The following is a 57,671-nucleotide window of genomic DNA, read 5'->3' on the forward strand; positions in this document are numbered from 1 at the left end:
GTAGCGTCATAAAAGTCTCTGACTTTTGAATACTTTTTTTTAAGAACATGTTGTAGAGCAGAAGTGTTTGTTGTGTATGCTGCGCAAATGTCCCTTGCTTTCCGAAGTGTTTGTTGTTTATGCTGTGCAAATGTCTCTGACTTTGCGTAATTTTCAGCGTCTGTTTAAATTAGTAGCGTCATAAAAGTCTCTGACTTTTGAATACTTTTTTTTAAGAACATGTTGTAGAGCAGAAGTGTTTGTTGTGTATGCTGCGCAAATGTCCCTTGCTTTCCGAAGTGTTTGTTGTATATGCTGCGCAAATGTCTCTGACTTTGCGCAATTTTCAGCATCTGTTTAAATTAGGTAGTGTCATAAAAGTCTCTGACTTTTGTACTATTTCATTGCTGATTGTATTTTACAAAAGCATTCGAATCTAAAACATTAATGATTGGATTATCTGCTTTTTCTATTTTTAATAACCCGGAATCGTTTATGTAATTGCTTGCGCTGGAATAAATATAGTGTGAAGCCTTTTCAACTAAACCGGCTCTTACTGGATTCAGATGAATGTAATCTAATTTAGACCACATAAATTTATTGCTATAAATCTCTTCTGCATGATTTCCGTATTGCCAAAATTGATAATTTTTGTTTCTTGTATGCTTTTCTGCTGCTAGTTTGAAGCGTTCTAGCATCCATTCTTTTCGGCTTTCTGGTACAGCTTGGATTTTATCCAAAATGTTTTTCGCAGTGAATTTTTTGAAATCTCTTATCAAATCTGATAATTTCCCGTCTTGAGATTGAATAATTAAATGAATGTGATTACTCATAATAACATAACCATACAAAATCATTCCTTTGTTTTTTATGCAGTAATCCAAAGATTCTATTATACTATCTCTGTAATTTTGCCTGGTAAAAATATCTATCCAATCGACAACAGTTGCCGTAATATAATGTGGTAAAGTTTGGTCTCGAATTACATAGCCTTCTTTCATTTTGACGTATTTTTACTATAAAAATAACGATTTTAATGACTTGTTTGTGTTTTTTTAATTTAAGACGATGAAAGTCAGAGACTTTATGGCATTTTAGTTTTAATGGCATGTTCCTAAAATTGCGCAAAGTCAGAGACATTTGCGCAGCATTAACGAGAATTTTATTTTTTTTAAAGAACACTTTGCGGAGCTGTTTTTTTTTAATTTAAGACGATGAAAGTCAGATACTTTATGGCGTTTTGTTTTAATGGCAAGTTCCTAAAATTGCGCAAAGTCAGAGACATTTGCGCAGCATTAACGAGAAATTTATTTTTTAGAAGAACACTTTGCGGAGCGGGCGACATTTGCGAAGCATTTACGAGAAATTTATTTTTCAGAAGAACACTTTGCGGAGCTGGGCAAAATCAGAGACATTTGCGCAGCATTAACGAGAAATTTTTTTTTTAAGAACACTTTGCGGAGCTGGGGAGACATTTGCGCAGCATTAACGAGAATTTTATTTTTTTTAAAGAACACTTTGCGGAGCTGGGGAGAAGTCTCATCCTAGAATTGGCTTTTGCAACATTTGCCATATAATAATTAGGTCCTCTTAAGATTGTGATCAGATACAATACTTCTGAATAATTTAAAGCTTCCGGCTCTTTATCAAAATAGCATAAACTTGCACTTCTTACTCCACGTATATTTCTACCAAAATAGATATTATTGAAATATAGATTTAGAATTTCGTCTTTCGAAAATTTATTTTCCAGCTCTCGCGCTTTCAATGTTTCTCTAATTTTTCTAGATATTGTTTTGGAGTTTTCTCTCAATAAGTTTCTTGCAAGTTGCTGAGATATTGTGCTGCCTCCTTCTATAACCTTTAGATGGACAAGGTTTCGAAATAATGCTCTTGTAATACCCCTAAAATCAATCCCAGAATGTTCAAAAAATCTTTTGTCCTCAATTGGAACAATGAAATCTTTAAATTTAGTAGGGATTTTTGACGATTCTGCCTTACACTCATAATTATCGGAAACCACAGCAAAGGCCTTTCTATCGCTGCAATGCTTATTATAAATTACAAATCCTTCAAATTCTTTATCCATAGAAAATCGTGAGTTTTCATAGGTCTGATAAACCTCAGACTTATTGGTTACGCTAATATATAAAAATAATCTTATAAAAAATTAAAATTAATATTGTTCGACCATAAAAAAAACGGCGTTTAAATGAACTTTAAACGCCGTTTTGATATTATATAAAAGAAGTTCTTTATCGAATCGCTTTCACAAACTCTTCAATTTTTCCTGTTCCATTTTCGGTTAAATGGGTGATGAATGCACTTCCTATAATCGCTCCTTTTGCAAATTGCGTGGCTTGATTAAAAGTCTCAGCATTATTGATTCCAAATCCAATTACTTGAGGATTTTTTAGATTCATGTCGGCAATGCGTTTGAAATATTCCTCTTGGGCGCTTCCAAAACCAGTTTGCGATCCCGTAACACTTGCAGAACTGACCATATAAATAAATCCATCAGATACTCCGTCAATAAAATGGATGCGCTCGTCAGAAGTTTGTGGCGTAATCAAGAATATATTTTTCAAGCCGTATTTCTCAAAAGTAGTTTTGTATTCATCGGCATAGACATCAACTGGAAGATCAGGAATAATTAAACCGTCAATTCCAATCTCCGCACATTTCTGGCAGAAATTCTCGATTCCGTATTGTAACATTGGGTTAAAATACCCCATAATCACTAGAGGAATAGATACCGTTTTACGGATATCCTTTAATTGGTCAAACAAAACTTGTGTTGTCATTCCGTTATGCAACGCTTGTGTGGAACTCGCTTGAATAGTAGGCCCATCTGCCAATGGATCGCTGAATGGCAATCCAATTTCAATCATATCAATACCGCTTTTTTCTAAATCCTGAATGATTTGTACGGTATCATTTAAGCTAGGATATCCCGCAGAGAAATAAATGGAAAGTATCTTTTTGTCTTCTTGTAATTTTTGATTTATTCTGTTCATTGCTTTATTTTTTGTCCTAACAGGTTTTTAAAAGCTGTTAGGTGTATGTTTTTATATTTACAATTATTAATTTTCCATATAAATCCATGCAACTATTCCAGATTTCAATGTTATTTGAACTCTTTTATACGCGTTAGATTCGAATTGATCTGCTTTAGTTAGATCTTCACTGGAAACAGTAAAAACAATACCATCTATTTCATCCGAAGGATTTTCGCTTGGTGTTGCTACAAAATAATCTGCCATTCCAAATTCTTCTTCTATTTTTAGATCTTTTAGTTTATAGCCTTTGAGTTGGTCTAGTGTTCCAGTCAATAGCTTGTTAAAAACCTGCATTTGAATTTCTTTAGACTGTAATGTTCCGTAAGAGAATATATTTTCCATAATACTATTTTTTCTCGTTATTTATTTGCGTTAGGGATGGAAACGACATCCTTTTTTGTGGTTTTTTCTACCACAAAAAAGATATAGTGTACAGCCCGACCCGACTTTTTTTTGGGAGGGTAACGCCCAAATTATTCTTCTGTTATAATTTAAAATAATCGATATAGGTATTCAAATCTTTGTCCCCGCGACCGGAAAGATTGATGACCACAATATCTTCCGGTTTAAATTTCATTTCGTCTAGAACGGCAAATGCATGCGCACTTTCGATAGCCGGAATGAGCCCTTCCATTTGTGATAATTTTAATCCCCATTGCATGGCTTGATCATCTGTAATGGAGATGAATTGTGCTCTTCCTGTTGCAAATAAATTAGCGTGCATAGGACCTACACCCGGATAATCCAGTCCTGCCGAAATGGAATAGGGCTCGGTGATTTGACCATCAGTAGTTTGCATCAACAGAGTTTTACTGCCGTGAATAACGCCTACTTTCCCTAACGCCGATGTAGCGGCACTTTCGCCTGAATCGACTCCTAATCCAGCTGCTTCGACTGCTATAATGTTCACGTCTTCGTTGTCCAGAAAATGATAATACGCACCGGCCGCATTGCTACCACCACCTACGCAAGCAATTACATAATCAGGGTTTTCACGACCTTCTTTCTCTAATAATTGTTCTTTGATTTCCTTAGAAATGACACTTTGAAAACGTGCCACCATATCCGGATACGGATGTGGACCCACTACAGAACCGATGATGTAATAAGTATCAACAGGATTGTTAATCCAGTCGCGAATGGCCTCGTTAGTGGCATCTTTTAAGGTTTTTGAACCCGAAAGCGCCGGACGCACTTCGGCACCCAACATTTTCATACGAGCTACATTTGGCGCCTGGCGTTTGATGTCGATTTCTCCCATATAAACGATGCATTCCAGTCCCATTAATGCACAAACAGTTGCTGTTGCAACGCCATGTTGACCGGCACCGGTTTCGGCAATGATTCGTCTTTTACCCAAACGTTTGGCTAATAAAATTTGTCCTATGGTGTTGTTCACTTTGTGCGCGCCAGTGTGGCATAAATCTTCTCTTTTCAGGTAGATTTTAGTGTTGTATTGTTCTGATAGCCGTTTTGCAAAATAAAGCGGAGTAGGGCGGCCTACATAATCTTTAAGCAAGGCATCAAATTCAGCCTGAAATTCTGGTTCAGCTGTAATTTTTAAATAATTTTGGCGTAATTCTTCCACATTTGGATATAACATTTCAGGAATGAAGGCGCCTCCAAATTCTCCGTAATAGCCTTTTTCGTTAACGTTGTATGACATAATTTTATTTTTTTATTTTGTTTCCTGTAGAGACGCACTGCAGTGCGTCTCTACATAATTGTATGTTTTTTAATCCGGGCTCTATTTCAAATTTACTGTTTACATCAATGGCGTAAATGGGTAAATTGGTTTTCAAAATTTCATTCACGGCGTCCATTTCATTAATTCCGATTCCGCCACTCAAGAAAAATGGTTTGCTTGAAGGATACTTTTCTAATACTTTCCAATCGAATGTGGTTCCGTTTCCGCCGGGTAATTTTCCTTTAGTATCAAAAAGAAAATAGTCACAAACGGCTTCAAATGGTTTCAGCAGCTCAAAATCAAAAGAATCATCAACAGAGAATACTTTTATGATTTCAATTGAATTATCTATTTTATCCTTTAAATCCAAACAAAACTGAACCGATTCTTGTCCGTGCAATTGAACGGCTTGCAAATCGTATTTTACTATTTTTTCAAGAATTTCATCCTGTGTAGCATTTACAAAAACGCCCACTTTTTTAATCGATTTTGGTAAATCTGGAATACTACCTTCAAAATAGCGAGCTGATTTCTCCCAGAATATAAATCCCATATAATCGGGTAGGAGCGAACCTACTTCGATTATATTATCGGGATATTTCATGCCGCAGATTTTGAGTTTCATAGTTATTTAGTCTAAAGTTTGAATGTCGTAAAGTCTGAAAGTCTTCTTAAATCCATTTATAGTTGCTTAATAAATTCCGTTGCTGCTTTTCCTGCATTATCCGTTTTCATAAAGTTTTCTCCAATTAAGAATCCTTTGTAACCAAAAGGTTTTAATTCATTAATCGCTTCAACGGAAGAAATCCCGCTTTCGGAAACTTTAACAAAGTCATTCGGGATTTGCGCTGCCAATTGCTTGCTGAAATCTAAACTCACTTCGAATGTTTTTAGGTTTCTATTGTTTACACCAATCATGTCTAATGTGGGCATAATCGATTTTTCCAATTCTTCCTGATTGTGGACTTCTAATAAAACTTCGAGTCCTAAGCTTTTGGCAAATTCAGATAATGATTTGATTTCGCCTTTTGTTAAAACTGCTGCAATTAGCAAAATTAAATCGGCTCCATGTGCTTTGGCTTCTAATATTTGGTATTCATCAACAATGAATTCTTTTCGCAATAATGGAATATTTACTGTGGCTCTTGCCAAAAGTAAATCGTCTAAAGAACCACCAAAATATTTTCCATCCGTCAATACCGAAATTCCACAAGCACCAGCATTTTCATAGCCTTTGGTTACTTCTTCAACAGTAAAGCTATAATTTATTTCTGCTTTGGAAGGCGAACGGCGTTTGTGTTCAGCAATAATTCCTGACGTGCTGTTTCTTAAATTATCGCTCAAAGAAATAGTCTTTTTTTCAAAGAAAACCGAAGCTTCCAATTGCGAAACGGGAATGATGGATTTCTTGAGAATGACTTCTCTTTTTTTGTCAACTATAATTTTATCTAAAATATTCATTTTTTTTTGTTTAACGTTTTCTTTGTTTAACGTTTAAAGTTGCTCCTCGTTTGTAATAGTCCTTTCCACAACTTTAAACCTTAAACTTTAAACTATTTTATTTACTCAATTCTTGTAATGTTTTCAAAGCTACAAGTCCTTTACCGGATAGTAAGCTTTCTTTTGCTATTTGAAATCCTTCTAAAGGAGAACATTTTGTAACGGTTGCAATTGCCATTGCAGCATTGGCGCAAACTACATTATTTTGAGCTTCGGTTGCTTTTCCTGAAATGATATCAGTAAATATTTGAGCGGACTCTTCGATAGTTTTTCCACCTTCGATTTCGCTTTGCAATAAAAGACGAACACCAAAATCTTCCGGATTTAACATTCCTTCCATTGAACTGGTAATCATTTTTGTAGGTCCTGTCAATGAAACTTCATCATAACCGTCAAGCGAATGCAAAATTGTAAAATTCACATCTGTATTTTGGTACAAATACGCATACATTCTGGCCATTTCTAAATTGAAAACACCGACCAATTGATTTTTAGGAAAAGATGGATTAACCATTGGTCCTAACATATTGAAGAATGTTTTTACTGCCAATTCTTTTCGGATGGGGCCCACATTTTTCATAGCGGGGTGAAATAAAGGTGCATGTAAAACACAAATTCCTGCTTTATCGATGCATTTCTCCAGAAAATCAGTGTCATTGCTGAACTTGATCCCCATTTTTTCCATCACATTACTAGATCCAGAAATAGAAGAAACACCGTAATTTCCATGTTTTGCTACTTTTATTCCTGCTCCCGCAGCCACAAATGAAGCCAAGGTTGAAATATTAAAAGTGTCTTTTCCATCACCACCCGTTCCGCATAAATCAATGGTATTGTAAGCTGATAAATCCACACGGATGCACAGTTCCAACAATGCTTCCCGAAAACCGGCAAGTTCTTCTATACTAATGCTTCGCATCATATAAACGGTCAGAAAAGATGCAATCTGACTGGTGTTATAACTTCCGTTGGAGATATTTACCAATACGTTTTTTGCTTCTTCTTGCGAAAGCATTTCGTGATTGATTAGTCTGTTTAATATGTTTTTCATTTTTCCTCCCCCAGCCCCTCCGAAGGAGGGGAGCTCCTATTGGGGTAAATAGGGTTTTAATTAATTTAATCTTAAATTAAAGTGTAGTACTGACTGCTAACTAAATACTGAAAACTGTCTACTTTTTTAATGTTCATTTCCTTTATAAATCCACATTGGTTCTGTTTGTCCAGCGCGTTCAAAACCATTTTTTTTATAGAAATCGATCGCTTTTCCATCTGCCGTCAGCATTTGCATATGAAAGCCACTATATTTCTCTTGCATTTTATCAAAAATCATTTTGCCAATTCCTTTTCCTTGATAGTCTGGATGAACTAACAGATGTGGGTAATAAACAACTAAATATCCATCAGAAATAGCATTTCCCAGTCCAACTAATTTTTTATTTTTCCAAGCAGTAATTAAAGTATCCGAATTTAAAAGACCATTAAACAATTGTTCTGGTTTGTCAGCTGAACTCCATTGATTTGCTTTATAAAGGGCTATTACATCTTCAATTTTTAAATCTTTTATTTCAGAGATTTGTATATCCATTTTGTTTTTTTATTGAAAAATACAACTGTGTAAAGACATTACACTGTATACAGACGTTGCAGTGCAATGTCTCTACGATTTTACCCAATTCTCCAATATCTTTTTCCCATTTGGGGTTAACACACTTTCCGGATGAAATTGTACCCCGCGCACATCGTACGTTTTGTGTCGCAAGGACATCACTTGTCCATTTTCGTCGAATGAAGTCGCTTCCAGAACATCAGGCAAATTGGTGTCAACCACCCAAGAATGATAGCGTCCTACTTCAAATTCATTTCCTAATCCTTCGAATAAAAGCTCGTCATCCACCACTGTTTTTACCATCGTTGCTACGCCATGATATACTTTATCCAAGTTAGAAAGCGTTCCTCCATATACTTCTCCAATAGCTTGTTGGCCTAAGCACACACCAAAGATACTTTTTGTTGGGCCATATTTTTTAATGACTTCTTTCAATAATCCCGCTTCATCTGGAATACCAGGTCCGGGAGAAAGAAGAATTTTATCGAAAACTGCAATTTCATCAATATCAAATTCATCGTTTCTGTAAACGGTTACTTCGCAATCTAAATCTTCGAGATAATGCACTAAATTATAAGTGAAACTATCGTAATTGTCTATGACTAATATTTTTTTCATGTTCCTCCCCCAACCCCTCCGAAGGAGGGGAGCACCTATTGGGGTAAATAGGTTTTTTAATTGTTATTTTTAGTTACAACTCGATAAGTTGCTAATTTTTTAGATTTGGCTCCCTTCCCTTTGGGGAGTCCCGAGGCTTCGGGAGGGGAGGGGATTTATATTGTTTCTGCTAAATCCAATGCTTTATTCAGCGCTAATAATTTATTATATACTTCCTGCATTTCGCTTTCTTCATCAGAACTGGCTATAATTCCTGCTCCGGCCTGACAATGCAATTGATGATTTTTGCTCAGGAAAGTACGAATCATAATAGCATGATTAAAATTACCATCAAAATCCATAAAACCGATAGCACCACCATAAAAAGTCCTATTGGTTTTTTCATAATCTTCGATGAGTTGCATCGCTCTGTGTTTTGGCGCACCGCTTAATGTTCCTGCCGGAAAAGTATCGGCTACGACTTGCATCGTTGTTGCGCTTGGATGCAAATGCCCTGTTACTTTAGAAACTAAGTGAATAACATGCGAGAAAAATTGAACTTCTCTATATTTTTCAACATTCACATTATGGCCATTTCTGCTTAAATCATTTCTGGCCAAATCTACCAACATGACATGCTCACTATTTTCTTTTTTATCTACAGATAATTCTTTGGCGAGTATGGCATCTTTTTCGTCGTCACCAGTTCTTTTGAAAGTTCCTGCGATAGGATGAATTTCGGCTTTACGGTTTTTTACAATAATTTGGGCTTCTGGTGAAGAACCAAATATTTTGAAATCGCCATAATCAAAAAAGAATAAATAGGGTGAAGGATTGATGCTTCGCAAGGCCCTGTATACATTGAATTCATCGCCTTTAAAACCTTGGGTAAACCTTCTGGATAAAACCAATTGGAACACATCACCACGGAAACAATGTTTTTTGGCCAAAGCCACATTATACTTGAATTCGTCGTCTGTCAAATTAGAAAACCCGGCTCCTTCTTTAGAGAATTTATAAGAAGCAATATTTCGGGATTGTAATAATTGTTCGATTTCTGAAATATTGTTTCTTCCGTCTAAACTGTGACAGAAAATGTAAGCTTCATTCTTGAAATGATTGATGGCAATGATATTTTGGTACACAGCATAATAAACATCAGGAATAGAAATGCTATTGTCTTTTTTGGCAATTGTTACTTTTTCGAAATAACGAACCGCATCGTACGAAATGTAACCAAACAAACCATTATTGATGAATTTGAAATTATTCTTCTCTGATTTGAACTGACCTGAAAACTCTTGAATTACCTGTGGAATATCAGTAGTTTTGTCAATGTTAATTTTCTCAAAACTGCCATCAGGAAAGGTTTTGTAGATAATTTCATTTTCTATTTTTATAGAAGCAATCGGATTGCAACAGATATAAGAAAAACTGTTGTCACTACCATGATAATCACTACTTTCCAATAGTAAACTATTTGGGAATTTATCACGAATTTTGAGATACACACTTACTGGAGTAATAGTATCTGCAAGGATTTGCTTGTAATTTGTATTTAGTATAAAAGGTTTCAATTTGTATGTTTTTTAGTGTTTTGTGATAGTGATAAAATGGGCACAAAAAAAAAGGCCTGTCGTGATGACAAGCCTTTTATCTTTATAGTTTAATAATACTATAGGAAGCTTAGTTCACGACGATTGACGTAAATTGTACCACCACCAAGTATTGTTTATTGTTGTTTTCATCATTTTTTTCTTGTGACAAATATATAAATGAATTTTGATTATTCAAAAATAAAAAACCAAAAAAAATATTAAATTTCATTCTTTTTTGTTAAATAAATTTTTGCTTAAAATACTAAATCAACATTTAATTCAAATTCATCGTAAATAGTTTTGTCTCCCAAATCATCAAAATAACTTCCTGAGCCGTATTTTATATCATATTTTGTACGATCAATTTTCAAAGCAGCTTTTGCTGTATTTCCTTTTATAATAAAATCAAATTTTACGGGATTAGTAACTCCTTTTATGGTCAAATCAGCAGTGACAGCATAAACGTTATTGCCTTTATCTCCAATGCTTTTAAAAACTAAATTTGACGTGTTGTATTCATCAATACCAAAAAATTCATCGGATCTCAAATGGCCTTCTAATTTTATTTTTGACTTTCCTGTTTGATCTGTATTTATCAGTGATTTCATATCTGAAGTAAAATTTCCTCCAACCACTTTATTGTTTTTGAAAATAATGTATCCGTCTTTTAGTTTTATTGTTCCTTCATGTTGACCAGTTACCTTTTTTCCAACCCAATTAATTTTACTTTTAGTGACATCAATTTTATTGGTTTGTCCTTCTACTTTGAGAAATGTAAAAATGAGTATAAGAACGAGACTGATTTTTTTTAAATTTTTCATAACAATATTTTTAAGTTTAAGTCAAAGTTGAATATTAAAATAGTGATCCAAATTTATCTATTCAAAATCAAAGTTACAAAATCAATTCTAAGTTTAAAGAGTTCATAAGCTATATCTTAGTTAATTTTAATTATGATTTTAAGATTTGAAATTATCAATTAAAGGTGTTCCAATAAAACACTATTTAAGGGCTTTTAAAGTTGATTTTTATGGAAATTAATTTGATTGCAAAAAAAAATCCCAGCAAAACTTGTTGGGATTTATAGGAAGAAAAAATTAAAATCTAAAAAGACATTTAATTTCTGAGGGTTATGTTGGTATTTGCTTTTAGTCTAAAATCAGGTGTTTTTTTTATATTTGCTTCTATGAATAGATCGGAGTTAGTGATTTTCGCATACTGCAGAGAAAAGGAGTCATTAGCATACCAACTCATTATTTCGAGATTATTTGTTGCTACTTCACTTTGGATTTTATCCATACAATTGTTAATGAGTAAATTATGAAGATTTATTTTTACTAAATTTTCTGAAAAAGCACCTATTTTTCCATCTAACAAGGCACAAAGTTTAAAACCTGATACCACACTGTTACTAAGGCTAAAGTAGCTTTTGTCTTTAATGTAAATAGCTTCTTTGACTAAGCCTTGATTGTTATCTTCTAGGTTTGCCAAAGTTATATTTGTGGCAACTATTTTGGTTAGTCTTTTCGAAAAGTCAGTGTTTTCCATTTTATCGAAAGAGTCTATTTCAAAACATCTAGAGCCGGAAATATCAGATGAAAACGGATAACGAATAGCAATACTGTTGCTCATATTGCATTGTGCACCTTGTGTAAAATCAAAATCGTCATCTGTTGCTCTGTATGAAATGAGATTTTCAAAATTTATATCTCCACCATAACATTCAAAGGAATCATCATTGGAGAAGCTGATTTGAATAAAATTAAATTCAGTTTTTCGGCCTACACCCGCTAATGATAATCCGTTAAGTTCTTTCAGCGCATTTAGTTTTCTTCCTGAGAATTCGATACGAACATATTTTAATATTCCAGAATTACTATCTTGGTTTTCTCCTCCATAATGGCTAAGGGTAGGGTCTAAATTAAAATCTAGAAAACCAACCCCTCCAATTTTATTTATAGGAGCTTCTCCTAATAGGATGATACCGCCCCAATCTCCAGGTTTTCTAGATGATATTTCTCTATTAGAAGTGAAAATTATGGGATCTGTTTCTTCGCCTTCTGCCATAATCTTTGAGCCTTTTGTTACTACGAGAGTGCCACATGTTTCAACATCTCCTCTTATGATTGTTCCCGGTTCAATAGTCAATACCGCATTATTAGTGATGTAAACAACTCCTATTAATCGATACGTATTTTTTTTATACAGCTTAAGATCAGTATCTATTGTACCAGTTAAAATATTTGTTGCTTCTGGATATTCTTCAGCAGCAGGTTTAAAATTGGTCCAGTTTTTCATCCAATTAGTTTCACCAATAGTTCCTTTTATTTGTTGACCATTTATGGACAGGTTACATAGTAGGCTAATGAATATAACAAATAGGGCTTTTTTCATAACTAAAGTTTTTGAGGTTAATTCTTGTGATTGGGATCTTTTGTTCAAAAATACTTCGGATATGTTAAGACATTTATGCCTGTATGTTATTTGATTGTTACTATAAGTTATAGCATAAAGGATTAGTATTTTGTCTGTAAGAGTGTTTTTCTTTTTATTATAAACAGAAACCCCAACAGTTTTAGACTGCCCCCAAAAAGTTAGACACTATTTGGGGGTATTTTTATGGAAAGAAAAGTCAAGTATGATTATGCGTTTAAGCTTGAATGCATAAAATTAGTATTAGAAAAGCACTATTCTTGTAATTACGTTTCTATTGAAAAGGGATTAGAAAGATCAAACCTTCGTAAATGGATTGGATTTTATAAAGAATATGGAGCCATTGGTTTGTTGCCCAGAAAGAATCAAAGTTATTCGTTAGATTTTAAATTGGAAGTACTAAAAGCCATTGACAAAGAGTCATTGTCCCTGAGAGCTTCCAGTGTTAAGTTTAATATACCAGATACTAGTATTATTGTTAAATGGAAGAAAGATTTTGCTAATTTTGGATTAGTAGCCTTACAAGCAAAAACTAGGGGCAGACCAAAAACTATGAATGAGAATAAACGTAAAAAGCGAAAATCGGACAAACCACTTACAAGAGAAGAAGAACTTCTTTTAGAGATTGAAGCACTGCGTTGTGAGAATGAATTGCTAAAAAAGTTACAAGCCTTAATTCAAGCAGAAGAGAAAGCCAGAAAGCGCAAGCCATAATGGAGTTAAGGCATAAATTTGATTTGAATTTACTTTTAAATCAAACTAATATGGCGCGAAGTAATTTTTATTATTACCAAAAGCAAAGTAAATCCATTGATAAATATCAAGTGATCAAAGAGTTGATAAAATCCATTTATCACAAACATAAAGGCCGCTATGGATACAGGAGGATAACAGATGAATTAAACAATAAAGGAATAGTTATCAACCATAAAACCGTTTTAAAATTAATGAAACTATTAGGGCTAAAAAGTTTAATTAGAGTCAAAAATACAAATCATATAAAGGGGAACAAGGTAAAATAGCTCCAAATCTTTTAAAGAGGAATTTTAAAGCGGAAGCTCCAAATCAAAAATGGGCAACCGATATAACCGAATTTAATATCTCTGGAAAGAAATTGTATTTATCGCCTATTATTGACTTATTCAATCAAGAAATAATTAGTTATGAACTAACAGAAAGACCCGTTTTTAATCAAGTAGTTATGATGCTCAAAAAAGCATTTAAAAAAATACCCAACAAAACTAATCTGATCTTACACTCAGATCAAGGCTGGCAATATCAAATGAAACAATACCAATACTTGTTAAAAGAAAAAGGAATTAATCAAAGTATGTCCAGAAATTGAAACTGTTTAGATAATGCTATTATAGAAAACTTCTTTGGAATATTAAAATCGGAACTATTTTACATACAAAAATTTGCAAGTTTAGAAGAACTAAAGCAGGAAATTAAACAGTATATAAACTATTACAATAGCGTAAGAATTAAGTCAAATTGAAACAAAATGAGCCCGATACAATATCGAGCTCATTATTATCAAAATTAATTATAAATTTGTCCAAAATTTTGGGTGCAGTCTATTTGATTTTGGGGTTTTAATATATATATTATTAAATATTAGAATTTCAAAGCTACTGCTAATTCAAAATCATCAGAAATTGCTTTGTCTCCAATGCTACTGAAGATACTTGCAGAATTATATTTGATACCGTATTTTGTTCTGTCGACTTTAAATGTAGTTGCAGCAGAATTAGTTGTTGTTGCAAGATCAAAAGTAATAGGATTAGTTATCCCTTTTATTGTTAAATCACCAGTTACAGTGTAAACATTTGGAGCTTTCACAGTTACTTTTTTGAAAACTAATGTTGAAGTTGGAAATTTTTCAGTTCCAAAGAAATCTTCTGATTTCAAGTGACCGTTTAATTTTCCTTGGTATTCCCCTTTAAGGTCAGTAGCTGTTAATGAAGTCATATCAACAACAAAAGTTCCACTTCTTAATTTTTTCCCTTTAAAAACTAATGTACCTGATTTAAGGTTAACTGTTCCGTTGTGTTGTCCGGTTACTTTTTTTCCAACCCAGTTGATTGAACTGTTTGTAGCGTCTACTTTCTTCGTTTGAGCTGTTACTGATAAAGTAGATAAAACTACTACTAATGCTAATGCGATTGATTTGAAATTTTTCATCTGTTTAAATTTGATTTTAATTAATAATTATAGTGTAATAAATAATTCTTCGTTTGATTTTCTAACTTTTTTGTAATGTTGAGTTGCGTCCTCCTCGTGTCTGTACCCTAATGTTGCAATCAATGTGGCGCTCAGGCCTAGTTTGTCTAATCCTAATATTTCATTCACCTGTGTAGGAATGAAACCTTCCATTGGAGTAGTGTCAATTTTTAGTTCAGCAGCTGCATTCAATAAATTCCCTAAGGCTAAATAGGTTTGTTTTGCGGTCCAAATGTTTTTAACTTCAGTTTCTAATGTAGAAATTTTAGATTTCATAAAATCACCATAACCAGACAAAGCTTCAATTGGAGTATTTCTTGTTACACTAATGTTTTTCAAATAACTATCAATTGTTGTGTTGTCAACGTTAGTTTCATTCGCAAAAATGATTAGATGAGAAGCGTCAACAATTTGAGATTGTCCCCAAGCGGCTGGTTGAATTAGGGCTCTTAATTCTGGATTTTCAACGATTATTACTTTATAAGGTTGTAATCCGTAAGAAGATGAACTCAAACGAATGGCTTCTTTTAAAGTATTTAAATCTTCAGCTGTTATTTTTTTGGAAGCATCAAATTTCTTTGTTGCGTATCTCCAGTTTTGATTTTCTAAAAATGTATTCATGGTTTTAATGTATTTAATTTCTGTATTTTTCCAATAGATAATTTAATTGTTCTAATTCTTCGGTATTTAATTTTTTCGAAAATAATTGTTCATGGGCAATTACTTTAGGGTCTAATTCAGTTAAAATGTCTAATCCTTTTTGCGTAATTTGAACTTCAATTTTTCTTCTGTTTTCAGGGCAAACATTTCGAGTTACAAATTTTTTTAATAATAATTTATCTACTAATCGAGTTGTATTACTCGTTCTGGCTAACATACGTTCCTGTATTAAACACATATTTGCCGGATTCCCTTTTTGGCCTCTTAATATTCGTAGTACATTATATTGCTCTCCAGATATGTCATAAGGCTTCAATATCTCATTGAAATTATCTGTAATAACATTTTGAGTATATAAAATGTTCAGGGTAATTTTTTTTGAAATGTCCAATGCTATTGTACTTTTAATTTCATCTTCAATTTTCATGCCTTTATTTTTCTCATTTGTCGGTACAAATGTAACACTTTTTATATTTGTATATACAAGTGTAAGTTATATTTTTGTTAAAACTATTTTAATTTTATGTAAAGCATTGTATTATAGTAAGTTATTATTATTATTTAAGTGTTTAAGACGAATTGCTTATGATTGTTGATTTAATATTTACATAAAAGAAATATTTGTTTTCGGATTTCCATGATGTCGTAACTGGTTCTGATTTCTTATACCAAATTTATCCGAAGTGTATAATTTGACACATAAATCTCGGTAACGAAATAAGCTTATGAGATTTATTTTAAATATATTTAGAACTAATAATTTCTGATGATAATTTTCGTCATTTTGAGTGATTTTCGATATAAAATTGTATCGAGAACAAGAAAAATTTCAAAAAAGATTTTCTTTTTTTTCATTTTACTGCGCAGAAAAAAAATCGAATTAGCGTTTTTATAATTATACCCGATAGAGTATATTTATAAAAACAGCTCTATAAATAGTTTTATTAAATAATATATTAATCGTTTGGGTATTTTTATTATATTTAAAAGTTATAATAATATTGATTAATATTTGAATTTTATGAGCATGAAAGAAGCTAAACCTACCTATACCGATCTGCTTAATAAATTAAAAGAAAAGAAGTTAGAAATAGAACTATTAGAAAAAAAAGCAGAATCATTAGCTACTTTTAAGTTCTTTATTGAAGAGTCCAGCGATTTAGTCTGCATTGTTGGAATTGATGCTTTTTTCAAAGAGATAAATCCAGCTTTTGTTGCTATTTTGGGATATTCAAAAGAAGAATTACTCAATAATTCGTTACTGCATCTTTTACATCCTGATGATCTTGAAAGATCGTTAAAAGAGATTGAAAGACTTTCTACGGGTATACCTTCAATAAATTATGAGAATAGATTCTTAAAAAAGAATGGTGAGTTTGTTACTATTCAATGGATTGCAAATAGTATTTCTTCTGGAAATATTTATGCAATAGGAAGAGATATTTCAGAGATAAGAAATACCCAAGAAAAATTAATTAAAAGTGAAAACTTATTAAACCATGCGCAAAAAAATGCAAAAATGGGTACTTGGGAATTCAATCTTAGAACTAAGGAAATAATTTGGTCTAATGAATTGTACACTATTTTTGAAATTGAAAAAAAGAAAAATCAAGATTTATTCCAAGAGTATTTAAATAATTTCTCTCAAGAAGATAAAACGTTATTTCAAGAAAAAATAACACAATTAATGATTGATAAAAAACCTTTTGAAATAGAACAAAGGGCCACTTTTTTTAATAAAAAAGTAAAGTGGTTCAATCAAACTGTTTTTTCTTTATTAGATGATAATGGGGATGTATGTGGAATCAGGGGTAATACGCAAGATTTTACTTTAAAAAAACAAAATGAGCTTGCAGTTAAAGCTAATGAACAAGCTGAAGTTGATTATAAACTAAAAGTGATTGAAGAAGAAAGCAATGCTAAGTTTAAGAATTATATAGAATGTGCACCAGATGGAGTTTTTGTTTTAGATGAAAAAGGGCATTATTTAGATGTAAACCCTGCCGCAGTCCTTTTAACGGGTTATTCTAAAGAGGAACTGTTAAGGATGAAGTTTGGTGATCTTTCTTCTGTTGAATCTCTGGAAGATTACTTTAAAGAATTTCAAAATCTTTTGAATAATGGAATAGCAAAAAAAGAAATTAAGGCGATTCATAAAAATGGAGAAATTAGATGGTGGTCAGTTGAAGCTGTAAAACTTTCAGATAACAGGTTTTTAGGTTTTGCAAAAGACATTACTGAAAGTAAAAAGGCAATAGACAAAATTGCCAAAAATGAAAAGCGTTTTCGTGCGATGTTAGAAAATAATGAGGGCATTGTCTCTTTAATTGATGAAAATTTAACTACTATATTCCGCAGTTCTTCGGCAGCACGAATTACCGGATGGACTCATGAAGAATTTGAGAAAATTTCTACCCCAGAATACATCCATCCAGATGACGTAGAGAATATCCAACAAATAATGAAAAAAGTTTTGGCTAATCCTGGGTTTCCTTTTCCTGTTTCGTTAAGGGTAAGACATAAAGAAGGATATTATATCTGGATGGAAGGCGTTATCAACAATATGTTTGATGACCCTGAAATAAGAGGTGTAGTAACTAATTTAAGAGATGTTACTGAAAGTAAAATAGCATTAGAATTACTTCAAGAGGAAAGAAATAAATTTGCTAAAATAGCAGAAACTTCACCAGGCCTTATTTATTCGATGCGTCAAAATAAAGATGGCTCATTATGTTATCCGTATGCCAGTAATGCGATTGAAGAAATTTACGGATTTACTTATGAAGAGATTCAATATGATGCTAATGCCATTTTTTCATTGATTCATCCTGAAGATTTAGATTATGTTGTGCAAAGCATTATTGAAACAAAATCTAAATTAGTTCCTCTAAAAGGGAAATACCGTTACAATCACCCAATAAAAGGATTGGTATGGCATGAAGTGAACTCTTTGCCCGTGGTTGAACCAGAAGGAACCGTTATTTGTCATGGAATTATAACGGATATCACCCAAAGGGTTATGTCCGAACAAAAACTTATTAAAGCAAATCGACTGTATTTATTTATTAGCCAGATAAACCAAATGATTGTTCGTACAACTGATGAAGAAACCATTTTTAAAGAGGCTTGTACAATAGCTGTTGAATTAGGGAAGTTTAAGTTGGCCTGGATTGGCTTAGTAGATGAAAATAGTGAAAAATTAGTTCCAAGAATGATGTCTGGCGAAGATAGTGGGTATCTTGCTAAAACAAAAATCATTTCAATAGAAGATGTATCGCATGGCAAAGGGCCTAGTGCAATTGCTATTAGGGAAGCAAGGCATGTGGTATGTAATGATATTGAAAATGATCCAATAATGGTGCATTGGAAAGAAGAAGCCTTAAAACGAGACTATTTTTCTTCGATTGTGGTGCCAATAAAAAAATTCGGAAAAGTAATTGGTGTTTTTTCTTTTTATGCCGGTGAGAAAAACTTTTTTGATGCAGAGGAAATTGCACTGTTAGAAGAAGCAACAAATGATGTGGCTTTTGCATTAGAGGTTTTTGAGAAAGAAGCTTTGCGCAAAAGAGCAGAAGAGGCCGTTTTTGAAAGTCAAGAGCGTTATCATACACTTACGGAAGTATCACCTGTTGGAATTTTCCGTACGGATATAAATGGATACACCACTTATGTTAATCCCCGTTGGTGTCAAATTTCGGGTTTATCTTATGAGGAGGCTTTAGGAAATGGTTGGCTCACTGCTGTCCATGATGATGATAAAAAAACATTATTTAATAATTGGGAAAATGCAACTTATAATCAGGAAATTTCCTTGTCAGAATTTCGGTTTGTTCGCCCTGACGGATCAGTTTCATGGGTAATGGGACAAGCTATTCCGGAGAAAAATACAAAAAATGAGGTTGTGGGCTACATAGGTACAACAACTGATATTACAGAACGTAAAATTGCAGCAGATCTGATTTTAAAGGAAAAGCAGCTTTCAGAAACAATAATCAATAATCTTCCGGGTGTTTTTTATCTCTATGATGAATCCGGTAAGTTTGTAAAATGGAACAAAAATTTTGAAGATGTTACTGGATATAATAAAGAAGAGATAGTCGAAATGAGCCCCCTGGATTTATTTGATAAAGAGGAAAAAGAAAAAATTAGAATAAGAATAAAGACGGTATTAGAAAATAATTCAAAACGAGTTAAAAATAAATTACCGGGAATTGAAATTGAATTTTATACAAAAGCAAAAACTAAAATTCCGTATTATATTAATTCACTTTCCATAGAATATGAAGGTGAAAAATGCGTATTAGGAATGGGTTTAGATTTAACTGAAATTAAAAAAGCGGAAAAACAAATTAAAAGTGCTAACGAAAGATTTGAGATGATTTCGGTTGCCACTAACGATGCGCTAGCTGAAGTGGATTTATTGACAGGGCAAAGTTGGAATAATAAAGCATTTACGGAACTTTTTAATTTCGGTAATAATAGTGAGTTAAGTGCAATTGATAATAAAGTCATATGGCGCTCTAGACTTCATCCAGATGATAAGGAAAGAGTTATTAATAAACTGGAACAAACCTATGCTGGTACAACTACTATATGGTCAGATGAATTTCGTTTTCAAAAAGGAGATGGTAGTTATGGTTATTTTTACGACCGTGCTGTTATCATTAGAGATGAACTAGGAAGAGCAACACGTTTTATCGGTTCCATGACTGAAATAACAGAGTTGAGAAATATAAAAGAGCAGCTTGTTAATAGTGAAGAAAAATATCGAAGTTTAATAGAACAGGCCTCAGATGCGATTTTTATTAACGATATTTCAGGAAATTTACTTGAGGTAAACGAAAGCGCCTGTATGATGCTTGGCTATACCAAGGAGGAACTTTGTACAAAAAAATTGACAGATTTATATACCGTTGATGAGCTTGTATTAAGACCCATTATGATGAAAGAATTGCTTAATGGTCAACAAACTCTAATTGAGCGTAATATGCGGCATCGCGATCAATCGATGATTTCTGTAGAAATTACTGCCAAAACACTTGTTGATAAACGTATTGTAGCAATAGTAAGAGATGTTAGTAAACGTAAAAAAATAGAAGAAGAGTTTAAGAAAATACACAAAAAATTAGAGGCTGTATTAGACGCAATTCCTGATTTACTGTTTGAAGTTGATATAGAAGGTAGAATTTATAATTACCATTCTCGTAGGGATGATATATTAGCATTACCTGCAGAACTGTTGCTAGGTAAAACATTTTCGGAAGTATTACCAACAGATGCTGCAAATTTAGTATTGTCAGCAATACAAGAAGCTGCTGAAAAGGGATTTTCTACCGGGTGGCAATATTCATTGCAATTACCGGATGGCTTGCATTGGTTTGAACTGTCAATTGCTCCCATGCAGGAAAGCGAAGAACATGAGATACATTTCATATGTTTATCTCGAGATATAACCAGTGCCAAACAATCAGATAGTGCACTCCTTAAAAGTGAAGAGAGATACCGTGGTCTAATAAATAATATTGATGCAGGGATAGTAGTTCATGCTTCGGATACCTCAATCATATTAAATAATCAAAAAGCGGCTGAACTATTAGGATTGAACGATAGCCAAATGAAAGGGAAAACAGCTATTGATTCCGCCTGGAAATTTTTGAATAAAGATAGTTCCGCTTTACCAATTGAAAAATATCCTGTAAATAAAATAATAAAGACTAAGGAAGCTATAAAAAACAAGATATATGGTGTAAATCGACCGGAAACTAATGACATTGTTTGGCTTTTAATCAACGGTTTTCCTGAAATTGATTCCAATGGTGAAATATTTGAAGTTGTTATTAGTTTCGTTGATGTCACAGATCAAAAAGTGATGGAGCTGGAACTAATAAAAGCTAAAGAACAAGCAGAAGCCGCTAATAAAGCCAAGACGGATTTTCTTGCTAATATGAGTCATGAGATCAGGACACCATTAAACGGAATAATTGGGTTTACTCATTTATTAATGAAGTCTGACCTGAAGAAAAACCAAGCAGAGTATATGACCACTATCAATGAATCTGCTACTTCATTGATGGAAATCGTGAACGATGTTTTAGATTTTTCTAAAATAGAATCAGGAAAATTAGAATTGGATATCGAAGAAATAAATCTGTTTAAATTAACGAATCAGGTTATAAATCTATTTAAATATCAAGCCAATCAAAAAAGGATAGATTTAACACTCCATATAGATGAAAATGTTCCGCAATATATCCTTGCAGATTCTGTTCGACTAAAACAAATAATAGTAAATCTATTGAGTAATGCCATAAAGTTTACCCATTTTGGAGAAATACGACTGGATATCAATGAAATATCTCCAGTAGATAAAAAATGGTCAACCCTTAAGTTTTCTGTAAAAGATACTGGAGTAGGTATAAAAACAGCCAACAATGAAAAAATATTTAATTCTTTTGTACAAGAAGATAATTCGACGAATCGAAAATTTGGAGGAACTGGATTAGGATTGGCTATTTCTAATCAGCTTTTGGCACTAATGGACAGTAAATTAGAATTAATCAGCAAATATGGAGATGGAAGCGATTTTTTCTTTGTCATTAAATTTATTAAGTCAAAACATAAGAAAAATATAGATTTACAGCCTGTTAATACGATTAATGAGAATGCAGTTGTTTCTATAGAAAGTCTAAGTGATAAAAAGATTTTAATAGTTGAGGATAATAAAATTAATATGCTTTTGGCAAAAACACTAGTGAAAAGAATCGTATCTAACTGCATTATTCTTGAAGCTAAGGATGGAAATGAGGCTGTCGAACAATATATAAAAGAAAAACCGGATGTCATTTTAATGGATATTCAAATGCCAAATAAAAATGGATATGAAGCAACTGATGAAATAAGGAAATTAAAAGATTCTGAAAACGTTCCAATAATTGCAATAACTGCCGGAATAATGGTTGGTGATAAAGAAAAATGTTTTCAAGCAGGAATGGATGATTATCTGGCAAAACCAATTATTCAAACTGACTTAGAAAAAATACTGCATAAATGGTTGACTAAAAAATAATTTTATTTTTAAAATTGAAAAGAGTGCTTATTATTTAAGCACTTTTTTTGTTTTAAAGAAGTTTACCAGCTCAGTTTGTTTAATGAGTATTGAATTTAATTTATTTGTAAAAAATATTTATTTTCACTAAATTTAACATTAATTATGGCAGGAATTAGCGGGATATTTAAATTAACAACAATAAAGTGTTGTGTTTAATACAGATAAGCTATTTTTAGTAAGTTAAATTAAATTTTATTATAAAAAAAAGCTAGTCAATTGTTAAAAAGCACTTATTTTTTTGCGAAAGAGTAAAGATATTTTTACTTTTTTTCTTGCGTAAAAGTAATTATACCCACAATAACATATTAATTTAGCCATATAATTATTGCTGAAATAAAAAAAATAATTGTGTATAAAGAAATACGACTCAATAAATAAAAGATATAGAAAATTCTAATTTCGTGATGATAAACAAAAATCAAATCAGTCGGAGAGAGGACAAAGTTTTAGATTTGAAATCAGATTCAATCTTGTCTGGGACTGATGATGATTTTCCAGTTATTGGCATTGGGGCTTCAGCGGGAGGACTTGAGGCATTAGAATTATTTTTTAAAAATATGCCTAATAATACCGGTATGGCATTTGTTGTTGTTCAACATCTGGATCCTACACATATTGGAATCATGCCTGAGCTATTGCAAAGAATGACACAAATGAAGGTGCTACAGGCCACTGATACACTTAAAGTAAAACCAAACTACATATATGTAATTCCGCCAAATAAAAGTTTGTCTATTTTAAAAGGGAAACTGCATTTATTTGAACCTGTTGAATCCCGTGGCTTACGCTTACCAGTTGATGTTTTTTTCAGATCTTTGGCGTTAGACCGAATGGAAAAAAGTATAGGAATTATTCTTTCCGGAATGGGATCTGATGGCAGTTTAGGGTTAAAATCCATTAAAGAAAAAAATGGAATTGTACTTGTTCAAGAACCCACTTCGGCAAAATTTGATAGTATGCCACGCAATGCAATCGAAGCTGTTATTCCAGATATAGTTGCTCCCGCAGAGGAATTACCCGCTAAACTGGTTGCCTTACTTAAATATTTTCCTGAAATAAACATGGATTCTGAAGTACTTGTTAAAAGTAAAAGTAGTATTGATAAAGTTATAATCTTGATTCGTGAACAGTCCGGACATGATTTTTCGATGTATAAAAAAAATACTTTAATGCGACGTATTGAAAGGAGAAAAGCAATTCATCAAATCGATAAAATACAAACCTACGTCCGTTTTTTACAAGAAAACCCAAAAGAGGTTGAATTGCTTTTCAAAGAATTATTAATTGGTGTTACCAGTTTTTTTAGAGATACTGCCGTTTGGGAAAAACTCAAGGAGGAAATTATTCCCAATTTATTGAAAGATCTGCCGGATGATTATACAGTTAGAGCATGGGTTCCTGCCTGTTCAACTGGTGAAGAAGCGTATTCCTTGGCTATAATTTTTGACGAAGCTTTGGAAAAAATCGGAAAGAAGAAAAATATTAAATTTCAGATTTTTGCCACTGATTTAGATCTTGTAGCGATAGAAAAATCCAGAAAAGGTTTTTTTTTATCTAACATCATAAAAGATATATCTCCAGAGCGAATCAACAAGTATTTTTATACTGAAAAAATGGGGTATCGTGTGAATACTTCCATTCGCGAAATGATAGTTTTTGCTCCTCATGACGTGATAAAAGACCCTCCATTTACAAAGTTAGACTTATTGACTTGCCGAAATATGTTGATATATATGGAGCCACAGTTGCAAAATAAATTGATAATGCTATTTAATTATAGCCTTAATCCAGACGGGATAATGGTATTGGGAACTGCAGAAACCGTTGGAAGCAATATCAAAGGATTTGAAGTAATTGATTCCAAATTAAAAATTTTTAGACGTACTTCAAAATCAGTTGTTCCTGAATTTACTAACTTTCCAAGTTCTTTTTCCCAAATAAAAAGATTAACTACCGATATTATGAAAGAAACTAAGGTTGTTGAAAACATACAAATTCTTGCCGATCAAATTTTGCTCCAACGTTTTTCACCAGCAAGTATTTTAGTTAATAATAGAGGAGACATTATTTATATTACCGGAAGAACCGGAAAATATCTAGAACCAGTAGCTGGTAAAGCAAACTGGAATATACACGCAATGGCTCGTGAAGGTTTGAGAAATGAATTGCCAGTTGCTTTTCGTAAAGCGTTACATAGCTTTGAACCTGTAAAAATTGAAAATGTAAAAATAGTTGAAAACGGGAGTAAATATTTTGTAAATTTAACACTCCAACAGATCGAAAGTCCAGATGCTTTAAAAGGGATGATTATGCTGGTATTCAGTGATGTACCAGAAAGTGAAGAGTCAGATGATAACACATTAAAACAAAAAAAACAAAGTGTTTCCAGAAAACAAAAAGAACTAGAAGCTGAACTGATTCGTTGTAATGAAGATTTAAACAGTACTCGTGAAGAGATGCAAACCTCCCAAGAGGAACTGAAATCTACTAACGAAGAGTTGCAATCAACTAATGAGGAACTGCAGTCCACGAACGAAGAATTGACTACTTCCAAAGAAGAGTTACAAAGTCTAAATGAAGAATTGCAAACTGTTAATGCAGAACTTCAAAGTAAGTTGGTTGATTTTGAACAGGCAAATAATGACATGAAAAACCTGCTCAATAGCACTGAAATAGCTACTCTTTTTCTGGATAAAGGATTAAATATTCGAAGATTTACAGATCCGGTAACAAAAATATTTAAATTAAGGGCAGCTGATACAGGAAGACCTTTTACCGATTTAGTTTGCGATTTGAAATATCCGGAAATGGAAAGTAATGCTCTTGAAGTTATTAAAACACTCACACCTATTCAAAAGGAAGTGGGGACAAATGATGGCAGATATTACTTTGTCAGGATAATGCCTTATCGTACTCTGGATGACCGTATTGATGGAATCGTAATTACTTTTACTGATATTACAACAGCAAAGCAGGCAGAAGAGTCCCTTAAAATGGAGAACAGGTACCGTCGTCTTTTTGAATCTGCAAAAGATGGAATTCTGATTCTGAATTCTGATACAGGAATGATTATGGATGTAAATCCCTATTTGGTTGAAATGTTAGGCTATTCACATGATCAGTTTATCGAAAAATCTATTTGGGAAATTGGTTCTTTGAAAGATATAGTTGCCAATAAAGATAAATTTTTAGAACTGCAAGAAAAGGAATTTGTTCGTTATGAAAATTTACCGCTTGAAACGGCAAATGGAAGAAAAATAAATGTAGAGTTTGTAAGTAACGTATATTTAGTAAATGATAAAAAGGTAGTACAATGTATTATTCGTGATATTTCGGATCGCGTAGAGGCACAAGATGCATTAGTCTTTTCAGAAACACGTTATAATCATCTTTTTAAATCAGTTAAGGATGGAGTTTTATTTCTGAATCCCAAAACAGGAATAATAACTGCCTTAAATCCATTTTTGATAGATTTATTAGGTCTTACTAAAGAAAATTTTATAGGGAAAGAAATTTGGAAAGTTATTTTTTTTAAAAATATTATTCCAAATATGGAAAAGTTTGAAGAATTAAATCAAAAAAAAAATGTTCATTTTCGCGATATCGAAATTGAAACGGCTGAGGCAAAAAAAATAAAAATTGAGTTTACCAGTACGATGTATTTTATAGGAAACCATAAAGTGATTCAATGCTTTATCCATGAAATCCCGAATCGTTAATTAAAATAAGTATTTCAAATTAGAGTAGAGCATATATAATTCCCCAATCATTTCTTAAAAAAAGGCAATATTTTAACATAGGCGGAAATTATGAAAAAAACTGAAAATAAACCTGAAGCCATGGTGATTCTTCGGGAAAAAGCGGAGGAATTACAAAAAAATAAAAAGCCAAAGTTAGATTTTAATCTCTCTGAAGCGGATACCTTGAGACTTATTCATGAATTTGAAGTTCATCAAATAGAACTTGAAATGCAAAATGAAGAACTTATTGTTGCAAAAGAACAAGCAGAAATTGCTACTGAAAAGTATGTGAATTTATATGATTTTGCTCCGTCTGGCTATTTTACACTAACAAAGGCAGGAAAAGTTATAGCACTAAACTTGACAGGATCCCAAATGTTAGGAAAGGAAAGGTCTCGATTAATAGAGAGCCAGTTCGGTTTTTTTGTTACAAATGATACAAAGCCAATCTTTAATCTTTTTTTAGAAAAGGTATTTAATAGCACTGTCAAAGAAAGCTGTGAGATTAACTTATTATTAGATGATATTACTATAACTAACGTGTATCTTACAGGTATTGTTGCTCAGGATAGAGAAGAGGCCCTTATTTCAGTTGTGGATATCACATCATTAAAATTAGCCGAAACAGCACTTAGCGAAAGTGAGGAAAGATATCGCGGATTATTGAATAATATTGATGTTGGTATTATTGTTCATGGTCCAGACACTTCTATTATTTTGTCTAATCCTAAAGCATCAGAATTGATAGGTTTGAGTACCAATCAAATGAAGGGCAAAGTAGCGATTAATCCGGTATGGAGATTTGTAAATGAAAAATATGAAGCTTTACCAATTAAAAATTATCCTGTAAACCAAATTATTAGCCATAAACAACCAATCAAAAATTTTATCATGGGAATTAAAAGACCTGATAATACTAGAACGATATGGCTTTTATTAAATGGATTTCCCGTTTTTGATTATAATGGTGAAATAACGGAAATAGTTACCAGTTTTATCGAGATTACGGAAATGAAAATGTTGGAAATAGAATTGACAAAAGCAAAAGATCAAGCCGAAGCCGCTAATAAAGCAAAGTCAAGTTTTCTAATGAATATGAGCCACGAAATCAGAACTCCATTAAACGGAATAATTGGTTTTACTGATTTGTTGATGAAATCAAATCTTGATAAAAATCAGTTAGAATATATGAATACGGTAAATGAATCGGCAACAATTTTAGCTGAAATTGTAAATAATATTTTAGATTTTTCAAAAATAGAATCAGGGAAATTAGAATTAAATAGTGAAGAATTAAATCTCTATGAACTAGCACATCAAGTGATTGATCTTTTTAAGTATCAGGCGGCTTTAAAAACTATTGATTTAGTTTTAAATATTGATAAAAATGTACCACATTATGTCTTTGGTGACTCCATACGATTAAAACAGATTTTAGTGAATTTAATTGGTAATGCATTAAAATTTACAAAATCAGGTCAAATTGTATTGGATATTTGTAATAAATCGAACCCAGGATTACATATAGCTAGATTACAGTTTTCAGTAAAAGATACAGGTATTGGTATAAGATTAGAAAATCAAGAGAAAATATTCCAGTCGTTTGTTCAAGAAGATAATTCTATAACACGTTTATTTGGAGGGACTGGCTTGGGATTAGCAATTTCTAATCAACTTCTAAGTTTGATGAACAGCAAATTAGAGTTAGTTAGTGATTATGGACATGGAAGTAATTTTTTCTTTACCATTGAGCTTAAAAAATCAAAACATTTAATAGAGACAAACCAGAGCAATTTGAAAGCGGAAAATAGTAGCATAACTGCTGAAATTTTGAATCCCATTAAAATATTAATTGTTGAGGATAATAAAATTAATATGCTTTTGATAAAAACACTTCTTAAAGCAATAGTTCCTAATTGTATAATATTTGAAACTTCTGATGGACTTGGGGCAATAAAATTGTGTAAAAAAGAGCAGCTGGATATCATTTTAATGGATATACAAATGCCTGTAAAAAATGGATATGAAACAACAACCGAAATCAGAAAATTACAAAAAGCTAAAAATATTCCTATTATTGCCTTAACAGCAGGAATAATGATAGGAGAAAAAGAAAAATGCTTTGAATCGGGTATGAACGATTATATTTCTAAGCCTATTGTTAAATCAAATCTAGAATTAATTCTGCATAAATGGTTGGATAAATAATTTTTAAATTTATTACCGAAATCAAAAAGAAGCTGAAAATAAATTCAGCTATGAGTTATTTTTATCTTTTTTTTCTCTCACCAAACCACCATTTTGATTCATAGGGTTGCTTTTTTAAACCAAATTGTTTGATTGCATGTTTTTTTATGTGCGCTATTAACTCTTCAACAGAATCAGTCACAAACAAAAGTTTCATATCTTCGGGACTGATACTTTCATTTTCTGACATCACTTGGATATGATGTATTAATTCTTCGTGGTATTTTTTATCAAAAATTACTATCGGGAAATTATTTATTATTTTATTCTGAATGAGAGTTAATGCTTCAAATAATTCATCCAAAGTGCCTATTCCTCCTGGCATAACAACAAACGCATAAGAGTATTTTATCAGGATTACTTTTCTAACAAAAAAATAAGGGATATAAATCCATTTGTGGAGATAAGGATTGGGTTTTTGCTCTACAGAAAGAACAATATTACAGCCTACAGAGTAGCCACCGGCTTCATAAGCGCCTTTATTTGCTGCTTCCATTATTCCAGGGCCACCGCCAGTCATTACTGTAAATCCAAGCTTGGCTAACTTTGCACCAATTTTCACAGCATCTTTATAATGAGTTGTTTCAGGACCAAATCGAGCAGAACCAAAGACGGTTACGCAAGGTCCAATAAAGTGCATTTTTCGAAATGCATTAATAAAGTTATAAAGAACTTTACATAAAAAAACTAAGTTTTTAAGTCGGGATAACGGTTCCCTTACAAATAAAGATTCAGATTTTGAAAGCCTGTAATATTGAGGGAATTTCTTCATATTGCTAAGTTATAAAGGAATCGAATTTATTTATTCTTTACAAACATATTCAATAGTAATCCACCCATTAATCCACCGTATAAAGTACTATTTAATGGCTTTGAAGTTATAGCGCATGTTCTGGAAGCGCAACCTATATTGTAATAATACAGATAACCTGCGATGGCTCCTATAATTATCCCTAATCCTGTGATGAGGATTGCTTTTCTAATCATGCATTACTTTTTTCTATAATAGTTTTAATAATATCTTCTTTAGTCAGTACGCCGGATTGTCTCCATAATTGTTTTCCATTTTGAAATAAAATCATTGTAGGGACACCTCGTACTTGGTATTGAGACGCTATTTGTTGGTTTTTGTCCACATCAATTTTGATGATTGAAACACGGTCTCCTAAACTGTCTTTTACTTCTTTTAAAATGGGACTAAGCATTTTGCATGGTCCACACCATGTTGCAAAAAAGTCTATTAAAACGGGCTTTTCTGATTGGATAATACTGTTGAAATTACTCATTTTTACTGTATTTATTGTTTTAAATAGTACAACCATTAGAACTGCAACCTAAATTAAATAGCACTTGAATGAAAAAAATAACCCAAAGGCGATTAACATCCATTCTCGTAATATAAAGGCTTGAGCAAATAAAAATAGGGCAAACGCCAGACGAACTAAGCGCATAATATGCCAATTTGTAAATAATAATTCTTTCACTTTTTTGAAAAAAAAACTAATTTATATTACTAACTTTTTTTAATTTGATACTTTTTATCATAAGAAATTACATTTTGTAAAGCTGTAACTTCAATTTCTTTTTTACTGACAAGTAGTACCTCCACACAATCACTACTCATGCTTACATTTGCTATTCCATCTAGTGCAGTAATTTTTTTTGTGATTGATTCTATGCCGTCACAGGTAATTCCTTCAAATTCATAAAGATTAACATTGACTTTGTTGTTCTTTTTTAATTCGAAAAATAATTCCGAATTCGCTCTTGGTGAAATCGAATTCAGACTAACATCCATTTTTAAAAATTCAAAAGCTGCTGTGAAAAGTGTCTCATATTCTTCTTTACTTCCGCCAAAAGGAGGGCTTACTTCAAATGTTCTAGTAAATAATAATCCTGCCAATTTTCCTTGATCAGCCAAAAGGTGATGCATTTTCCAAACGTATTTTTGACGAAGGGTAGGAGGCAAAGCACAGAAAAAAGTCTGTTCAATAATCAAATCGTATTTTCCCTGATGTTCAAAAAAATCACCTAATATGATTTGGATATTGGAATTGTTTTTGAACTTCTCTTTTAAATCAGCAACCGGTGTTGGCGCAATATCAATAACGGTAATATTAGTAAAACCATGTTCCAAAAGGTATTTAGCTTCATAGCTGTTCCCGCAACCGGGAATCAAAATAGAAATGCTTTTATTTTCTATCGTATCTATATAGGTTTGTAAAGGAGGAGATATTTTACCTAAATCCCAACCGGTGGCTTTGGTTTTGTATTGGGTTTCCCAATACGCTGCGTCAAGCGGTTTTTCAAACGACACGACACAACATTTTATATCTTCCATAATTTGTTTTTTGAATGTAATTACTTTTATTTCAAAACTTTGCTTTGGCAGACGAAATCTGTTTTTGGTAAATTTGTTTTTGCAATAGCATTAAAACCGCCTTCAATTTCAGTGAAATTTCTAAAACCACGTGCTTCTAAAATGGAAGCTGCAATCATGCTGCGATAGCCACCGGCACAATGCAAATAAAAATGTTCTTTTGGATTAATGGCTTTGATCCAATCATTGATAGCCGCTAATGGCTTGCTAAACGCTTCCTCAACGTGTTCGGCACAATATTCACTTTCTTTACGTATATCAATTACTTTACTTTCGCCAATTTTTACTTCTTTGGCAAATTGTTCGGCAGTAATTCTATTTACGGTGTCAATTTCTTTTCCAGCTTTTGCCCAAGCATTATAACCACCTTCCAGATGACCTATTAAGTTATCAAAACCCACACGACTCAAGCGCGTAACGGTTTCTTCTTCTTGTCCTTCTTCGGAAACGATTAGAATTGGCTGTTTGACATCGGCAACTAAAGCACCCACCCAAGGAGCAAAATCGCCATCAATTCCAATATTTATAGATTGAGGAATAAATCCTTTGGCAAAATCAGTGTTTTTTCTGGTGTCTAAAATTAAGGCTCCGGTTTCTTCGGCAGCAGCTTCAAATTCAGTTACAGATAAAGCTCGCATTCCCAAGTGTAATACATTCTCGAAACTTTCATATCCTTTTTTATTCATGGCTACATTCATCCCAAAATAGGCTGGAGGTGGCAACAAACCTTCGGTTACTTCCTGTACAAATTCGGCTTCAGTCATATCCGCTCTCAAAGCATAATTAGTTGCTTTTTGGTTGCCAATGGTGGAAACGGTTTCTTTACTCATATTTTTACCGCAAGCACTTCCTGCACCGTGAGCCGGATATACAATAACATCGTCAGCCAAAGTCATCACTTTGTCTCTTAACGAATGATATAACATAGCGGCTAATTGTTCCTGAGTCATGTGTGCCGCTTTTTGGGCTAAATCCGGTCTTCCCACATCACCAATAAATAAGGTGTCTCCAGAGAAAATAGCATACTCTTTACCGTTTTCATCAATCAATAAAAAGGTCGTGCTTTCCATGGTATGTCCGGGCGTGTGTAATGCTTTTATTTTGATGTTTCCAATGGTGAATTCCTGACCATCTGTTGCAGAAACGCATTCAAATTCACATTTTGCATTTGGACCATAAACAATTGGAGCTCCGGTCTCTCTGCTTAAATCAACATGTCCGGAGACAAAATCAGCATGAAAATGGGTTTCAAAAATGTATTTCAGTTTTACCTGATCGCGTTCCAGTCTATCTAAATAAGGTTGAATTTCACGAAGAGGATCAATTATAGCTGCTTCGCCATTTGAAGTAATGTAGTAAGCGCCTTGTGCTAAACAACCCGTATATATTTGTTCAATTTGCATGATTACAATTTTTTATTTACTGTACAAATGTACTTCTGTTTCTAAGAAAAATTGGTGACTAAAGTTACACAACTTTTTTTAATTTCAGGAAAAAAGACGCCAATAGTATTCGCTATATTTCTATATGAAAATCTACTAAATTGAAGAGAATAAAGTTGGATTCTGTAAAAGAAATGTTACTTATAATGGGTAAATTTGCAAAACCTCTGATAAAATATATTTGAATGGAAGAAATGCTTTTTTACGACCGAATGCAATTTGCATTTACGATTACCTTTCACTACTTGTTTCCTCAATTGACCATGGGACTTTCCCTAATCATTATTTATTTCAAATGGAAGTTTTTGCATACCCAAAATGAACAGTACAATCAGGCTACCCATTTTTGGATGAAAATCTTCGCACTTAATTTTGCGATGGGCGTAGTAACCGGAATTCCGATGGAGTTTCAGTTTGGAACCAATTGGGCTAAGTTTTCGGAATTAACGGGAGGAATCATTGGACAAACGTTGGCTATGGAAGGCATGTTTTCTTTCTTTTTGGAATCCTCCTTTTTAGGTTTGTTTTTATTTGGAGAAAAATTAATCGGGCATAAATGGCATTTTGTCACCGGATTACTGATTTTTATAGGTTCCTGGGCCAGCGGATTTTTAATCATTGCCACGCATTCCTGGATGCAATATCCAGTTGGTTATGAAATTTTGGCTAATGGTAAATTTGTCCTGAATAACTTTGCAGCGCTATTTACAAACCCTTGGTTGTGGTCTTCCTATTTTCACAATCAGGCAGCTTCTATGGTAACCAGTTCTTTTGTTGTTGCAGGGATTGGCGCTTTTTATATTTTGAGTAAAAAGAATGTCTCTTTTGGGAAATTATTTGTGAAAACGGGAGTGGTTTTTGGATTGGCTTCAAGCCTTATCGTTGCCGTTCCCACCGGAGATTTATTAGCCAAGAATGTCGTAAAATACCAACCCGTTACTTTTGCCGCTATGGAAGGAATTTTTCATAGTGAAAAAGAGGGTTCCGAAATTGTTTTGATTGGTCAACCTGACGTAAAAGACAAAAAATTGGACAATAAAATTGCCGTACCTAATATTCTGAGTTTTTTGACTTATGGAAACTGGCATAGCGAAATTAAAGGGCTAGATCAATTTAAAGAAGAAAATCATCCCACTAATATTTCAGGATTGTATTATGCGTATCATATTATGGTTGGGCTCGGAACTGTTTTTATCGGATTAATGGGTTTTGCGGTTTTTCAGCTCATTCGAAAAAAATTATTCGAAACCAAATGGATTTTGTGGTCGCTGCTTTTTATGCTTCCATTTCCATACATCGCGAATACAACTGGGTGGTACACTGCTGAATTAGGAAGACAGCCCTGGTTAGTATATAATTTATTACGCACCGCCGAAGGTGCTTCGCCAACAGTTTCCTCCGGAAATACGTTATTTACGTTGCTTGGATTTATAGGATTGTACCTCTTATTAGGCATGTTGTTTTTACTCTTGGTTGGTAAAATTATAAATAAAGGACCTCAAACAGAAAATAAATAAATTATGGAATTCTTTTGGTATGTAGTTTTAATGGGAATTTTGGCCGTTTATATTGTACTGGATGGTTATGATTTTGGAGCGGGAATTATTCATTTATTTTTTGCTAAAACAGAGAAAGATAAAAAAGCGATAACCAGCGCGATTGGTCCTTTTTGGGATGCCAATGAAGTATGGTTAATTGCCGCAGGCGGGGTTTTGTTTTTTGCTTTTCCTACGTTGTATGCCTCTTCATTCAGTGGATTTTATTTGCCTTTAATGATGATTTTATGGTTGCTTATCTTTAGAGCTGTAGGTTTGGAATTGCGTGGTCAGATTCATCATCCTATGTGGGAAGTCATTTGGGATAAAGCCTTTGGGATTGCGAGTTTATTATTAGCCATATTTTTTGGCGTGGCTTTAGGGAATATTGTTCGCGGTGTAAATCTGGGAATGGTAGAAAATGGTGTTTCAACACAGGAAGCCCATTTTTTCTTTTTGCCGTTGTGGAATCCAACTTTTAGTCCAAAAGCGGATCAATTGGGAATTATAGATTGGTTTACCCTGTTTTTAGGAGTGGTTAGTGCTGTTACGCTGACGATTCATGGTGCGAACTGGATTATTTATAAAACGAATTCTTCTTTGAATGCAAAATTAAAAGAGGTGGTTTTTAAACTCAATTTTGTCTTATTGGGATTGGTAATTATTTCATTATTAATTTGGCACAGAATCGAACCCAAGCCGTTTCACAATTTTGTTGAAAATCCATTTCTTTGGATATTTCCATTGATTGCATTTATAGGCATTTTTGGATTGTTTAAAGTAAAAACATTTAAAAAGGACGGACTTGGATTCTTTTTTTCAAGTATGTTTCTCGTAGGAGGATTTGCCGCAACAACGGCTTCTATTTTTCCGAATGTCCTGCCTTCGACCAATGCGGTGAATCCATCATTAACCATTTACAATACTGCTGCTGGAGAATATGGATTGTCAGTAGGCGTGTATTGGTTTGTTATCGCTTTGCCTTTAGTTATTGTGTACTTCATAATTCAGTATAAAGTTTTTAGCGGTAAAATGGACGACATCGGGTATGGGGAACATTAGCATTATATTCAAATTAAAAAATAAAAAGTATTCCAACTCGGGATACTTTTTTGTTTTTTAATGAAAGAAAATCTCTTTAGTAATGATGTAAATTCCCATCACTAATACAAACCAGCCAAAGATTGGTTTTAGTTTAGCACCGTCAATTTTTTTCGAAAGTTTGATTCCTATGATCATTCCTAAAAACGCTATGACGGTAATCTCCAGTAAAAAAGGATAATTTATGGGTGTACCAATGTATAAATCGCCACCAAAACCAATTGAAGAGTTGATGAAAATAATAAGTAAAGAGGTACCAACGGCTTGTTTCATTGGTAAATTAGCGAAAAATAATAAGGCTGGTATGATTAAAAATCCACCACCTGCACCCAGAAAACCCGTTACAATTCCAACTATAAATCCAATGATTCCCAGTTGTATGTAGTTTGTTTTTGGAGTGCCCATTACCGGTTTTGTTTTGCGTATCATGGATATAGCTGCGGCCATCATCAATACGGAAAAAACAATCATAATCAGAAAACTTTTCGATACTTGGTAAGATGCAATAGAGAATAGTGTTGCCGCTATTTTTGGAAAAATAACTTCCCGGATTATCAATATTGAAAAAACCGACGGAATGGCGAAGTACAGTGCTGATTTAATTTTAAGATTCCCCATTTTATAATGGCTAATACATCCAAATAAAGCGGTAACTCCAACGATGAATAACGAATAACTAGTAGCTAATTCTGGTTCGATCTTAAATAAGTAAACTAAAATGGGAATGGTTAGAATTGATCCGCCGCCTCCTATTAAACCCAATGAAAGGCCTATGATAATTGATGCAAAATAGCCTAAATATTCCATTTTAAAACTTTTTATTGCAAAGGTTGTCTGTAAATTTTAGACAAACAGTAACATTTATCACATTAGGAAGATTTATTTTAAAAGTTCAATGTTATTGCGCTGTAAATTAACCAAACCGCGTTGTTCCATTTTTTTTAGTAAACGGGAAATGACTTCTCTTGATGTATTCAATTCGGATGCGATTTCTTGATGGGAAAGTTTTAAATGGTTGCAACCACAAGCATCGGAATGGCGTTTCAGGTAGAATTCCAAGCGCTCGTCCATTGCTCTAAAAGCAATACTGTCAACAACTTCCAGCACTTCCTCAAATCGGCTGCGATAAGTATCAATTACAAATTCATACCAACTGCGGTGTTGCATCATCCATTTGTCCATTAGAGGCAAAGGAATCAGTATCAATTCAATATCCTCAACAACTTTGGCCATAATTTGGCTTGTTGCATTCTTGGTAGCACAAATCATAGAAATAGCGCACGCTTGACCGGGTTGTAAATAATACATAAAAAATTCACCGCCATTTTCATCTTCGCGGTAAATCTTAATCTTGCCACTGATAACCAAAACGGTGTTTTTTATGTATTGTCCAGTTCGCATAATAACATCGCCCGCTTTGAAGGATTGAACAGTAGCATTGTCATCAACATCTTTGATTAATTCAGTAGAAAATGAAGGAAATAGTTTCTTTATAGGATCAAGCATTTTGGTGTTATTTTAATTGGCAACAGTTATATTGTAAAAGTAGTCTAAAAAATCAAAAGAGTATTGCAAGGATAGTATTGAAAAAAGAGATTGATTCCTGAATTATCAGGTGATGTGCTTTATGTATTTCCGATGGATTTAATAGACTATTTTTCGCAAAAATAAACGCCGAATTTATAGTTTCTTGATAGTTACTATTTTGCGAAAACGTTTTCTTTTGAATATTATCTAATTAACAAATTGAAGGTTTATTGTTTGGTAAAATCTTCGTATTTTTACAAAAAAAGATACTATGAATTTAACACAAGAAGATTGGGTTGCTCAATTCGAAGCTGATGAAAATGCAGTAATACTTGACGTGAGAACCGAAGACGAAACGAATGATGGAATTATAGCTAATGCCATACTTATTGATATTCACAAGGGACAGGGTTTTATAGATGAAATAGAAGCTTTGGATAAAAGTAAAAATTATTATGTGTATTGCCGTTCCGGAATGAGAAGTGCAAAAGCTTGCGAAATCATGAACGAACTGGGTTTTAAAAACACCTACAATTTATTGGGAGGGATTATAGAATGGAATGGCGATATCGTTTAACCATAATACTATAAATACGAAGGCCTCTTTTTATTAAATTTAAATATAACCAACCTATAATGAGTTTTATACCAGAAGAATTTCAAATTAATACGTTACTAAATCAAGATACTTATTTAATTAATGGTGAGCTAAAAAAATGGACCGGTCAAACCACTCCCGTTTTTTCTACGATTTCATCTACTGAAAAATACGAACCTACTATATTGGGTTCCATTCCATTTATGGGAGAAGCAGAGGCTATGGAAGCAGTTGAAGCGGCATCTGCGGCTTACAATAACGGACAAGGTTTATGGCCTACAATGAAAGTTGTGGATCGCATTAAATGCATGGAAAATTTTGTTTCCCAAATGAAAACGACTCGAACAGAAGTTGTTAAACTTTTGATGTGGGAAATTGGAAAATCATTGGGTGATTCTGAAAAAGAATTTGACAGAACTGTAGAGTATATCTATGACACTATTGAAAGTTACAAAGAATTAAACGCCCGTAGTGCTCATTTTTCTAAAGTACAAGGGATTAATGCCATGGTTCGTAGAGGACCGCTAGGTGTTGTATTGTGTCTAGGGCCTTACAACTATCCATTGAATGAAACTTTTTCGTTGCTTATTCCTGCCTTAATAATGGGGAATCCTGTAATTTTTAAACCGGCTAAACACGGCGTTTTATTACTATCTGCTTTGTTAGAAGCGTTCAGAAGCAGTTTTCCAAAAGGAGCTATCAATATTGTGTACGGTAGAGGACGTGAAGTGGCTTCACCAATCATGAAATCTGGAAAAGTTGATATTTTGGCGTTGATAGGTAACAGTAAATCAGCGATTGCTTTGCAAGACCAACATCCAAACAAAAACAGATTGCGTTTGGTATTAGGTTTAGAAGCAAAAAATCCTGCGATAATCCTTCCGGATGCCGATTTAGATTTGGCTATCCAAGAATGTATAGCGGGATCTTTGTCTTTCAATGGACAACGTTGCACCGCTTTGAAAGTATTATATGTGCATGAATCTATTGCTGACGAATTCAATAAACGATTTGCAGCCAAAGTGGATGCATTAACTTTTGGAAATCCATGGGATAAATCAGTATTTCTTACTCCTTTGCCAGAAAAAGAAAAACCGGCCTATATCCAGGAACTAATAGATGATGCTACTACTAAAGGAGCAAAAGTTATTAATGCAAAAGGAGGGGAGCATTCTGATAATTATATCTTTCCAGCAGTTTTGTTTCCTATAAACAAGGAAATGCGTGTGTATCATGAAGAGCAATTTGGTCCAGTTGTGCCTATTATTTCTTTCAAAGACATTCAAGAACCATTGAATGATATGGCCGAGTCTAATTACGGACAACAAGTAAGTTTGTTTGGAAAAGACATCAAGACCATTGCGCCGCTTATCGATACTTTAGTGAATCTTGTTTGTAGAGTAAACTTGAATAGTTCTTGCCAAAGAGGACCTGATGTCTTTCCATTTACAGGAAGAAAAGATTCCGCAGTGGGTACGTTGAGTATTCACGATGCATTGCGTTCATTCTCTATCAGAACTTTTGTTGCTTCTAAAGACAATGACTATAACAATGCCATTTTGCAAGAGTTATTGAACAGTAAAGAATCCAATTTCATTAATACGGACTATATTTTGTAAGTATTAAATAGTTATAATTGAAGCCGTTTCGTTTTTTCGAGACGGCTTTTTTTATGAGATTTGGATATTGAAAGCTGGTTTTATTTTTAGTAAATTAAGTATTGAGTTGTATTTTTTTAAATAATAACAAAAATAACACAGCTTTACGGGAAACCGCAACATAACGGAAAAACATTACATTATATTTGTTAAAATTTTATTTTTACCGGATGGCAATGATTGTAATCGATGACTAATTTAATACGCAATTATGAAACACCTTTACAAGATTATTTTTCTTTTTGTCTTGATAATTTCAGTTAATAATTTAAATGCTAAAAGCAATTACCCACATTTAGGCATCGATAAAAGAATAGTACCTGCGAGTGCCGATATTTTTGTATCACCAACTGCAACTATTTCTGGAACAACTGCTGTTTGCCAGAATGCAACTCAGCCCCAAATAACCTTTACAGGTGCTGGAGGAACTGGTCCTTATGTTTTTACTTATAACATTAACGGTGGAGCTTCTTTAACAGCAACTACAACTTCTGGAGATAGTGTTACCGTTTCTGCTCCAACAATTACAGCGGGTACTTTTATTTATAATTTAGTGAGTGTGCACGATGCCTCTTTACCTCTTACAGAAATTACTGAAACCGGTACTGCTGTCATTACTATAAATCCACAGCCAGATGCCTCATTAAGCGGGACTGGTTCAGGAACTACATTTAATGGAATACCTGCTTTTAGGATATGTAGCAATGTAACTTCACCATTTACTTTTTCCAATACTTCTTCGACATCTTCAACCTTAAATACTAATTACACAATCGATTGGGGAGACGGAAGCCCTAATTTTACTTCGGCTTCTTGGACTACAACTACTCATACTTATGCTGTAGGTTATTGGAATTTAACTTATACAATTCAAAGTACAAATAGTTGTGAAATAATAAAAAAATATGTTGTTTTTGTTGGTTCAAATCCAGCTGTATCGTTAGGAAACCCAGGGAATACTGACATTTGTAATTCTACCCAATTAACATTTCCTATTTCAGGAACAGAAAATAATCCTTCTGGAACAACTTATACTATTTCTTTTAATGATGGTTCATCACCAATCACATATAATCATCCACCACCTGCTACTATATCTCATACTTTTTTAAAAACTTCATGTGGTATTACTAGTTCTGATGGTACAAATTCATACCCTAATTCTTTTCGAGCAAATATTGTAGCTCAAAATCCTTGTGGAACATCTGCTGTTGGTGTTGTTCCAATTTACGTTTCAACTCCACCTACTGCTAATTTCACAATTCCTACAAATGGTTGCACAAACACGAGTATCTGTTTGAATAATACAACAACAGGAGGTTTTGAAAATAATGGAAATAGCAATTCATGTAATACAAATCCAAAATTTGTTTGGACAATTTCACCATCTACAGGATATACAGTTGTAAGTGGCTCTATTGGAAATGATTTTGGAAGTATAGATCCTAATTTATGGTTATCAGGTTCCAGTCCTTTATGTTTGAATTTTTCGCAAGGAGGAACTTATACGATTTCAATTAAAACCGCTAATAGGTGTGGTTCGGTAATGATAAAAACCCAACAAATTTGTATTGAAGCTCCATTAACTCCTCTATTTACCCTTAACAACATCTCTGGTTGCGCACCCTTAGCAATTACAACTACCAATACAACTATAGAAACAAATTCTTGTACACCACCCACTTATTTATGGACGGTTACTTACGCTGCAGCAAATTGTGGAACAACCATAGCAATTCCAAATCAAACAACAAAGAATGCTTCGTATAACTTTACAATACCAGGTATTTATACCATTAGATTAACAGCAACAAATTCTTGTGGAAGTGTAAATACATCACAAACAGTTGAAGTAAAAAAGCCACCAACAATTACTGCAATAAACGGGATACTTGCCAATTATTGCGGTCCAACAACTATAAATCCTACGGCAACAGTAAGCAGTTGTGCCCCTGCTTCTAGTACTTTGACCTATGCTTGGAGTTTTCCGGGAGGATCACCGGCAACGTCAGCCTTGGCCGTTCCGGGAGCCATTAATTATGCTACAGCTGGAAATTATACGGTATCCTTGATCGTAAGTAACGAGTGTGGTGCTTCGGCAACGACAATAAAACCCTTCACCATCAATGACGCTCCTGTTTTGACCAATACTCCCTTGAACCAAACCATTTGTTCGGGTTCCAGCACGGCATTGGTCAACTTGACTTCCAGTCCCGCAGGAGCCACTTTTTCTTGGACGGCAACAGCGACGGCAGGAATTTCGGGATTTACCCCTTCTGGAACGAGTACAATACCCATACAAACTATTTCTACAACCAATGCAAGTCCAGGAACTGTTACGTATGCCATTACACCTTCATTGGGTGGATGTCCCGGTACAGTGACCAATTATGTAATTACCATAAATCCTGCTCCGGCAATAACCGCTCAACCCGCTTCCAGTACGGTTTGCTTGGGAGGAAGTCCTGCTGTTTTATCTTTTACGACAAGTGGAGTTATTGGTACACCAACATACCAATGGTATTCTAACACTGCCAACAATACAACCTCTGGAACTGCAATTTCAGGTGAAACTAATGCTACATATACCCCACCATCAACAACGGCTGGAACATTTTACTACTATTGCATCATTACTTTGCCTTCGGGAGGCTGTTCCAATATTAAAACCAATACAGCAACCGTAACCATACTACCCAATGCGACAATTACCACCCAGCCCACTCCTACCCAAAATCTATGTGTTGGCGTAACTTCAACTCCATTAACTATTGCTTATTCGGGTGGAACTGGTACTGTTAATTACCAATGGTTTTCCAATGCCAGCAATTCCATTATTGGTGGATCTCCAATTGCCGGTGCCACTTCTGCCACTTACAGTCCGCCAGTTTTTACAAGCTCAGGAAATTATTATTACTATGCCACAGTATCTTTAAGTGGAAATGGTTGTTTGCCAGCAACCAGCAATGTAGCCGAAGTCATTGTTTATGCAGATCCAACAATTAGCGCACAACCCATTGCCACACAAACCCTTTGTCAAACCGCAACCCCTTTAAATCTAGATGTTACGGCAACAGGAGGAAATGGAACGTTTAATTATCAATGGTACAGTAATTCGACCAATGCCAATACGGGAGGTACATTAATTGTGGGAGCAACCAGCAATAGTCATACTCCGCTCACAAATACCGTTGGCACAAAATATTATTATTGTGTAGTGAGTCAAAACAGCTCTTCAGGATGCAATGTCAGCAGTGCAACAGCAGCAATTATCGTAATTTCGTCCCCCACAATTACACAGCCCGCTTCGAGTACGGTTTGCCAAGGCGGAACCCCAACTGCTTTATCCATTACGGTTAGTGGTGCGACTGGAACTCCAATCTACCAATGGTATTCCAATACTAATACAACAAGTTCTGGAGGCACTTTAATTCCTAGTGAAACAAGTGCTACTTTCAATCCACCAGCAACAGTTACTGGAACATTTTACTACTATTGCATCATCACTTTGCCTTCCGGCGGATGTTCGAGCATTACATCCAATACTGCCACCGTAACCATCAATGCAGGAGCGATAATTAATACACAACCAACACCAACACAAAGTCTCTGCGTTGGTGCAACTATTCAAACTCCATTAAGTATTACTTATTCAGGAGGAACAGGAACTCCAACTTACCAATGGTTTTCAAACTCCACAAATTCAAATAGTGGAGGAACTCTGATTCCTGGCGCCACAAATGCCAGCTATACACCGCCTGTTTTTAATACCGCGGGAAATTTTTACTATTATTGTCAAGTTAGCTTCTCAGGAAATGGTTGTGGTTCCGTATTTAGTAATGCTTCTGAAATTAGTGTCGTTACAGATCCGATAATTAGTACTCAGCCATTAGTTTCTCAGACTTTATGTCAAAATGGAGTTCCATCAGATTTGACCGTTTCTGTAACTGGAGGAATTGGTACTTATTCGTATCAATGGTATTCGAATACAAGTAATCTAAATTCTGGAGGCGTTTTAATTATAAATGCTACGAATGCAATTTTCATACCACCAACAGCATCGGTAGGTACACTTTATTACTATTGTGTCATATCACAAAGCGGTATTGGATGTGGAGTTGTCAGTGCAGCGTCTGCTGTTATTGTAAATTCTGCCCCGACATTTACAAAACAACCTAAACCCAGTATAATTTGTCTAGGAAATATACCGAATCTTTTGGAAGTGGACTTTGTCAATGGCGCTGGAATACCCCAATACCAATGGTTTTCAAATACTGTAAATACAATTTCAGGAGGAAACGTAATTATCGGAGCAACGACTACAAGCTATAATCCTCCAGCGACAAATGTTGGCACTTTATATTATTATTGTGTGGTGACGCTTTCTTCGGGAGGATGTTCAAGTATCACCTCTAATATAGCTGAGGTCAAAATCAATCAAAATCCTGTAATTGCAAGTAAAAGTGCAGTACTCTGCAGCGGCACAGCTTTTACAATTACACCAGATAATTCAAGTGGTGATATTGTGCCGGTTGGAACCACATACACTTGGACAACTCCGGTAATTAATCCTTCGAATGCTGTTAATGGCGCTTTTTCGGTAACAATTCCTCAAAATAATATTAGCCAAACGTTAATTAATACAACAACTAGTCCGGCAACTGTTACTTATACCGTTACTCCAACTTCAGGAACTTGCGTTGGAACTAATTTTACAATTATTGTAACTGTCAATCCATCGATAAACCCAAATAGTATCCTCACAAATAGTACTTGTTTTGGCATTAATAATGGTTCAATACAAACTAATTTAACGGGAGGAATTCCTTTTACTGTTGGCGCACCATACGTAGTTTCATGGGTGGGACCAAACGGATTTATATCTAGTGCAACAAGTATTTCTAACCTGTCGCCGGGAGATTATACGCTTTCGGTTTTAGATAATGGAGGTTGTCCTTTTTCAAAAAATTATAAAATTACAGAACCTGATGCCATCGTTATTACTACCGATTTAGAAAAGGATATTACCTGTTTTGGTAATGCCAATGGAGCAATAGCAATTACAATAACCGGGGGTACTGTAAATTATAAGTATGCTTGGACTAAAGATAATTTACCCTTTGCAACCACTGAAGATTTATCGAATTTAAGTCCAGGCGTCTATGCTGTTTCGGTTTCGGATAGTAATAATTGTGGCCCAGTAACAACCACTTTCACAATTACTGAGCCGCCTGTTTTAGTTTTAAATTTAGTAAGTCAGACCAATGTTTTATGTTTTGGAACTGCAACTGGAGCGATCGATATTAATGTAGTGGGAGGAACACCAATCCAGATTTCTCCTGGCGTTTTTGATTATAATTATGCTTGGACAGGGCCAAACAGATTTACAAGTTCCAATAAAAATCTAAGTTCCATTTTCGCTGGGACGTACGATTTGACTGTAACGGATAATTCAGGCTGTGCCAAAAAGCTATCGGTTCTTGTAACACAATCTTCAGAAATTATAATAAAGGCAACCACTACTGTAATCAACTGTTATGGTGATAATAATGCATCAATTAGCTTAGTTGTTTCCGGTGGAATTGCACCTTATAAAATCACATGGAGTACTTTAGCAACTGGATTATTTCAAAACAACCTTTCGGCAGGAAATTATCTGATTACAGTTACTGATGCTTTGAATTGTGTTAATACGCTAAATGTCAACATACCCGAAGCGCCCATTTTTACCATCAATCCGGTAGTGAAACAAATTTCTTGTTTTGGAATGAATGACGGCAGTATAAATCTAAATTTAGTAGGAGGAATTGCTCCACTAAAACTGGTATGGAGTGATGGAAGTACGGCAGGTTTGACTAGAAATAATCTAGGCCCGGGTTTTTATACTGTAACCATAACCGACAGTAAACCCTGTATTATAACCAGAACTTTTATACTATTGGAACCTCAAAAATTAGTGCTTTCGGCAAATGTTACCCATGCATTCGACTGTGATGATACTAATAGTGGCGTGATCAATCTGCTAGTTGCCGGTGGGACGCCACCTTTCACGTACACTTGGTCAAACGGAGCTACAACCGAAGATTTAACTACTATTCCCGCAGGAAATTATTTGGTTACAGTCATTGACAGCAGAGGCTGTTCAAAAACTGCCGAATATGTTATCAACAGGCAACCACCAATAGTAATTGGAGTGGAAACAAAAACCGATTTTAATTGTGATGCTAAATCTGTCAAACAAACTTTTGTGGCGCAAGTTTCTGGTGGAGTTCCACCTTATCAACTGACTTGGTCCAGCGGAACGGTAAGCGGAGTCAACAACGAAATGATGAACACCAATCAAAACGGAACGGTTATTCTTGGCGTTACGGATAACTTGGGTTGTACTGCAAATTATACTTTCAATGTGGCTATTCCAAAATTAGGAACGCCTTCCTTCACAACCAGTTCGTATTCGTATGCTGCTTTTGGTACTTTTTCAATTAGTGATCCTATACAATTCACGAATACCGCTACGGCAGATTATAGCAGTACTGCTTGGGATTTTGGTGACGGAAGTGTTTCAAGTGAAGAAAATCCAACTCATACTTTCGTCAAAGAAGGAAGTTATGTAGTGACACAAACCGTTACCTATCCTTTTGGATGTATTTATACGCATATTGTAACATTACTTATTGACAAAGGGTATAAAATGGTAATCCCAAATGGGTTCACTCCCAATGGAGATGGAATTAATGAAACTTTTAAACCGGTTTTTGTTGGATTGAAATCACTTCAACTCGATGTGTATGATACTTGGGGAGAATTAATATATTCTGAAAAAGGAGAGACATTACAAGGATGGGATGGGAGAATAAAAGAAAGAGAATCGGAAAATGGAAATTATTATTACAAAGTAAAGGGAACCACTTTTTATGGGAAAATAATGAATGAAAACGGTCCTTTTACACTAATCAAATAAGAATAGCATAATGAAAATAAAAATTACAACTTTTATAATTTTGTTTGTTTTTTCTTTAACGGTTAAGGCGCAAGATCCCATTTTTACACAGTATTTCATGGTTCCCGAAACGTTGAATCCTGGATTTACAGGATTCCTCGAAACGACTAACGCTGGAATATTGCACAGAACGCAATGGCCTGATTTGAATTTTAGAGTCGATTCAGATTTTGGTTTCATCAATACGTGGTTAGAAAACGCCAACAGCGGAATCGGGGTAAATGTTTTGAATCACAGGGAAAAATTCACGAATTATAATTTCACCCAGGTTAATTTTAATTATGCGTATCGGGTTCAATTAAATGACGATTGGTTTTTTAGACCCGCAATAGAAATGGGCTTTGGAAACAAATCGTATGGTTTTCAGAATATCGTTTTAGAAGACCAAATCAACATTGGGCAAGGAACCATTAACACATCGAGTGTAGATCCACTTTTATTAAATGAAAAAGTAACTTTCTTTGATTTTTCGGCAGGAATGCTGTTTAACAATGAAGAAGCATGGTTTGGTCTTTCTCTAAAACACATTAATAAACCTAATATCGCATTTTCAAACACCGGAAATGTGCCGTTAGGGATGTTTTTCTCTGCCAATGCAGGATATGAATTCTTACTGGGAGATTACATAGACATTACCTATTTTCCTTATGAAACCAAAATGCTTTTAACGTCTAATTACATGCATCAAGGACAATACAGCCGATTTGATTTAGGAACCGGGCTTGTTTTTAAAAAGTTTTTTTTCGGGGTTAGTGCAGCTACAAATCCAGGGAAGAAAGCGGATAACAGTCATTTCTTGACTTCGGTAAATGCTTTTGGAGGATTGCAATATGAACATTTTAAATTTGGTTATTCCCATGATTTCAGTACTTCAAAAATAGGTAAAACAGGTGGAATATATGAACTCTCTGTAACCTATCAATTTGATTTGGAAGTGAAATGTTTCGGTTGTCCCAATTATTATTGAATATTATAGGAATATATCAGTATTAAAAAACCGTCTCGTTTAGGATAACGAGACGGTTTTTTTGTGAATTTGAAGTTTTGACAAAAATTAAAAATAGGTACTATTTAATCATTAAAATTACCGTTATAAGCAGCATTTATTCTTTTGAGTTCAATTGCCTTTGGCTTTAGCCAAAATTGTATAATTGTTTTGCCTAAAGTGAATTACACATTCAACCTAAATTCCGGAGACTAAAGTCAACGGCGATTGAAACAACAGTATTGCAGTATATTCAAAAGATTAAAAGGTATTATTTTTTAACCTTACTTAGATCAAAACGATAGATGGCTTCCATCTTTAAAAGGAAGGTATTTGATTTGTCTTGAAATAATTTTGTACGGTTATCACCAAATTTTAACGCTAGAATTTGTAAATCAAGTTTTTGATCAATTGGATATACTCTAAATTGGTTTAAAGAATATCCCATTTTTAGGCGTAAGAGTATTTTTTTGTCGAGCACGCTTCGTTGTATGTACGAAGAAAAATCTATCGAATTGTTTTCGACATAATTGGAACGGATATTATCAGTTGTCACTTTGTAACTGTTTCCATGACCCAGAAAATCAACACCTATTTTTGTTTTATCAGTCAAACTATAATTGATATCAGCATCATTTGGCATAAAGAAATTCATCTCGAAACGTTTATCCGGACTGTGATAATAGAGACCAATGATTGGCACCATAGACATACCATAAGCTTCACTACTACCGTAAAGTCCAAAACTATAACCAAAGTTTTCGTTTCTTTTATATTTTAATAACGCTAGTCCGCCGAAGTAAAAATCATCACTGCTCAGATGGATATAATCGGAGGCGACTTTTGGAAGCAAAAGGTATATTCCACTCCAGTGTTTAGAATGGCTTATTCTTAAACCAGCTCTTAAATTAGTTGAATATAAATGATTATTATTGGAATCAGGAAATAATTGTAAGTTGTAGCTGCTGAAATTTACCCCAGTGATAACCGTGTATTTTTCATTTAAAACAACGGGTAAAGTAAGATTAGTTTGGAATGTAGATATGGTAGTATTAATTGATGAATTTTCAAAAATAGTTTTTTGTGATTTTCCATAGTTTACGGAAAATAGATCAATATATTCTTGAGCGTTACATAAAAACGGTACTGTTAAAAATAACAATTGTATTATTTTTTTTTTCATTTTATAAATTTAAGTTATTAGAATAAAATAATGTTGTATTTATTTGGAATAAATATCTTATATTTTTATAGTTATCAGATATGTAGTACTTAAGAATAAAGAGATGTGAGGCATTAGAACACCTACATCAAAACAGCCGTAATAATACCATTAGAAAACGTAGTCAATGTCTTTTTTTATCACATCAAAGATACAAGATTAAAGGCTTAGCTTCTATTTTTAAAGTCAGTCGCAGAACGATTGAACGTTGGTTTGATAGTTGGGAAGAAATTGGGGTTGATGCACTTGGAATAGCAGGGGGAAGGGAAGCAAAAACACTTTTGAAGACTATTCCAAAGAGGTTTCCGAGCAATTGGAGCTTCACAATAGAAATTTAAAAAATGTATTAATTTACTTTAAAGAGCAACACAATATTATCATCTGCAAAAAAACATTGTAGAATTTTTTAAAAGTTACTGGGTTATAGATGGAAAAGAACTAGACTCTCCTTAAAAGGCAAACGACGAAGAGCTATTTCGATTTAAACAAAAGCAAATACAAACATTAAAGAGTTTGGAAGATAGCGGCTAATTGATTTATATTTTGGAGACCATAGTCATTTTGGACTTACTCCCAATGTGCCTTATGCATGGCAGATAAAGGAGAATCTAATATTGGTATCTGCTGCTAAAGGCAAATATCAAAATATAGTTGCATTAATGACTCGTAAAAAGAAGCTTTATTTTATAATACTTGAATCAACCTTTAATTCAGATAGGATTATCTGTTTTATGGATCGTTTGTGGAACAAACACTCAAAAAAAACATTGTAATTCTTGATAATTTACCCATAAAGAAAAAGATGTTTTGATTTACTTTTCACCATATTCTCCAGAGTTAAATCTGATAGAAATTCTATGCCGAAGAATAAAATAGCAATGGTTAGATTTTGATGCTTATAAGTCTTTCCAAAACCTCAAAGTAAAATTAAATTTTATCCTGAATAATTTCGACATTAAATTCGATATTGATTTTTAACCATTACTTATTTAAAGAAATGAATATGATATTCTTAATTTATTCTAAAAATAATTACTTTTGCTTAACTTTTTGATTTAGCTTATTAAATCACCTAATTAAAAATAATTTCTCAATATTATTGACCACTTTTATAGAGTGAATTATTTTTAAATAATTCCTAAGAAAAGTAAGTTTAACTTAGTGAAATTGAATTCTTAGAGTACTCAATATAAATTTTATGAATACCTCAAATTTTATGTCAAGAAGAATATATATATTATTAGTATTAGTTACATTGTTTTCCTGTAATTCAAATGATAATAGTAAAAAAAGGATTTCAATTGGATTTTCTCAAAGTATTTCGGAGGATGATAGCTGGAGGAAATCAATGGATAATACTGTCAAGATTGAGGCTTCACTTCATCCAGAAATTGACTTAACTATTTACAATGCGAATAGCAGTACAAAAAAGCAGATTGTAGATATAGAAAAAATGATTGATGACCAATTGGATGTTATCATAGTGGCACCTTATGGATCAGATTCTATAGTGCCGGTAATAGAAAAAGCTAATAAAAAAGGAATACCTGTAATTATAGTTGATAGAAAAGTTAATACATCGAATTACACTTCATTTTTAGGAGCTGATAATGTTGAAGTAGGTCATATTGCTGGAAAATATATTGTTTCGATGTCTAAGGCTCATGCAACTATTCTGGAAATTAAGGCAACGACGGATATCTCACCTGGCGTAGAGAGAAGTTTAGGATTTAAACAAATTATCGACCAATATCCAAACATAAAAAAAATAAGTATAACTGCTCCGAATTTGGCATCACTAAATACTAATTTTAGTAAGGTCTTGGATAGTATGCCAAAAATAGATTATGTCTTTGCTTTTAATGATATTATAGCACTTCAAGCATGGGAGGCAGCCAAGCGAAAAGGTAGAGAAAAAAATATAAAATTTATAGGGATAGATGGATTGAATGATCCAAATGGTGGAATACAGGCGGTTAAAGATGGTAAGTTGACAGCAACTATATTATATCCAACAGGCGGTAGTGAAGCGATAAAGCTGGCAATTAAACTTGCAAATAAAGAAATAGTCTCTAAGAATAATGTACTTAACACCATTTTGATTGACTCTTTAAATGCTGATATAATGAGCAATCAATTTGACAAAGTGACGCAACAGCAATCTAATATTGAAACACAGCAGAATGTAATCAAAGAACAAGAAAAGAAATACCTAACATTATATAATTTAATTAAGTTGCTAAGTTTTCTTTTAGTGGTAATATTCTGTTTAGCTGTTTTTAGTGTTTATTCTATATTTTCAATGAGAAAGAAGAAAAGACTATTAGAAGTGACTAATTATAAAATTACTAGCCAAAGGAATGAAATTGAAAAATTTGTAGAGAAACTTAAAGAAAGTAATGAATCCAAAATTAATTTTTTTACCGGTATATCTCATGAATTTAAAACACCTTTAACCCTAATATTAAGTTCCGTTGAATCTTTACACGATGAATTTCAAAATAAAAGTCATTCTGTTAAAAAAGATTTAGACATAATGTATAATAATTCTTTGCGATTACTTCGATTGATTAATCAATTGTTGGATTTTAGAATGGTGGAGGATAAAAAATTCACTCTGAAACTATCCAAAAATAATCTTTGGAAATTTTCGGCTAATATGTTTAAGGAATTTAAAAGAGAGGCTAAAAAAAGAAAAATAAATTATACAATTGAAACGGATAATGAGGGTTTAGAAGTTTATTTTGATCCAAATTTAATGGATAAGGTTTACTATAATCTGTTATCTAATTGTTTTAAATTCACTCCAGATGGAGGTAAAATTGAAATTAAAATACGTCAAGAAAAAGATAAGGGGCTTGTTAAAATTAATTTTAAAGATTCCGGTATTGGTATTCCTGAAAAGGAAATAAATCAAATTTTCAGTCCCTTTTTCCAAGGGTCTAATAACTATAGAAACGGTTCGGGTATCGGATTGAATTTATCTAAAAACTTTGTTGATTTACATGAAGGTATAATAGAAGTTAAGTCAATTAATGGTGCCGAATTTTCTGTTTATTTAAAATTAGGAGATGGCCATATCGATAAATCAAAAATTGTAAATGAAAGTACTTATTTTTCAGATAGTGAAAATGGATATGAGTATTTGGAAACTGAATTAACACCTAGTACGGAATCCATAATTACAGAAAACAAACCGTCTCTTTTAATTATTGAGGATAATGCTGATTTACTGGATTTTATTGCTTCAAAATTAAAAGAAGATTACATAGTTAGCAGGTGCAACGGAACCAAAGCAGTAGAAATGGCCTTGGAGTTAATGCCAGATATTGTTGTTTGTGATTTAAATTTACCGGAGAAGAATGGTTTTGAAATTTGTGAAGTTTTAAAAACGAATATGATTACTTCCCATATTCCTGTAATCATTTTAACAGCAATGGATGATAATAATACTTATATAAAGTCATTAGAAGTTGGAGCAGATTTATTTTTAACAAAACCTTTTAATCTAAAAGTCTTAAAACAATCTATAAAAGGATTACTGTTTAACAGAGAAAAGTTACGTTATTACTATACTAAAAATATAAATAAAATCGAAAACGATGGACTTAGCTTAATTGAAAGAGAGTTTTTGAATAGGATTAATTTGATTTTAGAAAAAAACATTGATGACTCCTCTTTTTCTGTTGAAAATCTTGCCAGTAAATTAAATATTTCCCGAGTGCAACTCTATAGAAAAGTAAAAGCAGTTTTAGGCATAGGAGTTGGAGATTATATTAATAATTTTAGATTAGAGAAAGCAAAAGAGCTATTAATGACCACAACAATGAACATCTCCGAGATTGCCTATTCTTGCGGTTTTGCTTCTCCTAATTATTTCTCAACTACTTTCAAAACTAAGTACGGAATACCCCCAAAAGACTTTAGAAATAATTAATTATGCTAAAACAATGTAACATTTTTATAGATATAGTGATTTTTAGCGTCTTTTTATATTGATTTTTCGGCATTATTTTTTCTTAACTCCCTGTTTTATTGGGGTTAATTTTTTTTTAAAAATTACTAGGCAGGTGTAACAATACTTAATTAGGTCATTATAGTATTCTAGTAATTTTATAAAAAATATTATAAAATGAAAAAGTGCATAACAATTATCCTGTCAGGACTTATCCTTATTGGATGTAAATCCCAAAATGATCCAAGTCCAAGTCCAACCCCGATTCCTCCCTCTAATGTGGCTTCAGAACTTTTATCATTTAGTTTTAATGAAACCTCTGGGCAAACACTAGTAGAAACTAAAACAAATGCCAGCTTTAATATAAATGGATCTTCAGGTTCATCTGAACGGATTGTGGGCGTTGAAGGAAATTCATTAAGAGTTAATGGCTTTTATGGTTGGGCTACCGGGAATGCAAGTGTAATTTATCCAACCTCAAAAGTATGTGTCTCTGGTTGGGTTGCACCAGCAGCTTTTCCTGTTCAAAGAAAAGATTTAGATCCGATTACCGAAAATACAAACGCTTCTATTTTTTCGAATGTAAACACATCTAATAGTTCTGGCGTTGCCTTAGGGATCAATCATCACGGAAGAGTTATTGGTCAATTTAAAGTTGGGACAAATGTGATTCAAATTATTTCTGATCAAGAAGTAGCGCTTAAAAAGTGGAGTTATATTGCATTAAATATAAATGCTTCAAGCGGAACGGCTTCATTGTATTTAAATGGTGTTCAAATTAAAACTGTTACGTTTGATATTGGGACACTTTTATGGGATAATAATGCCACCATTTATATTGGAAAAGAATCAAAATCTAAAACAATCGCTGGATTTGACACTAATGGTTTAACTGGAGCAATAGATCAAGTAGCACTTTGGAATAAAGACTTAACAGCTGCCGAGATATTAACTCAGTTCACTAAATTTACACCATCAGATCCGGATCTTAAAATCCCGACTGCAGTTCGATTTGCCAATGATATTCATCGACCAAAATACCATTTACTTCCATCTGCTAGTTGGACTAACGAATCGCACGGATTGCTATATATTGACAATAAATACCATATTTTTAGTCAAAGAAATTTCAACGGGCCCTATTTAGAGCATATCAATTGGGGGCATTACGTTAGTAACGATTTAGTAAGCTGGGAAGAAAAAACACAAATTTTATGGCCTCAACCTGGATTTGACGAAGTAGGGATTTGGTCAGGACACGCCGTAATAAGTAACGGTAAACCCTTTATTTTTTATACTGGTGTAAATAAAACTAAAGCTGCAATAGGACTTGCAACTTCAACAGCCCCCTACGATACTTGGACAAAAAATTCTTCTGCAATTATACCAAATGCACCAACTTCTTCTGCAAACGCTGATTTTAGAGATCCTTTTGTATTTCAACATAATTCAGAATGGTATATGATGATTGGTACAGGTTTAAGAAGTGGAACCCCAAGAGGAGCATTGTATTTGTATAAATCTACTTCTTCCGATTTCAAACAATGGTCTCCTCAAGGAACAATGTTAGAGGGAAATCCTTCTTTAGATGGAACTGGGGATTTTTGGGAAATGCCTATTTATTATAATTTTGGGGCGAAATCAATCGTACTAATTAATAAGCTTCCTAATGCAAATGCGTTGTATTGGACTGGGAATTTTAATGGATCGCAATTCGTTAGGGATAATCCCGTTCCTGAGCGATTAGATGTAATCAACCAATTATTATCGCCTTCTATTCATCCAGATGCTAATGGGAATTTAACGGCGATAGGAATTATTCCAGACGGTGTTACTTCTGCAAAACAAAAAGAGCAAGGCTGGGCGCACGTATTTAGTTTGCCAAGAGTTTGGACACTTGTTAATGGTAAAATAAAACAAGTTCCTCATCCAAATGTATTAAGTCTTAGAGGAGCTTCTAAAAATTTTACAAATGTAGTTTTTGACCAAAATAGCTCAAATGTATTAAATAATTCAACAGGATCTCAATATGAAATCGTTGCTACTATTAATCCAGGAACTGCTGCAAAAGTTGGATTTTCTCTGAATAAAAATACATCAACTGGTGAACAAACCTTAATTTATTATGATTATACTACAAGTAATTTTGTTGTAGATAGAAGTAAATCTTCAATTCTTACAGGGGTTCCGCTATCGAATCAATCTACTAATTATGTATTACCGGCAGGAAATATTAATTGGAGGATCTTTGTCGATGCATCTGTAATAGAGGTTTTCGTTAATGAAGAATTAGCTTTTGCAACACGATCTTTTCCTTCAACCGGGAATAATTTAATTGATTTATATGCTCAGTTCGGTACAGCAACAGCAACAGACTTAAAAATATATAATATTCAAGGAGGCGGAACTGAATCTACAGCAAAGTATATCGAAAAAAAAAATGAAATAATTCATCCGGTTGTTTTTCCGAATCCATCCAGTGAAAATTTCAACATTAAATTTAGTGCTATAACTGTGGCAACACCTGTTTATGCTCATATTTTTGATATAACAGGATTTCCAGTAACAAAAATTGAAACAATTCTAGATGGCAATAATCCAATAATTCATTGGGATGGTGTTATGGATAATGGAAATAAAGCCATCAGAGGTGTTTATATAATAAAAGGTCTGTTGAAAAATGAATTGTTTGATGCTAAAATAATTGTGGAATAGTTCTTAAAATTAGTTTTATTTTTGTTGGCCTTTTTTTGTTTTTTAAATCACTGAACGTATCTATTTCATTGGATTAAGAACTCAAACTGTATTAAAAATTTTCTTTTTATGGTTCAATCCCCAGTCTTTAAGCAAATAAATAATTGGGGTTAGAGTATCTGCGTAAGTTTCTAAGCTATAAGAAATTTTAACTGGATAATCCTCTACAACGGTACGTTTTAACAATTTATGTTGCTCTAAGTCTTTTAGTTCCTTAGCCAACACTTTTGGAGTAATTCCCGGAATACTTTCCTGTATATCCGTAAAACGATCATTGCCTACACCCACCGAAATTATAATCGGCAGTTTCCATTTTCCACTTATTACATCTAGAGCATCTCTAACTGGCTTTATCGTATTCAGGCAGTCACAATGCATTTTTTTTTGCGCCATAGTTTTCTCTTTATTTGATATTTCACTTTCCTTTGGGAAAGTACTATACAAAGGAAAGTGAAATACTTTAACTTTGCAAATATTATCCAACAGGAAATTATAAATGACTAGTAAGTAATTAAAATTTAAGGTGATTATAAGTAGTATTCAACCTTAAAAATAAGTAAAGCATAATGTTAACTAAAAATAAATTTAAAAATATGAAAATTGGAATTATAGGCGCAGGTCTGATCGGAAAAATACTTGCTAAAAAATTTAGTGAGACTGGCCATACAGTTTCATTGGCAGATGTAAAAGGAGCTGCTAAAATACAGGCCATCGCCGGTAGTATTGGTGCAAAAGCCTTAGAAATGGATGAAGTGGCAAAAAATACAGATATTCTTGTTATAGCAATACCGCTTCTTAGAATCCCGGAATTGGCTCAAGCATTAAAAGGTAAAGTAGAAGATCACGTAGTCATTATAGAAACGACAAACTATTGGCCGCACCGCGACGGAAAGATTGAAGAAATCGAAAATGGTACAGTCAACAGTGTTTGGGTTCAACAGCAGTTAGGTCGAACGGTAGTTAAAGCTTTCAGTAATATAGGTGCCTACAGCTTGGCAGTGGAAGGAAAGCCAAAAAACAGTAAGGACAGAATTGCTATAGCGGTTTCTGGAGATATACAAGAGGAAATTGATGTGGTTATGAGATTGGTAGATAGCGCCGGTTTTGATGGGTTAGATTCGGGTTCCCTTGAAGAGTCTTGGAGACAGCAGGCATGCGGTCCGGCATATTGTACAGATTTACAATTAGAAGAACTTGTCAAAGCAAGAAAATCTGCTCAGAGAGAATCATTGGCAGAAAAGCAAAAACTGTCATTTGATAAGATGCAGGATCTAGGAAGCGAGTATTTCGATATTTTGATTTCAGGAAAATATCCTGCTGGATTCGTTGATCATGCGGTTGATATTAACCGTTCTATTAACGGCTTGCCGCCAAGAAAAATTAGTATTTAATCGATTTCTTTTAAATATTATCTTAGTGAGACTTAAAATTTATACATTTTTTTATAAAACAATTTAGAATATGAAAATAGGAATAATAGGTACCGGAGCAATCGGTGGTACCATCGCAAAAAAACTTGCAAACGCAGGTCACGAAGTAAAAGTTACTAATACAGACGAGCAACAAGTATTAGCAAATAAAGCGAAAGAATTGGGAGCCATCCCGTCAACCATTAATGAATTGGTAAATGATGTAGCGGTAATTATTCTATCTGTTCCTACCACTGCAATCCCAGAGTTAGCTAAAGATTTGTTTAATGATTTACCAAAAAATGTCATCATTGTTGACACCAGTAATTATTATCCATTTCGTGATGGAGAGATTGAAGATTTGAAAAATGGAAAAGTAGAAAGTGTCTGGATTTCAGAACAATTGGGAAGGCCGGTCATTAAGGCATTTAACAACCTGTTGGCTCACACACTTGCTGAGGCTGGAAAAAACGAAGGACAAGAAGCTAGAATTGCTATGGCTATATCTGGCGATGATGAGAGTTCTAAAAAAGTGGTTTCAAGTTTAATCAATGATGCGGGTTTTGATGTTGTCGATGCAGGAACTCTGTCAGAATCTTGGAGACATCAACCTGGAACTCCTGCATACTGCACAGAATTGAATGTGGCGGAACTTGAACAAGCTCTCAAGGTAGGTGTAAAAGAAGATGCTGCCTATCTAAGAGACTTGGCTATTACAAAATTAATGGAAAGGACTTCACCTCCATCTCACGAAGATATAGTTGATTTCAATCGTTCATTATTTCCCCAAAATCCAAAAATAGAATAATGTTTTGTTTCAAAGAACACAGCAATCTTAATGCTATCCTCTCTTCTTGAATAGATTATACAATACTATTTAAAAATATTGTATAATCTATTTTTTTTAAATCTATCTTTTTTTTCGTGTATTCAGTAGTATATAGCTATAAGGTGAACTTCCGCATTAAGGCATTAATAAAGATTATTATTCTGTTATGAAAATTGCAAATTCCTATAAAGCATAATTATTGACCTTCTTACTATTTTGAACTACTAATATAAAGACTATACGCTATGTTATTCTAAAGACTTTGTATTTGTAAATTCTAAATTAGGCTGTTTTAGCACTATAGACAAGTTACTTTTTAGAGTGTTAATCCCAAAATTTTAAACCATCCCTATTTTTTTTGAGTGTAGCTATTGATATAAGCGTAAATAATTTATAATAAAAAACACTATATGCAATTTCAAGCCACTTAAATTATTTAAAACTTTTTTTTTAATTTATTTTTTGTTTCGAAATCATAATTTAATGTTACAATATTATATAATTATGTCTTAAGTTCATGTTAATTTATTTAAAATCAAATAGTTGCGATTTGTGTAACAAATTTGAAGTAAATGGATACATTACGAAAACGTTATCTTACTGTTTAATAATAAGTTTGATAATAATTAAAAACATGGTTTATGAATAATAAAATTTTGAGATGGTCACTCATTGCGTCTTTCGCAGGATTTCTATTTGGCTTCGATACAGTAGTGATTTCAGGGGCAGACAAAACGTTACAGTTGTTATGGAATTCAAGTGATGTTTTCCACGGTTCAGTAGTGATGGCAATGGCACTTTGGGGTACAGTTATAGGTGCTATTTTTGGAGGAATTCCA

The 57,671-nt window shown here is 33.5% G+C and carries 44 protein-coding genes and 1 pseudogene (1 of these 45 running past the window's edge); 20 read left to right on the top strand and 25 right to left on the bottom strand.

From position 1 onward, the window contains the following. Nucleotides 1-380: 380 nt before the first annotated feature. From ACNQGG_RS08600 to ACNQGG_RS08660, 13 genes are all read right to left on the bottom strand, one after another. The gene (locus ACNQGG_RS08600) at nucleotides 381-980 is read right to left on the bottom strand and encodes an REP-associated tyrosine transposase (protein ID WP_417963031.1); all 600 of its coding nucleotides are present in this window, start codon (nucleotides 978-980) and stop codon (nucleotides 381-383) included. A gap of 443 nt (nucleotides 981-1,423) precedes the next feature. Continuing rightward, nucleotides 1,424-2,068 (bottom strand): biosynthetic peptidoglycan transglycosylase, encoded by a 645-nt coding sequence (locus tag ACNQGG_RS08605; RefSeq protein ID WP_417963034.1) that lies wholly within the window; start codon nucleotides 2,066-2,068, stop codon nucleotides 1,424-1,426. A gap of 166 nt (nucleotides 2,069-2,234) precedes the next feature. Continuing rightward, nucleotides 2,235-2,996 (bottom strand): tryptophan synthase subunit alpha, encoded by a 762-nt coding sequence (gene trpA, locus ACNQGG_RS08610; RefSeq protein WP_417963036.1) that lies wholly within the window; start codon nucleotides 2,994-2,996, stop codon nucleotides 2,235-2,237. 66 nt (nucleotides 2,997-3,062) lie between these two features. Further along, on the bottom strand, nucleotides 3,063-3,380 hold the full coding sequence (locus tag ACNQGG_RS08615) for a gamma-glutamylcyclotransferase family protein (RefSeq protein WP_417963039.1): 318 nt from the start codon (nucleotides 3,378-3,380) through the stop codon (nucleotides 3,063-3,065). 142 nt (nucleotides 3,381-3,522) lie between these two features. Next, nucleotides 3,523-4,704 carry a tryptophan synthase subunit beta gene (gene trpB, locus ACNQGG_RS08620; RefSeq protein ID WP_417963041.1) on the bottom strand — a complete coding sequence of 394 codons (1,182 nt, stop codon included), beginning with the start codon at nucleotides 4,702-4,704 and terminating at the stop codon, nucleotides 3,523-3,525. 4 nt (nucleotides 4,705-4,708) lie between these two features. Then, complete coding sequence (locus tag ACNQGG_RS08625) at nucleotides 4,709-5,350, bottom strand: phosphoribosylanthranilate isomerase (protein ID WP_417983609.1); 642 nt, start codon at nucleotides 5,348-5,350, stop codon at nucleotides 4,709-4,711. 56 nt (nucleotides 5,351-5,406) lie between these two features. Continuing rightward, nucleotides 5,407-6,186, bottom strand: coding sequence for an indole-3-glycerol phosphate synthase TrpC (trpC, locus tag ACNQGG_RS08630; RefSeq protein WP_417963045.1), 780 nt, complete (start codon nucleotides 6,184-6,186; stop codon nucleotides 5,407-5,409). 97 nt (nucleotides 6,187-6,283) lie between these two features. After that, nucleotides 6,284-7,276, bottom strand: coding sequence for an anthranilate phosphoribosyltransferase (gene trpD / locus ACNQGG_RS08635; RefSeq protein ID WP_417963047.1), 993 nt, complete (start codon nucleotides 7,274-7,276; stop codon nucleotides 6,284-6,286). Nucleotides 7,277-7,402: 126 nt separating this feature from the next. Beyond that, complete coding sequence (locus ACNQGG_RS08640) at nucleotides 7,403-7,810, bottom strand: GNAT family N-acetyltransferase (protein ID WP_417963049.1); 408 nt, start codon at nucleotides 7,808-7,810, stop codon at nucleotides 7,403-7,405. A 72-nt stretch (nucleotides 7,811-7,882) separates the two neighbouring features. Further along, entirely contained in the window at nucleotides 7,883-8,449 is a 567-nt protein-coding gene (locus ACNQGG_RS08645; protein ID WP_416849698.1) for an anthranilate synthase component II, read from the bottom strand. Nucleotides 8,450-8,604: 155 nt separating this feature from the next. After that, the gene (locus ACNQGG_RS08650; protein WP_417963052.1) at nucleotides 8,605-10,005 is read right to left on the bottom strand and encodes an anthranilate synthase component I family protein; all 1,401 of its coding nucleotides are present in this window, start codon (nucleotides 10,003-10,005) and stop codon (nucleotides 8,605-8,607) included. A 275-nt stretch (nucleotides 10,006-10,280) separates the two neighbouring features. After that, on the bottom strand, nucleotides 10,281-10,847 hold the full coding sequence (locus ACNQGG_RS08655) for a YceI family protein (RefSeq protein ID WP_417963054.1): 567 nt from the start codon (nucleotides 10,845-10,847) through the stop codon (nucleotides 10,281-10,283). Between the two features lie 295 nt (nucleotides 10,848-11,142). After that, nucleotides 11,143-12,420, bottom strand: coding sequence for a hypothetical protein (locus ACNQGG_RS08660; protein WP_417963055.1), 1,278 nt, complete (start codon nucleotides 12,418-12,420; stop codon nucleotides 11,143-11,145). Between the two features lie 225 nt (nucleotides 12,421-12,645). On the opposite strand from ACNQGG_RS08660, the gene ACNQGG_RS08665 reads away from it, so the two are divergent. The 4 genes and pseudogenes from ACNQGG_RS08665 to ACNQGG_RS08680 all read left to right on the top strand — a co-directional run. Continuing rightward, the gene (locus tag ACNQGG_RS08665) at nucleotides 12,646-13,173 is read left to right on the top strand and encodes a transposase (RefSeq protein WP_417963057.1); all 528 of its coding nucleotides are present in this window, start codon (nucleotides 12,646-12,648) and stop codon (nucleotides 13,171-13,173) included. A 50-nt stretch (nucleotides 13,174-13,223) separates the two neighbouring features. Beyond that, nucleotides 13,224-13,481 (top strand): IS3 family transposase, encoded by a 258-nt coding sequence (locus ACNQGG_RS08670; RefSeq protein ID WP_417963059.1) that lies wholly within the window; start codon nucleotides 13,224-13,226, stop codon nucleotides 13,479-13,481. Then, nucleotides 13,478-13,804 (top strand): DDE-type integrase/transposase/recombinase, encoded by a 327-nt coding sequence (locus tag ACNQGG_RS08675; RefSeq protein ID WP_417963272.1) that lies wholly within the window; start codon nucleotides 13,478-13,480, stop codon nucleotides 13,802-13,804. The genes ACNQGG_RS08670 and ACNQGG_RS08675 overlap by 4 nt, the downstream gene beginning before the upstream one ends. Nucleotides 13,805-13,819: 15 nt before the next feature. Further along, nucleotides 13,820-13,957: pseudogene (locus ACNQGG_RS08680) on the top strand (IS3 family transposase); the annotation flags it as partial. Nucleotides 13,958-14,076: 119 nt separating this feature from the next. Here the strand turns inward: ACNQGG_RS08680 and ACNQGG_RS08685 are convergent. The 3 genes from ACNQGG_RS08685 to ACNQGG_RS08695 are packed head-to-tail and all read right to left on the bottom strand — an operon-like array spanning nucleotide 14,077 to nucleotide 15,769. Continuing rightward, nucleotides 14,077-14,643, bottom strand: coding sequence for a YceI family protein (locus ACNQGG_RS08685; protein WP_417963061.1), 567 nt, complete (start codon nucleotides 14,641-14,643; stop codon nucleotides 14,077-14,079). Between the two features lie 27 nt (nucleotides 14,644-14,670). Continuing rightward, entirely contained in the window at nucleotides 14,671-15,303 is a 633-nt protein-coding gene (locus ACNQGG_RS08690; RefSeq protein ID WP_417963063.1) for an NAD(P)H-dependent oxidoreductase, read from the bottom strand. Between the two features lie 13 nt (nucleotides 15,304-15,316). Then, nucleotides 15,317-15,769 carry a MarR family winged helix-turn-helix transcriptional regulator gene (locus tag ACNQGG_RS08695; RefSeq protein WP_417963065.1) on the bottom strand — a complete coding sequence of 151 codons (453 nt, stop codon included), beginning with the start codon at nucleotides 15,767-15,769 and terminating at the stop codon, nucleotides 15,317-15,319. 600 nt (nucleotides 15,770-16,369) lie between these two features. Here ACNQGG_RS08695 and ACNQGG_RS08700 point away from each other — a divergent pair. The 3 genes from ACNQGG_RS08700 (at nucleotide 16,370) to ACNQGG_RS08710 (ending at nucleotide 28,398) form a co-directional block, all read left to right on the top strand. Continuing rightward, nucleotides 16,370-22,408: a PAS domain S-box protein gene (locus tag ACNQGG_RS08700; protein WP_417963067.1), complete on the top strand. Its 6,039-nt coding sequence runs from the start codon at nucleotides 16,370-16,372 to the stop codon at nucleotides 22,406-22,408. 494 nt (nucleotides 22,409-22,902) lie between these two features. Continuing rightward, complete coding sequence (locus ACNQGG_RS08705) at nucleotides 22,903-26,169, top strand: chemotaxis protein CheB (protein WP_417963069.1); 3,267 nt, start codon at nucleotides 22,903-22,905, stop codon at nucleotides 26,167-26,169. Between the two features lie 90 nt (nucleotides 26,170-26,259). Continuing rightward, nucleotides 26,260-28,398 carry a response regulator gene (locus ACNQGG_RS08710; protein ID WP_417963071.1) on the top strand — a complete coding sequence of 713 codons (2,139 nt, stop codon included), beginning with the start codon at nucleotides 26,260-26,262 and terminating at the stop codon, nucleotides 28,396-28,398. A gap of 61 nt (nucleotides 28,399-28,459) precedes the next feature. Here ACNQGG_RS08710 and ACNQGG_RS08715 read toward each other — a convergent pair whose 3' ends face one another. From ACNQGG_RS08715 to ACNQGG_RS08735, 5 genes are all read right to left on the bottom strand, one after another. Beyond that, on the bottom strand, nucleotides 28,460-29,077 hold the full coding sequence (locus ACNQGG_RS08715; RefSeq protein WP_417963073.1) for an LOG family protein: 618 nt from the start codon (nucleotides 29,075-29,077) through the stop codon (nucleotides 28,460-28,462). A 158-nt stretch (nucleotides 29,078-29,235) separates the two neighbouring features. Continuing rightward, nucleotides 29,236-29,424, bottom strand: a complete 189-nt coding sequence (locus ACNQGG_RS08720; protein WP_417963075.1) for a DUF6132 family protein — start codon at nucleotides 29,422-29,424, stop codon at nucleotides 29,236-29,238. After that, complete coding sequence (trxA, locus tag ACNQGG_RS08725; protein WP_470303374.1) at nucleotides 29,421-29,759, bottom strand: thioredoxin; 339 nt, start codon at nucleotides 29,757-29,759, stop codon at nucleotides 29,421-29,423. The genes ACNQGG_RS08720 and trxA overlap by 4 nt, the downstream gene beginning before the upstream one ends. Before the next feature lie 191 nt (nucleotides 29,760-29,950). Beyond that, the gene (locus ACNQGG_RS08730) at nucleotides 29,951-30,778 is read right to left on the bottom strand and encodes a methyltransferase (RefSeq protein ID WP_417963079.1); all 828 of its coding nucleotides are present in this window, start codon (nucleotides 30,776-30,778) and stop codon (nucleotides 29,951-29,953) included. 26 nt (nucleotides 30,779-30,804) lie between these two features. Further along, complete coding sequence (locus ACNQGG_RS08735; protein WP_417963081.1) at nucleotides 30,805-32,220, bottom strand: MBL fold metallo-hydrolase; 1,416 nt, start codon at nucleotides 32,218-32,220, stop codon at nucleotides 30,805-30,807. A gap of 224 nt (nucleotides 32,221-32,444) precedes the next feature. On the opposite strand from ACNQGG_RS08735, the gene ACNQGG_RS08740 reads away from it, so the two are divergent. Then, nucleotides 32,445-33,776 carry a cytochrome ubiquinol oxidase subunit I gene (locus ACNQGG_RS08740; protein ID WP_417963083.1) on the top strand — a complete coding sequence of 444 codons (1,332 nt, stop codon included), beginning with the start codon at nucleotides 32,445-32,447 and terminating at the stop codon, nucleotides 33,774-33,776. 3 nt (nucleotides 33,777-33,779) lie between these two features. Next, nucleotides 33,780-34,856 (top strand): cytochrome d ubiquinol oxidase subunit II, encoded by a 1,077-nt coding sequence (gene cydB, locus ACNQGG_RS08745; protein ID WP_417963085.1) that lies wholly within the window; start codon nucleotides 33,780-33,782, stop codon nucleotides 34,854-34,856. Nucleotides 34,857-34,913: 57 nt separating this feature from the next. Here the strand turns inward: cydB and ACNQGG_RS08750 are convergent, their stop codons facing one another. Together ACNQGG_RS08750 and ACNQGG_RS08755 are read right to left on the bottom strand one after the other, a co-directional pair. After that, nucleotides 34,914-35,702, bottom strand: coding sequence for a sulfite exporter TauE/SafE family protein (locus ACNQGG_RS08750; RefSeq protein WP_417963087.1), 789 nt, complete (start codon nucleotides 35,700-35,702; stop codon nucleotides 34,914-34,916). A gap of 72 nt (nucleotides 35,703-35,774) precedes the next feature. Continuing rightward, on the bottom strand, nucleotides 35,775-36,401 hold the full coding sequence (locus tag ACNQGG_RS08755) for a Crp/Fnr family transcriptional regulator (protein ID WP_417963089.1): 627 nt from the start codon (nucleotides 36,399-36,401) through the stop codon (nucleotides 35,775-35,777). Nucleotides 36,402-36,693: 292 nt separating this feature from the next. Between ACNQGG_RS08755 and ACNQGG_RS08760 the strand changes: the two genes are divergently transcribed. The 4 genes from ACNQGG_RS08760 (at nucleotide 36,694) to ACNQGG_RS08775 (ending at nucleotide 46,645) form a co-directional block, all read left to right on the top strand. Continuing rightward, nucleotides 36,694-36,999, top strand: coding sequence for a rhodanese-like domain-containing protein (locus ACNQGG_RS08760; protein ID WP_417963091.1), 306 nt, complete (start codon nucleotides 36,694-36,696; stop codon nucleotides 36,997-36,999). A gap of 59 nt (nucleotides 37,000-37,058) precedes the next feature. Then, on the top strand, nucleotides 37,059-38,639 hold the full coding sequence (locus tag ACNQGG_RS08765) for an NADP-dependent glyceraldehyde-3-phosphate dehydrogenase (RefSeq protein WP_417963093.1): 1,581 nt from the start codon (nucleotides 37,059-37,061) through the stop codon (nucleotides 38,637-38,639). A gap of 250 nt (nucleotides 38,640-38,889) precedes the next feature. Further along, nucleotides 38,890-45,639 (top strand): PKD domain-containing protein, encoded by a 6,750-nt coding sequence (locus ACNQGG_RS08770; protein WP_417963095.1) that lies wholly within the window; start codon nucleotides 38,890-38,892, stop codon nucleotides 45,637-45,639. Nucleotides 45,640-45,649: 10 nt separating this feature from the next. Next, on the top strand, nucleotides 45,650-46,645 hold the full coding sequence (locus tag ACNQGG_RS08775) for a PorP/SprF family type IX secretion system membrane protein (protein ID WP_417963097.1): 996 nt from the start codon (nucleotides 45,650-45,652) through the stop codon (nucleotides 46,643-46,645). Between the two features lie 289 nt (nucleotides 46,646-46,934). Here ACNQGG_RS08775 and ACNQGG_RS08780 read toward each other — a convergent pair whose 3' ends face one another. Then, a complete protein-coding gene (locus ACNQGG_RS08780) occupies nucleotides 46,935-47,846 on the bottom strand; it encodes a DUF6268 family outer membrane beta-barrel protein (protein ID WP_417963099.1) in 912 nt (303 codons plus the stop codon). Between the two features lie 149 nt (nucleotides 47,847-47,995). Here ACNQGG_RS08780 and ACNQGG_RS08785 point away from each other — a divergent pair, with 149 nt between their 5' ends. The 4 genes from ACNQGG_RS08785 to ACNQGG_RS08800 all read left to right on the top strand — a co-directional run bounded on the left by ACNQGG_RS08785 (nucleotide 47,996) and on the right by ACNQGG_RS08800 (nucleotide 54,555). After that, on the top strand, nucleotides 47,996-48,223 hold the full coding sequence (locus ACNQGG_RS08785; RefSeq protein ID WP_417963273.1) for a helix-turn-helix domain-containing protein: 228 nt from the start codon (nucleotides 47,996-47,998) through the stop codon (nucleotides 48,221-48,223). Between the two features lie 192 nt (nucleotides 48,224-48,415). Further along, the gene (locus tag ACNQGG_RS08790; RefSeq protein ID WP_417963275.1) at nucleotides 48,416-48,658 is read left to right on the top strand and encodes a transposase; all 243 of its coding nucleotides are present in this window, start codon (nucleotides 48,416-48,418) and stop codon (nucleotides 48,656-48,658) included. Between the two features lie 443 nt (nucleotides 48,659-49,101). After that, nucleotides 49,102-51,822: a substrate-binding domain-containing protein gene (locus tag ACNQGG_RS08795; RefSeq protein ID WP_417963101.1), complete on the top strand. Its 2,721-nt coding sequence runs from the start codon at nucleotides 49,102-49,104 to the stop codon at nucleotides 51,820-51,822. 195 nt (nucleotides 51,823-52,017) lie between these two features. Further along, a complete protein-coding gene (locus tag ACNQGG_RS08800) occupies nucleotides 52,018-54,555 on the top strand; it encodes a GH32 C-terminal domain-containing protein (protein ID WP_417963103.1) in 2,538 nt (845 codons plus the stop codon). Between the two features lie 81 nt (nucleotides 54,556-54,636). Here the strand turns inward: ACNQGG_RS08800 and ACNQGG_RS08805 are convergent, their stop codons facing one another. Then, a complete protein-coding gene (locus ACNQGG_RS08805; RefSeq protein ID WP_417963105.1) occupies nucleotides 54,637-54,987 on the bottom strand; it encodes a winged helix-turn-helix transcriptional regulator in 351 nt (116 codons plus the stop codon). 173 nt (nucleotides 54,988-55,160) lie between these two features. Between ACNQGG_RS08805 and ACNQGG_RS08810 the strand changes: the two genes are divergently transcribed. The 3 genes from ACNQGG_RS08810 to ACNQGG_RS08820 form a co-directional block, all read left to right on the top strand. Next, nucleotides 55,161-55,985, top strand: a complete 825-nt coding sequence (locus tag ACNQGG_RS08810) for an NADPH-dependent F420 reductase (protein WP_417963107.1) — start codon at nucleotides 55,161-55,163, stop codon at nucleotides 55,983-55,985. A 70-nt stretch (nucleotides 55,986-56,055) separates the two neighbouring features. After that, a complete protein-coding gene (locus ACNQGG_RS08815) occupies nucleotides 56,056-56,811 on the top strand; it encodes an NADPH-dependent F420 reductase (protein ID WP_417963109.1) in 756 nt (251 codons plus the stop codon). Between the two features lie 662 nt (nucleotides 56,812-57,473). Next, nucleotides 57,474-57,671, top strand: the 5' end (the start) of a protein-coding gene (locus ACNQGG_RS08820; protein WP_416858198.1) for a sugar porter family MFS transporter. 1,122 nt of this gene lie beyond the right edge of the window; the window shows 198 of its 1,320 coding nt (coding positions 1-198); the start codon lies at nucleotides 57,474-57,476; its stop codon lies beyond the right edge, outside the window.

The organism is Flavobacterium esculini, from assembly GCF_048284325.1.
GTDB lineage: Bacteria > Bacteroidota > Bacteroidia > Flavobacteriales > Flavobacteriaceae > Flavobacterium.

Bases quoted from the DNA above. Each gene is read 5' to 3' on its own strand.
- trpB (WP_417963041.1), bottom strand. From the start codon at position 4,704: ATGTCATACAACGTTAACGAAAAAGGCTATTACGGAGAATTTGGAGGC.
- ACNQGG_RS08660 (WP_417963055.1), bottom strand. From the start codon at position 12,420: ATGAAAAAAGCCCTATTTGTTATATTCATTAGCCTACTATGTAACCTG.
- ACNQGG_RS08710 (WP_417963071.1), top strand. From the start codon at position 26,260: ATGAAAAAAACTGAAAATAAACCTGAAGCCATGGTGATTCTTCGGGAA.
- ACNQGG_RS08605 (WP_417963034.1), bottom strand. From the start codon at position 2,068: ATGGATAAAGAATTTGAAGGATTTGTAATTTATAATAAGCATTGCAGC.
- ACNQGG_RS08760 (WP_417963091.1), top strand. From the start codon at position 36,694: ATGAATTTAACACAAGAAGATTGGGTTGCTCAATTCGAAGCTGATGAA.
- ACNQGG_RS08690 (WP_417963063.1), bottom strand. From the start codon at position 15,303: ATGAATACATTTTTAGAAAATCAAAACTGGAGATACGCAACAAAGAAA.
- ACNQGG_RS08670 (WP_417963059.1), top strand. From the start codon at position 13,224: ATGGCGCGAAGTAATTTTTATTATTACCAAAAGCAAAGTAAATCCATT.
- ACNQGG_RS08750 (WP_417963087.1), bottom strand. From the start codon at position 35,702: ATGGAATATTTAGGCTATTTTGCATCAATTATCATAGGCCTTTCATTG.
- cydB (WP_417963085.1), top strand. From the start codon at position 33,780: ATGGAATTCTTTTGGTATGTAGTTTTAATGGGAATTTTGGCCGTTTAT.
- ACNQGG_RS08810 (WP_417963107.1), top strand. From the start codon at position 55,161: ATGTTAACTAAAAATAAATTTAAAAATATGAAAATTGGAATTATAGGC.
- trpD (WP_417963047.1), bottom strand. From the start codon at position 7,276: ATGAAAAACATATTAAACAGACTAATCAATCACGAAATGCTTTCGCAA.
- ACNQGG_RS08645 (WP_416849698.1), bottom strand. From the start codon at position 8,449: ATGAAAAAAATATTAGTCATAGACAATTACGATAGTTTCACTTATAAT.
- ACNQGG_RS08770 (WP_417963095.1), top strand. From the start codon at position 38,890: ATGAAACACCTTTACAAGATTATTTTTCTTTTTGTCTTGATAATTTCA.
- ACNQGG_RS08600 (WP_417963031.1), bottom strand. From the start codon at position 980: ATGAAAGAAGGCTATGTAATTCGAGACCAAACTTTACCACATTATATT.
- ACNQGG_RS08640 (WP_417963049.1), bottom strand. From the start codon at position 7,810: ATGGATATACAAATCTCTGAAATAAAAGATTTAAAAATTGAAGATGTA.
- trxA (WP_470303374.1), bottom strand. From the start codon at position 29,759: ATGGTTGTACTATTTAAAACAATAAATACAGTAAAAATGAGTAATTTC.
- ACNQGG_RS08815 (WP_417963109.1), top strand. From the start codon at position 56,056: ATGAAAATAGGAATAATAGGTACCGGAGCAATCGGTGGTACCATCGCA.
- ACNQGG_RS08720 (WP_417963075.1), bottom strand. From the start codon at position 29,424: ATGATTAGAAAAGCAATCCTCATCACAGGATTAGGGATAATTATAGGA.
- ACNQGG_RS08685 (WP_417963061.1), bottom strand. From the start codon at position 14,643: ATGAAAAATTTCAAATCAATCGCATTAGCATTAGTAGTAGTTTTATCT.
- ACNQGG_RS08700 (WP_417963067.1), top strand. From the start codon at position 16,370: ATGAAAGAAGCTAAACCTACCTATACCGATCTGCTTAATAAATTAAAA.
- trpA (WP_417963036.1), bottom strand. From the start codon at position 2,996: ATGAACAGAATAAATCAAAAATTACAAGAAGACAAAAAGATACTTTCC.
- trpC (WP_417963045.1), bottom strand. From the start codon at position 6,186: ATGAATATTTTAGATAAAATTATAGTTGACAAAAAAAGAGAAGTCATT.
- ACNQGG_RS08625 (WP_417983609.1), bottom strand. From the start codon at position 5,350: ATGAAACTCAAAATCTGCGGCATGAAATATCCCGATAATATAATCGAA.
- ACNQGG_RS08695 (WP_417963065.1), bottom strand. From the start codon at position 15,769: ATGAAAATTGAAGATGAAATTAAAAGTACAATAGCATTGGACATTTCA.
- ACNQGG_RS08655 (WP_417963054.1), bottom strand. From the start codon at position 10,847: ATGAAAAATTTAAAAAAAATCAGTCTCGTTCTTATACTCATTTTTACA.
- ACNQGG_RS08715 (WP_417963073.1), bottom strand. From the start codon at position 29,077: ATGCACTTTATTGGACCTTGCGTAACCGTCTTTGGTTCTGCTCGATTT.
- ACNQGG_RS08730 (WP_417963079.1), bottom strand. From the start codon at position 30,778: ATGGAAGATATAAAATGTTGTGTCGTGTCGTTTGAAAAACCGCTTGAC.
- ACNQGG_RS08780 (WP_417963099.1), bottom strand. From the start codon at position 47,846: ATGAAAAAAAAAATAATACAATTGTTATTTTTAACAGTACCGTTTTTA.
- ACNQGG_RS08800 (WP_417963103.1), top strand. From the start codon at position 52,018: ATGAAAAAGTGCATAACAATTATCCTGTCAGGACTTATCCTTATTGGA.
- ACNQGG_RS08795 (WP_417963101.1), top strand. From the start codon at position 49,102: ATGTCAAGAAGAATATATATATTATTAGTATTAGTTACATTGTTTTCC.
- ACNQGG_RS08755 (WP_417963089.1), bottom strand. From the start codon at position 36,401: ATGCTTGATCCTATAAAGAAACTATTTCCTTCATTTTCTACTGAATTA.
- ACNQGG_RS08805 (WP_417963105.1), bottom strand. From the start codon at position 54,987: ATGGCGCAAAAAAAAATGCATTGTGACTGCCTGAATACGATAAAGCCA.
- ACNQGG_RS08615 (WP_417963039.1), bottom strand. From the start codon at position 3,380: ATGGAAAATATATTCTCTTACGGAACATTACAGTCTAAAGAAATTCAA.
- ACNQGG_RS08665 (WP_417963057.1), top strand. From the start codon at position 12,646: ATGGAAAGAAAAGTCAAGTATGATTATGCGTTTAAGCTTGAATGCATA.
- ACNQGG_RS08775 (WP_417963097.1), top strand. From the start codon at position 45,650: ATGAAAATAAAAATTACAACTTTTATAATTTTGTTTGTTTTTTCTTTA.
- ACNQGG_RS08765 (WP_417963093.1), top strand. From the start codon at position 37,059: ATGAGTTTTATACCAGAAGAATTTCAAATTAATACGTTACTAAATCAA.
- ACNQGG_RS08740 (WP_417963083.1), top strand. From the start codon at position 32,445: ATGGAAGAAATGCTTTTTTACGACCGAATGCAATTTGCATTTACGATT.
- ACNQGG_RS08735 (WP_417963081.1), bottom strand. From the start codon at position 32,220: ATGCAAATTGAACAAATATATACGGGTTGTTTAGCACAAGGCGCTTAC.